This is a genomic window from Achromobacter sp. ACM02, from assembly GCF_014851605.1.
Taxonomy (GTDB): domain Bacteria; phylum Pseudomonadota; class Gammaproteobacteria; order Burkholderiales; family Burkholderiaceae_B; genus Achromobacter; species Achromobacter aegrifaciens.
The window spans coordinates 57,672-100,980 of record NZ_JACUZY010000012.1; the positions used below are offsets into that span (position 1 = coordinate 57,672).

A 43,309-nucleotide genomic window follows, 5' to 3' on the forward strand; every position below is an offset into this window, starting at 1 on the left:
TCATGTAGTCGCGGCCCGCGCCGCCGAAGAACTGGGCGGCGCGCGGCTTGGCCGTGTCATAGCCCTGCATTTCGCTCATCGCCAGGACGAAGTCCTGCAGTGGCGACGGGCGGTCCTCGTACACGCCTTTCAGCGCGCCAGGCACCATCTGTTCGAAGCCCACCGCCAGGGCGCACTCCACCGCCCCGCTTTCCACCGCCTGCCGCGCCAGGAACAGGGCCGACGAACCGCTTGCGCAATTGTTGTTGACGTTGAACACCGGAATACCGCTCAGCCCCACGCCGTAGACCACCGCCTGGCCGGCGGTCGAATCGCCGTAGACATAGCCGGCGTAGGCCTGCTGGACCGCGTCGTATTGCAGCCCCGCGTCCCGCAGGGCCTGGCGCACGGCGCTCGCGCCCATCACGGTATATGCCTCGCTGGCGCCGGGCTTGCTGAAAGGAATCATGCCGACCCCTGCCACCCATACTTTCCGATTCATGTCTGACTCTCCTGATGAGCGGGCGCAGCGACGGCCGCGCGCCTGGATTCATGGTCTTGTCTCAGCACGGACTTCAGCACCTTGCCGGCGGCCGACATGGGCAATTCGCTGAGGAACTCGTAGGTCTTGGGACATTTGTAGGCGGCAAGCTGCAGGCGGCAATGCCTGTCCAGGGCGTCGGCGTCGGCGGCCATGCCTGGATGCGGCACGATTACCGCGTGCACAGCCTCGCCCCAGCGCGCGTGCGCCACGCCGATGACCGCGCAGCGCGCCACCAGCGCGTGGCGGGCCAGCACGCCTTCCACTTCAGCGCCGTAAACGTTTTCGCCGCCACTGACGATCATGTCCTTGAGGCGGTCGACGATGTACAGGTATCCATCCTCGTCCTGGCGGGCTGCGTCGCCCGTCAGCAACCAGTCCCCGTCGAACGCGCGACGCGTTTCTTCAGGCCGGTTCCAGTAACCCTGCATCACCATGGGCCCGCGCACCGACAGCTCGCCAACGGCGCCGGGCGCCGCCTCGCTGCCGTCGGGCGCGAGAATGCGCGTCTCCACGCCTACCGCAGGCCGTCCCGCCGATTCGGTGCGTGCGCCGCCCTGGCGCACGTCTGCATTGATAGCGACGGTGGCGGCGGTTTCGGTCATGCCGTAGGCATGCACGAACTCTGCTTGCGGAAAGGCCGCCAGCGCCCGGTCAAGCAATGCCCGGGAAATCGGCGAGGCGCCCCAGATCACGCGCCGCACGCCGTCCAGCCGGTACTGCGCGAATCCGGGTTCGTCCAGCAGCATCTGGATCATGCTGGGCACCAGCAGCACTTCGGTTACGCCGTCGTCCTGCAGGGCCTGCAACACCGCGCGGGGCTGGAAGCCGCGCTGGACCGCCACCGATGCGCCCGCGACAAACTGTCCGATCAATCGACCCAATCCGGCAACATGGAATAGCGGCGCGACCAGCAGGGTGCGGCTGTCGGGCGGCGTGGGGACCGTAGCCATCCTGGCCACCGCAGCGCTCCAGAGGTTCGCGTGCGTCAGCATGGCGCCCTTGGGCGCGCCGGTCGTGCCGCCGGTAAAGAGGATCGCGGCCAGCGCGTCGCCGCCCGCACGGACATCGTCCAGCGGCGCGGCCGCGGCGGCGTGCGCTTCCAGCACGTCGGCGGACAGCGGCTGCGTGCTGGCAGGAACGTCCACATCGGCCATGCGCGGGGCCATGGTCTCGTCCACCAACAGCAGGCGCGGACTGCAGTCGGCCAGTGCCTGCGCAAGCTCCGGGCAGCTCCAGCGCGTGTTCAAAGGCAGCACGGCCGCCCCCAGCCACCAGCACGCCAGGATCCACGACACATAGTCCGCGCCGTTCGCGCCCCAGAACGCTACGCGATCGCCCGGCAGCACGCCATGGCCGCGCAGCACGGCGGCCTTGCGCGCGGTCCAATCGATCAGCGCCGCGTAGGTCCAGCGCCGTGCGTCTTCGCACAGCGCGATCTTGCCGGGGTGCAGCCGGCCTGCACGATGCAGGCCTTGTGTCAGATACATGGTGCTCGTCTCCTGCGGCGCCGTGCTCCTTGCGCGGAACAGCGTGCGTTCGTCCTCGAGCCCCTAGCTTCCTCCTTGGGGCCGGATCGCGGCAATGGCCGCAGGCGTCAAACCGATAGGCGAAAAGTGTCAGCGGCTTGCCGGCCTTCGGGGCCGCAGACCAGGCGGTTGCGGCGGTATTCTCCCGGCGACACGCCGGTCCATTTCTTGAAGGCGCGGTGGAAGGTGCTGGGTTCGGAAAAGCCCAGACGCTCGGCGATATCCATCAGGGATAGATCGTGGCGGCCCAGGTATTCGACTGCGGCATCGCGCCGCAAGTCATCCTTCAGGGCCTGGAAGCCCTGCCCCTCTTCACGCAAGTGCCGCCGCAGCGTCTGCGGCGTCATCGCCAGTTGCGCGCTGACCTGGATCAGCGACGGCAACTCCCTGGACAGATCGTTGCGCAACAGGCGGCGGATGCGATCGGTCAGGGTGGTGCGGTCCTGGTACTTCACCAACAGGTCGAACGGCGCATTGGCCAGAAACGGCTTGAGCGTCTGTTCGTTCTGCACCACCGGCAAGGCCAGCCAGCGCGACTCCAGCCACAGGCCCGTCACCGGCTGGCCATAGCGCACCGGCGCATAGAACAGCCTGTGCGCATCGGCGCTGCGTGCGCCGCTGCTGTAGTCCACGCCCAGAATGGGAATGCGCCGCGCCGCCAGCCAGTTGGCCACGCCCAGCGTGAAGAATAGAAAGGAGCGTTCGCCATACCAGCGCGCACAGCTGCTGGGCGCGCGCGAGTCGAGCACGATGCGCGCCCGCTCGCCACTCACGCACAAGCGGGCGGTGAAATCCCGCAGCACGCCGTGGTAGTAGCGGAACGCCACGCGCAGCGCCTGCCCCACCGTGTCTTCCCGCAGCGCGAGCCGGCAGGCATGGTCGAACGCCCCCATGGGAACCGGATGCTGGCCCATGCCCAGGAAGTCGTCCCGGGTGGCGCGGCGCAGCGTCCGCATGATCTGTGCGAGCTGCGCCTGCGATACCCGCGCCATCGGCGCCTGCAGCAGGGACGGCGGCACGCCGGCGCGCGTCAGGACCCGGTCCACGTCCACGCCCCGGCTGCGCGCGCCTTGCAGGATCTGGGCGATATGTCCCACGGCGATGGTGTGATGGGTCATGAGGATATCCAGCGGCCGGCGTACGCCGATGGATCGATGGTAGCCAAAGCCTGCGCGCACAGGAATGGCCGGCGTGAGCATTCTCGCCAAGCGCAATCAGCGAATCCGCCATTGGTCAGCCGGAAAGCCGCGCCTAGACTGGCCCGAACCCCGAATGGGCATGCCACTTCGTATTTACGGGAGTCCCTCTTTGGATACACCGAACACCGCCCCGCTCGCGGGCGTCAGGATCCTGGATCTGTCGCGGCTGCTGCCCGGCCCGTTGGGCGCGCAATACCTGGCCGACCTGGGTGCCGACGTCATCAAGATCGAGGATACGCAGGCGGGCGATTATGCGCCGCCGCCCCTGCGCGCCATCTGCAACCGCAACAAGCGCGGGTTGCGGCTGGATCTCAAGCATCCCGAGGGACAGGCGGCGCTGGCCGCGCTGGCGCGCGGCGCGGACGTGGTGATCGAGAGTTTCCGTCCAGGCGTGGCCGCGCGGCTGCAGGCCGACTACGCCACCCTGGCGCGCCACAATCCCCGGCTGGTCTACTGCAGCATCACGGGCTACGGACAGGACGGTCCGCAGCGCGACGCCGCCGGCCACGACCTGAACTATGCGGCCTGCGCCGGGGTCGCCGACCAGATGGGCTGCGGGCCCGATCTGCCGGCGCTGTCGAACCTGCCCGTGGCCGACATACTTGGAGGTTCGCTTACGGCGGTAATGGGCATCCTGGCCGCGCTGTACGACGCCCAGCGCAGCGGGCGCGGACGGTACATCGATATCGCCATTGCCGACGGCCTGCTGGCCGGCGCCGTCGTGCCGCTGGCCACGCTCAATGCCCGCGGCGACACGCGGCCGGCGGGCGCGGATACCCTGTCCGGCGGGCTGGCCTGCTATGGCCAGTACCGCGCTGCGGACGGGCGCTATCTGGCAGTCGCCGCGCTGGAGCTGAAATTCTGGCAAACGCTGTGCCGGCGGCTGGATCGCCCCGATCTGGCGCCGCTGCACCGCGACGGCGACGCGACGCAGCAGGAGCGCGTGCGCCGCGAATTGCAGCAGATCTTCGGATCCCGGCCGCTGGCGCATTGGCTGGAACTGTTTGAAGGCGCCGACTGCTGCGTGTCGCCCGTGCTCAAGCTGGCGGAGGGCCTGACGCATCCGCAGTTCGTCGCCCGCGGCATGCCGCTGCAGACCGAGCATCCGGTCTATGGCCGTAACACCCATGTGGCCAGCCCGGTGAAGATGTCGGGCTTCCAGTTCGCCATACATCGCCAGGCTCCGCTGCCGGGCGAACACACCGATCAGATCCTGCGCGAGGCCGGCTACAGCGAGCCGGACGTCGCCAGCCTGATCGGGCGCGGCATTGCGCTGTAGGCACATACGGCCAGCCCCGCCCGCCACCCAAGCGACCATAACCAGGACGGAGACAATCATGAAAGATCCACATCGCAGCCTTCCCTCGCCCCTGCGCCGCAGCCTGCTCAAGCTGGGTGCGGCCTTGCCCGCCACGCTGGCCTTGCCGCGTCAGGCCAGCGCCTCGGGCTTTCCGGCCCGCCCCGTCACGCTCATCGTGCCGTTTCCGGCGGGCGGCGCGACGGACACCCAGATGCGCGCGCTGGCGATCGCTGCCTCGCGCGAACTGGGCCAGACGGTCGTGATTGCCAACCGGCCGGGCGCAGGCGGCACGCTGGGCCCGGCGGCCATGGCGCAGACCGCCGCACCCGACGGCTATACCGTGTCGGTGGTGGTAGGCACGCTGTTCCGCTACCCCTTTCTGCAGCAGGTCAACTACGACCCGCTCAGGGACTTCACCTACGTCGCCTGCATGACCGCCTACTCGTACGCCATCGTGGTGCGCGAGGACGCGCCCTGGCGCACGCTGGACGAGATGATCGCCGACGCGCGCGCCCATCCCGACAAGATCAGCTACGGCGGCACCGGCACCGGCGGCTCGGGGCGCATCGCGATCGAGCGCCTGTCGCGGCTGACGAACACGCGCTTCAATTTCATCCCCTACAAGGGCGCGGCCGAAGAGACCACCGCGCTGCTGGGCGGCCATATCCAGATGATCTCGGATGCGGGCTGGGGGCCGATGATAGACACCGGCAAGGCGCGCTTGCTCGCGGTGTTGGGTGAAACCCGCGCCAAACGCGTGCCCGACGTGCCCACGCTGACGGAACTGGGCTATCCCATCGTCGCGGCCAATCCAGTCGGCATCGCCGGACCGAAGGGCATGGATCCCGAGGTCACGCGCATTTTGCAGCAGGCATTCCACCGCGCGTCCCGCGATCCGGAATACAACCGCGCGCTGGAAACCGCCGACCAGCCGCACATGCTGATGGACAGCGCCGCCTACACCGACTTCGCGGTCCGGCAGGTCGCGGAAGAAAAGAGATTCGTGGCCGAACTGGGCCTGAAGACGTAGCCGCGACCTCAGTCCGCAGGGTTCAGCATGCAGTCGCGCAGGCGCAGCACCGATGCGCAGGACGTGTCGCGATGTGTCACCAGCGACAGGGACAGCGCATCGTGCGCGTCGGCGTCGTTAAGCGGCACGAAGGCCACGTGCGGGGTGGAATACGCGCGCGTCACGCCCGGCACCAGCGCCAGGCCCATGCCGCTGGCGACCAGACTGATCAGCGTCTGCACCTGTATCGCCTCCTGGCTGATGCGCGGCGAGAATCCCGCCTTCAGGCATAGCGCCTGCGCCACGCCGTGCAAACCCGGCACCTTCAGGGGGGAATACAGCACGAAGTTCTCGGCGCGGGCACGCTCCAGGCTGACCGGCCCGCCCGCGGCCAACGGATGCCCTGCCGGCACGGCCAGGATGAGATCGTCGCGTTCCACCACCCAGGAATCCAGCGCTGCGTCTTCCGCCAGCGGACCGCGCACCAGGCCCGCATCGATATCGTTGGCGCGCAGCATTGCGACCAGGCCGACCGTGCTGTCCTCGCGCAGGTCCAGCTGCACGTCCGGATACTGCGCCCGGAAGGCCGGCAGGCAGCGCGGCAGCAGCATGTAGGTGGCAGAACCCACAAACCCCAGCCGCAGCGTGCCCCACTCGCCCAACGCAACGCGGCGGGCCGCCTGGCGCGCCTGGTCGGCGTGGAACAGCGCACGGCGCGCGTCCGCCATCAATGCCTGTCCCGCCGGCGTCGGCGTCACGCCCTTGGGGCCGCGCACCAGCAGCGGCGCGCCCACCGCGTGTTCCAGTTTCTGGATCGAGACCGACAGCGCCGGTTGCGCAATGTGCAGCGTGTCTGCGGCCCGCCGATAGCTGCCCAACTCCGCGATGGTGACGAACTGCCGGAGCTGCCGCAAATCGATAGCCATAACAAATTCCATATCGCCCAATACCTACGCCATATTAGACGCGTATGCCGACGGCCGATAGGATTTCCGCCATGACAGCCACTCCCCTATCCCAAGCCAGCGCATTGGGCGGCGTGCGCATCCTGGACCTGACGTCCGTGGTGTTCGGCCCCTATGCCTCGCAGATACTCGCCGACTACGGCGCCGACGTGATCAAGGTGGAATCGCCTGCGGGCGATTCGACGCGGCATACCGGCCCCGCCCAGGAACCCGGGCTGGCCGCCATCTTCCTGGGCCTGAACCGTAACAAGCGCAGCATCGTGCTGGACCTGAAGCAGGCCGCGGCGCGCCAGGCGCTGTTGACGATGGCGGACCAGGCCGACGTGCTGATGCACAGCATGCGCCCCGCCAAGATGGCCGCGCTGGGACTGGATCCGGACACGCTATGCGCGCGCAACCCGCGCCTGGTCTACGCCGGCCTGTACGGCTTCGGCGCGGGCGGCGCCTACGACGGCCAGCCCGCCTATGACGACATCATCCAGGGGCTGTCGGGCCTGGCCGACCTGGTGGACCGCCAGACCGGCGCACCGCGCTACCTGCCCACCGTGGCCGCCGACAAGACTTGCGGACTGATCGCGGCGCACGCCATCCTGGCCGCGCTGTTCCAGCGCGAGCGCACCGGCGCGGGCCAGCAGCTGGAAGTGCCCATGTTCGAAAGCATGGCGTCCTACGCGCTGGTCGAGCACTACTACGGCAGGCACCTGGTCGACGAGCCCGGCGAGGCCGGTTATCCGCGCGTGCTCACGCCCTGGCGCAAGCCCTGCAAGACCGCCGACGGCCATGTCTGCCTGATGCCCTACACCGACGCCCATTGGCACGACTTCTTCATCGCCGCGGACCGCCACGATCTGGCGCAGGACGCGCGCTTTACCGACATCGCGTCGCGCACGCGGCACATCGAAACGCTCTACGAACTGCAGGCCGGCATCGTGGCCGGGCGCGATACCGCCTACTGGCTGGCGCTGTGCGCGCGCCAGGAAATCCCCGCCGCGCCCATCAACCGCCTGCAGGACCTGGAGGCCGACCCGCACCTGCAAAGCGTGGACTTCTTCGCGCCGCTCGACAGCGCCTCCGGCAGCCGCTACCGCTTTCCCCGCAACCCGGTGCGTCTGCAGCATTCCCATGTGCCGCCCGCGATGCCGCCGCGCCTGGGCGAACACACGCGGGACGTACTGCGCCAGGCCGGCCTGGACGAAGCCCAGATCGCAGGGCTTCTGGAATCGGGCGCAGCCCGCGACGCGCATCCCTCAACCCCGAACAACCGCAAGGACTCCACATGACCGCAGACCGCGACGCCGCCGACATCAAGCAGCTTGGCCAGGGCTATTACTGGCAGGACCTGGCCGTGGGCCAGCGCTTTCAGACCTTCCGCCGCACGGTGACCGAGACCGACATCGTCAACTTCATCAGCGTGACCGGCATGCTGGAGACGATCTTCATCGACGCCACGTATGCCCACGGCGCGATCCAGGGACGCCCCGCCCCCGGCGGCCTGACCTACGGCCTGATCGAGGGGCTGATCATGCAGGGCATGGTGCAAGGCACCGGGCTGGCGCTATTGGAAGTCCACAAGAAAATGCTGGCGCCCGTGGTCGCGGGCGACACCATCTGGGCGGAGATCGAAGTCACGAGCATACGTCCCACCTCGCAGCACAACCGGGCGGTGGTCGCCTCGGTCATCGAAGTACGCAACCAGCACGGCAAGCCGGTAATGGCTTACACGGCCACGCGCATGCTGGCCGGCAGGCCCTGAACCATCATCAGGCGATCAAGCGCCCCCCGTAGAGGGCGCTGGCGCCGGGACGCGATCCGCGTCACAAGAACAGCACAAGGAGACAAGCAATGAAGAAAGCACTGCTGGCAGGCAGCCTCGCCATTCTCGCGCTGGGCGCCGCCGCCAGCGCCCACGCAGCGTGGCCCGAACGCCCCATCACCATGGTGGTGCCCTTCCCGCCTGGCGGGCCGACCGACCTGGTCGCCCGGGTGCTGGCCAAGCAGCTGACTGACCAGCTGGGCCAGACCGTCGTGGTCGAGAACAAGGGCGGCGCCAACGGCAACATCGGCATGCAGTACGCGGCTGCCGCCAAGCCCGATGGCTACACCGTGCTGTACAACACCTCCTCCATCGCGCTCAGCCCCAATCTGTACCGGTCGCTGGCCTTCGATCCGGTCAAGGACTTCGCGCCGGTGTCGTCCACGGCGGTGATCCCGCTGGTGCTGCTGGTGCATCCGTCCGTGCCGGCGCCGGACACCCGGACCTTCGTGCAGTATGCGCGCGAGCATCCCGGCAAGCTGTCGTATGGGTCGGCCGGCGCCGGCAACGTCACGCACCTGGGCGCCTTGTTGCTGTTGCGCTCGCTCGAAATCGATGCGGTGCACGTCCCCTATCGCGGCAGCGCCCCGGCCATGACGGATCTGGTCGGCGGGCAGGTGCAGCTCATGACCAATACGCTGAACGATTCGCTGGGCTTCATCCGCGAAGGCAAGCTGCGCGCGCTGGCCGTGACCAGCGGCGCGCGCAGCGAGCAATTGCCCGACGTGCCGACGGTGGCGGAAACGGTGGCGCCCGGATTCGAGATGGGCGCCTGGCAAGGCGTGGTGGTGCCGGCGGGCACGCCCGCGCCGGTCATCGACAAGCTGAACGCTGAAATCCGGCGCGCGCTGCAATCGCCTGAAATGACCAGGCAGCTCAAGGCGCAAGGCGCGCAGGCGCTGGGATCCACGCCGCAGGAATATGCCGCCTACATCAAGAGCGAAATCGCGCGGTGGGGAGAGGTGGTGAAGGCCGCCAACGTGAAGCTGGACTGACGGTTGCTGAAGGCAGATGCAAAAACGCCCGCGAATCGCGGGCGCTTCTGTCTGAGCTGCCAGGCGGACGGCAAAGCTCAGCGGCCGTTGGCCTTGGCCGTGATGCCGTTGGCCGCGCCCATGTCGGTATTTGGCACGTCGCGCAGCAGCACGCGCACGTCCTGGCCCGAGATGCCGATGCTGGCGCACACCGCCTGGTTCAGCGCCGCGATCAGCGCGGCCTTCTTGGCTTCGTCGCGGCCGGAGATCAGCGCGACGTCGACGCGCGCCATGGCCTTGCCGATTTCGCCGCCCACGATCACATGCGCCGCCGGCACTTCCTGAAGCACGATGCGCACGCTGGGCAGCGGCGCCGCGATGCTCTCGACAACGGCGTTGGATGCGGCCTGCAGCAACGCGGCCTTCTGGGCGGCCGTGTGGCCTTCCATGATCTGGACATTCAAAATAGGCATGACTGATTCCGATGTTCCGAAAAAGGAGAAACCGGCCCAGGCGGCCGGCAACCCATCATATCCGGATCAGGACCGCGCTGACGGCCGCGCGGCCTCGATCCGGATTAGGGTTTCTCCCTGTCAGGCCGCCTGGTCGCGGCGCTCGGGTTCGGACTGCTCCTGCGCGTCGACGGCAGCGGCGGCTTCCGCCGCAGGCGCGGTTTCGGCCAGGGCCGGCGTCACCAGCTCCACCACCTTCTTGCGCGACAGCATGCCGATGAATTCATCGTCTTCGCCGGTCACCGCGACCGGCTGGTCGCTGTGCACCAGCTGGGCCAGCACCTCGCCCAGGCCAGCGGTGGCGGGCACGGAAGCCAGATCCTCGACGTAGCGGGAAATGTCGCGCGCGCCTTCCTCGATGGCGCGCGTGGCGGCCTCGGCGGTCAGCACGCCGGCCAGCCGCTTGCCGTCCAGCACCGGCGCGTACTCGTAGCTCAGGGCGCGCATGCGGTCCATGGCATGGGCGGGACGCGAACGCATGGTCAGGGTCAGGCGCGCCGGATTCACGGCGTGCGTGGCGTTGAGCACCTTGGTGCGGTTCACGTCCTGCAGGAAGGACTGCACGTAGTCATTGGCCGGATTCAGCAGAATGTCTTCCGGCGTGCCTTCCTGCACCAGTTCGCCGTCCTTGAGGATGGCGATGCGGTTGCCCAGGCGCAGGGCTTCGTCCAGGTCATGGGTGATGAAGACGATGGTCTTGTTCAGCTTGGCCTGCAACTGCAACAACTGGTCCTGCATCTCGCGCCGGATCAGCGGATCCAGCGCCGAGAAGGCTTCGTCCATCAACAGGATTTCGGCGTCGGTGGCCAACGCCCGGGCCAGGCCGACACGCTGCTGCATGCCGCCCGACAATTGGTGCGGGTACTGGTTCTCGAAGCCCGACAGGCCCACCTGGTCCAGCCACTCGCGGGCGCGCTTTTCGCGTTCGGCGCGGCCGACGCCCTGCACGGTCAGGCCGTAGGCGGCGTTGTCCAGCACGGTGCGGTGCGGGAACAGGCCAAAGCGCTGGAACACCATGCTCATCTTCTTTTGACGGAAGACTTCCAGGTCGCGCTTGTTCAGGCTGACCACGTCCACGCCGTCGACCAGGATGTGGCCGGCGCTGGGTTCGATCAGGCGGTTGAAGTGGCGGATCAGCGTGGACTTGCCGGAACCCGACAGGCCCATGATGACGTAGATGCTGCCTTCTTCGATCGACAGGCTGATGTCGCGCAGGCCCAGCGTGTGGCCGCTTTCGGCCAGCAGCTGTTCCTTGCTCATGCCGCCCTGGGCGGCTTCCAGCCATTTCTTCGGGTGCGGCCCGAAGACCTTGTAGATGTTCTTGACCTCGATCTTGCTCATCGCTGGCCTCCCATGCGCATGCGCTGTCCATACGATTGCGTGATCCGGTCGAACAGCACGGCCAGCACCACGATACCCAAGCCCGCCAGCAGGCCGCGGCCCACTTCCAGGCGGTTGATGCCCAGCAGCACTTCATAGCCCAGGCCGCGCGCGCCGATCATCGAGGCGATCACCACCATCGACAGCGCCATCATCGTGGTCTGGTTGATGCCGGCCATGATGTTGGGCAAGGCCAGCGGCAACTGCACGCCGAACAGCTGCTGGCGCGGATTGGCGCCGAAGGCGCGCGAGGCTTCCAGCACTTCGCGATCGACCAGGCGGATGCCCAGGTCGGTCAGGCGGATCAGCGGCGGCACGGCATAGATCACGGTGGCGATGATGGCCGGGATCTTGCCCAGGCCGAACAGCATGACCACGGGAATCAGGTACACGAAGCTGGGCATGGTCTGCATCACGTCCAGCACCGGCAGCATGATGGAGCGCAGCCAGTTGACCCGCGCCATCAGCACGCCCAGCGGGATGCCGATGATCACCGACAGGCCGGCCGCCATGATCATGAGCGCCAGCGTCTGCATGCCGGCGTCCCACAGGCCCAGCACGCCGATCACGCACAGCAGCGCGCCCATCGCCAGGCTCAGGCCGATGCGGCGGCTGACGCCCCAGGCGATCGCGATCGTCACCGCGACCACCGCCCACCAGGGCGAATTGCGCAGCAGCTGCTCCAGCCACACCAGGGCATGCAGCACGGGCTGGGACAGAGTCTCCAGCGTGTCGGCATAGTTGGTGACCAAGTGATCGACAAAGCCGTCGATCGCCCCCCGGACCTGCCGGGCGGGAATAATTTCAGGAAACATTCGTTCTACTCCATTCTGGCGCACTCACCGCCCGGACCGCGACCGCATGCCCAGGAATCGGGCAATGCGGCGCAAGCTTGCGGCTTCCAGCTAGAAAACGGCCGGCCATCCCGGCAGCGCCAGCGCATCTCGGTCCGGGCGCGAGCACCCGGCCGGCGGCCATCCTGGCCAAGAAATCCGGCCCCGTGAAGGGCCGGAGCGCACCGCGACGGCGCGCAGCCAGGAACATGGCGGGTTACAGCGCGCTTTGGACGCGCCCGGCGACGTCGGCGGGGACCCACTTGGTCCAGACGTCGGGTTTGTTCTTCAGGAACCACTTGGCCACGGCGTTGGCTTCGTCGCCGGACTCTTCCATGTGGGCCAGGGTTTCGTTGATCACCGGCAGCGGCACCGAGACCTTGGACAGGAATTCGGTGAGCTTGGGCGCTTCCTCGGAGAACTTGGTGTTCACCGCCGTGAAGACGGGATTGTCGGGATAGGCGCTGGGTTCGGGCTTGGCGCACTTGGGCGACGTCAGGCACTTGTGCTTTTCGGCGTCGTAGGGCGGCATGTCCAGCTTGACCAGGTCCATGGAACCCACCAGCGGCGTGGGCGACCAGTAGTAGAAGACCACGTTCTGCTTGCGCTTGTAGGCCGACATCAGGGCCGCCTTCTGCGCCGCGCCCGTGCCGGGCGAATACAGGGTGTAGCTGTCGTCCAGTTTCAGGGCGTGGAACAGGTTGTTGCTGGTGATCTCGCAGCCCCAACCTGCCGGGCAGCCGTAGAAACGGCCCTTGCCGGGCTCTTCCGGATCCTTGAACTTGTCCTTGAACTTCGGCAGGTCGGCGGCGGACTTCAATTCGGGCAGGCGCTCCGCCGTGTAACGCGGGATGTACCAGCCCTCGGCGCCCATGTAGAGATCGCCGATGCGCTTGACCTTGCCGGTCTTCTCGGCGCGGTCCCAGGGGTCGGCGACGCTGTTCAGCCAGATCTCGGTATTGATATCCAGGTCGCCGCGCTCCAGCGCAGCCAGGGCGGGCAGGGTTTCGGTCGGCAAGGTCTCGGTCTTGCAACCGTAGCCCTTTTCCATGATGAAACGTTCGACGTCGACCAGGACCAGATTCGATTCCCAGTTCATCGCGCCGAAATTGACCGGGCGCTTGATTTCGCACTGGACGGCGTCGGCGGCTTGGGCCGCACCGGCAAAGGCGAAGAACACAGCCGCGGCGGCCAGGGTCTTGACAGGGGTAAAACGCATTGGCTTTTGCCTCCATAGGTTCAGGGACACACGCCAGGCTTGGGCCCGGAGGTGCCATGGAGCTAAGGGGGTTGTGCGGAAGACGGGCAGAACCGCCAATACAAACCGACACTAGCAACAAGACGGTCCGCGAGGGTGCGGCATCTTGCAAGACAGGAGCTTCAAAAACGCAGTTTTTGAAAACCCACAGAAAGTGAACAAACTGAACGAAGAAGCCAGCATCTTAAACGAAATTGATGCTCAGCCCAACCCCACCCTGGAATGAATCAGATACATTTCCGGAAAAAACGGTCCGGGATTACCCGCAATCGCAAGGAGTGAAACAGCAGCTTTCCCTAGGGGATTTTGATTCAGACGCAAAGATACATTCAGTAAATAATAAATTCATATCCATACGCTTTAGCGGTTTCGAATCGGCCGGAAATCGCGGTTCCGGCCAGTGGGCGGACGCGTTTCGGCCCACTTCCCGGTGTCAAACCCATTGAAACCGGCCATCCTGCGGACACCCGCTGACCGCTACTCGTTCTTGGCGTACATGTAGTCCCGGCGCCAGGGGTAGGCGAGGTCCGGCGGATTGTCCAGCTCATCGGCGCGTCCTGTCGCCGGATGCTGGCCCAGGATCTGGTGCAGCGCGATCCAGCCGTGCTCGAACGCCATGGCGCAGCCGGCCAGGTACAGCCGGTAGGCGCGCAGCGAACGCTCGCCCTGCTCGCCGCCCAGGATGCGCGCCGCTTCAGGCAGGCGCGCCTCCAGCGCATCGCTCCAGGCCCACAGGGTGCGCGCGTAATGCGGCCGCAGGTTTTCCACGTCCACCTCTTCCAGCCCGCCGTTGGTCAGGGTTTCCATCACCACGCTGACGTGGGTCAATTCGCCGCCCGGGAAGATGTACTTCTCGATGAATTCGCCCATGCCGTTGCCCAGCTCGGCGTTGTAGACGCCGGCCGCGGTAATGCCATGGTTCATGATCAGTCCGCCCGGCTTGAGCAGGCGGCGCAGCTTGGCGAAGTAGCCCTCGAGCTGGGCGCGGCCCACGTGCTCGAACATGCCGACCGACGCGATCTTGTCGTAGGGCGCGGATTCGTCCAGTTTGCGGTAGTCCAGCAGTTCCATGCGGACCCGGCCTGCGAGCCCCTTCTCCTGGATCAGCTTGCTGACATGGGCATGCTGGTTGCGCGACAGCGTGATGCCGGTGGCGTCCACGCCGTAATTCTCGGCAGCCCACAGCAGCAGGCCGCCCCACCCCGCCCCCACATCCAGGAACCGCTCGCCTGCGCACAGGCGCAGCTTGCGGCAGATGTGGTCCAGCTTGGCCTCCTGGGCCTGGGCCAGCGTCATGCCCGGTTCACGGTAGTAGGCGCAGGAATAGACCCGTCGCGGATCCAGCCAGAGCGCGTAGAAATCATCGGACAGGTCGTAGTGGAATTCGATCTGCTTGGCGTCGCGTTCGACCGAATGGCGCCAGACCGACACCACCTTGCGCACCAGCTCGGTCAGCCAGCCGCCGCGCGCCGCGTCCACCGGCGAGCCCGGCAGCAGCGCCGACGCCGCGGCCATCACATCGCGCATATTGCCTTCGATGTCGATGCGGCCTTCCACGTAATCCTGCCCCAGCACGCCCACTGCGCCTTCGGCCAGGTGCGCCAGCGCAGTCTTGTCGTGCGTGACGAAACGAACGCGGGGTTCGGGCGGCCCCAGCACGGCGCCGTCGGGCAGAACCAGCTGGACCGGGACCGGCAGGGCCTGGAGTTTGCGTTCCACAACAGACAACAAAGGATTCACGACTTCTCCTCTGGAATACGTACGGACCGCAATGACTTTATCGGAAAAAACTTGCAATTTGCTTGTAAGGTTGCCCGTGATACAGTCGTTTACTTGGCCCAAACCGTGCAACAAACCGCATCCGGGCCCTGTCACTGCGCTACCCCGCAATCCACATGCCCCCATCACAGTCTTTTCGCAGCGGCCTGCCTGGCTGGCTGATACTCATGGGCGCGCTGACCGCAATCGGTCCGTTCGCCATCGATATGTACCTGCCCGCGTTCCCCACGATCGCGGCGAACCTGGGCGTGTCGCGCGGCGACGTCGAACGCACTTTGGCCGCCTACCTGATCGGCCTGGCGATGGCGCAGGTGTTCTATGGCCCGATGGCCGACCGCTACGGGCGCAAGCCGCCGCTGCTGGTGGGGCTGACGCTGTTCATGATCGCTTCGCTGGGCTGTGCGCTGTCGGGGTCGGTGGAAGCGCTGACCGGCTGGCGCGTGGTGCAGGCCATGGGCGGGGCCGCCGGCATTGTGATCCCGCGCGCGGTCATCCGCGACCACTACGAAACCCATGAAGCCGCGCGCGCCATGTCGCTGCTGATGCTCATCATGGGCCTGGCCCCCATTCTCGCGCCCCTGGCGGGCGGCCAACTGCTTGCCATCACCTCGTGGCGCAGCCTGTTCTGGGTCATGCTGGCCGGCGGTGCGATGTTGATGGCTGCAGTGATCCTGATCATGAAGGAATCGCTGGCGCCTGAACGCGTGGTGCCCCTGCGCTGGGAAACCATCCTGCGCAACTACCGCGACCTGTTCGCGCATCGCGGCTTCATGGCGCACAGCCTGGCCGGCGGCTTCGGCCAGGCCGGCATGTTCGCCTACATCATCGGCTCGCCGCGCGTCTTCATCGAACTCTACGGCGTGCCGCCCCAGTACTACGGTCTGCTGTTCGGCACCAACGCGCTGTCGCTCATCGTCTGCTCGCAGATCAGCGCGCGCCTGCTGCGCACCTACACGCCGCGCCAGTTGCAGCGCCGCGCCCTGACCTCGCTGGCCTGCGCCAGCCTGGCGGCGGTCGCGCTGACGCTGGGTGGCTGGATGACCCTGCCCCTGCTGATGCTGTGCCTGATCTGCTACATGGGCAGCCAGGGCTTCGTGAATCCCAACTCGGCGGCGCTGGCGCTGGCGGACCAGGGCAAGCGGCTGGGCGCGGCTTCCGCACTGTTGGGGACGCTGCAATTGTCCTGCGGCGCGCTGGCCGGTTTCGCCGTCAGCGCCTGGCAGACCGACAGCGCCCTGCCCCTGACGACCACGCTGGCGGCCTGCGCCTGCCTGTCCTGGATCTCGGGCCGCGTGGCGCAATCGCACACCAAGTAGCCTGGCCGCTTGATTTATTTAGGCTTTTCGTATTAGAATCTAAGTCTTCACATGAAGTTTCCCGTGCCGGACTACTATGCTTTGTAGTTCAGCACTCTGACCCCAACCGCGCAACGTCTGGCGATTTTCTTAGGAAATCCCAGAGATTCTTCCAAGAATTCCGCGGGTGGCAGGCAGCGGGTATAAGCACTGGGGCGGACCAGACGGGCTTTAACAGCCACTCCGATCCCCCCTCATCCACTAAGACTGGGTGGCCGGCAAAGGCAGCGCAAGCGCCTCTACAGCCCGGCGGCTGAAACCCTGTCTACCCCCCCAAGCGATGCGCGACAAAAGAACGACCTAAAGAGGTGCATCCATGGCACGCGTATGCCAAGTGACCGGCAAAGGCCCGATGGTGGGCAACAATGTTTCGCACGCGAACAACAAGACCAAGCGTCGCTTCCTGCCCAACCTGCAATCGCGCCGGTTCTGGGTTGAAAGCGAAAACCGCTGGGTCCGCCTGCGTGTTTCGGCCAAGGCCATCCGCACGATCGACAAGAACGGCATCGACGCCGTGCTGGCCGAAATGCGTGCCCGCGGCGAACTGGCTTAATCAGCCTCCCCGCCAATCTACATACTAGGAGCACGACATGGCCAAAGGTATCCGCGAAAAGATCAAGCTCGAGTCGACTGCCGGCACGGGTCATTTCTACACGACCACCAAGAACAAGCGCAACATGCCCGAGAAGATGCTGATCAAGAAATTTGATCCGGTCGCTCGCAAGCACGTTGACTACAAGGAAACCAAGCTGAAGTAATTCAGCCGGTTTTCCCGCAAGTCGAAAAGGCCCTGCACCGCAGGGCCTTTTTTCATTTCTGGCGAGCGCCGCATGGGGCGCCTTGTCTATTGCCCCGGGGCGAAGGCCCATGTTCCAATTGGGCCGCTGTCATCCGCCGCGCCTGCTGGCGCCAGATTCCCTCTCCACGCGATACCTGACATGTTCCGTCCCTGCCTTACCCTGCTGCGCCGCGCCGTGGCGCCGGCACTCCTGGCCCTGGCGCTGGCTCCCGCCGCCTCGGCCAAGGACAAGGAGCCGCCCATCCGCATCGGCGAGATCAACAGCTACAAGGCGATACCCGCCTTTCTTGGCCCCTATAAAAAGGGCTGGCAGCTGGCGCTGGAAGAGGTCAACGCCGGCGGAGGCGTGCTGGGCAGGAAGCTGGAAGTGATCTCGCGCGACGACAACGGCAACCCCGGCGATTCGGTGCGCGCGGCCCAGGAATTGCTGGCCCGCGAAAAGGTCGAGCTGCTGTTCGGCGGATTCCTTTCCAATACCGGCCTGGCGCTGACGGATTTCGCCAAACAGCAGCAGGTGTTCTTCCTGGCGGCCGAGCCTCTCACCGACAAGATCACCTGGCAGGACGGCAACCGCTACACCTACCGTCTGCGCCCCTCAACCTGGATGCACGTGGCGGCGCTGGCCCCCAAGGCGCTGGCCTTGCGCAAGAAGCGCTGGGCCATCGTCTACCCCAACTACGAGTATGGGCAGTCCGCGGTGGCCACCTTCAAGGCCATGATGACCTCGTTCCAGTCCGACGTGGAGTTCGTCGCCGAGCAGGCCGTGCCGCTGGGCAAGGTCGATGCCGGCGCCGTGGTGCAGGCCCTGGCCGACGCCAAGCCCGACGCGATCTTCAACGTGCTGTTCGCCGCCGACCTGACGCGCTTCGTGCGCGAGGGCAATACCCGCGGCCTGTTCGAGAACCGCGCCGTGGTGTCGGTGCTGTCTGGCGAACCCGAATACCTGGAACCGCTGGGCGCCGACACGCCCACCGGCTGGATCGTCACGGGCTACCCCTGGTACGCCATCGACACCCCGGCCAACACCACGTTCGTCGAAGCCTACAAGAAGCGCTACAACGAAACGCCCAAGGTCGGCTCGGTCGTGGGCTACGCGTCCCTCATGTCCATCGCCCAGGGCCTGAAGGCAGCGGGCGAAGTGGACACCGAAAAACTGGTCGACGCGTTTGCCGGCCTGAAGGTGGACACGCCCTATGGCCCCATCCAATACCGCAAGATCGACCACCAGTCGACCATGGGCGTGTACGTGGGCGTGACCGCGGTGGAAGACGGCAAGGGCATCATGAAGGACTTCGCCTATATCGACGGCGCACGCCTGCAGCCGCCTGACGAGCAAGTGCGCAAGATGCGTCCGGCGCACTGATGAGCCTGTCAGGGCTGCTGCTGCAGCTGCTCAATGGGCTGGCGGACGCCAGCGCGCTGTTCCTGGTCGCCGCCGGCCTGTCGCTGATCTTCGGCGTCACGCGCGTGGTGAACTTCGCCCACGGCTCGTTCTACATGCTGGGCGTCTACCTGGCCTGGACCTTCACCAACTACTTCGGCGACGGCGCCGGCTATTGGGCCGGGCTGCTTCTGGCGGCGCTGGCCACGGGCCTTATCGGCGCGGCCGCCGAATGGCTGGTGCTGCGGCGCCTGTACCAGGCGCCTGAACTGTTCCAGCTGCTGGCGACCTTTGCACTGGTGCTCATCATCGGCGACGCCGCGCTGGCCATCTGGGGCCCCGAAGACCTGTTCGCAGCGCGCGCCCCCGGCCTGTCTGGCGCCGTGCAGATCCTGGGCCGGCGCTATCCCGAATACGACCTGCTGCTGATCGCCGCCGGCCCCGTGGTACTGGGCCTGCTTTGGCTGCTGCTGATGCGTACGCGCTGGGGCCGGCTGCTGCGGGCCGCGGCGGAAAATCGCAAGATGCTGGCCGCGCTGGGCGTGAATCAAGCCTGGCTGTTCACCTCGGCATTCACCCTGGGCGCGTTCCTGGCCGGCCTGGGCGGCGCGCTGGCCGCGCCGCGGGTACCCGCCACCCTGGGCCTGGACCTGGAGATCATCGCCAGCGCGTTCGTGGTGGTGGTTGTGGGCGGCCTGGGTTCGATTCCCGGCGCCTTCCTCGCCGCCTTGTTGATCTGCTCGGTCAAGGCATTGTTCGTGTTCCTGGGACAGGTGCAGATCGGCCCCTGGCTTTTCAATCTGTCCAAGCTCACGCTGCTGGCGGAATTCGCCGTGATGGCCGTGGTGCTGGTCGTGCGGCCCTGGGGTCTGCTGGGCAAACCGCCCGAGCCGGCATCCCACACCGCCGCCCCGGAGCGCCCCATCGCGCCGGCCGGCCGCGGCCTGCGGCTGGCCTATGGCGCGCTGTTGGCGCTCCTGGTACTGGCGCCGGTGGCGGCCGCTCACAGCCCCTATCTGGGCATCCTGCTGACCGAAATCCTGATCGCCGCGCTGTTTGCCGCCAGCCTGCATTTCCTCACCGGGCTGGCCGGCATGACCTCGTTTGGCCATGCCGCCTGGTTCGGCCTGGGCGCCTACGGCGCCGCGCTGCTCCTGAAGCTGGCGGCCGTGCCGATGGAAGCGGCGCTGCTGCTCGGCCCCTTCGCCGCGGCGCTCGGCGCCCTGCTGTTCGGCTGGTTCTGCGTGCGCCTGTCGGGCGTGTACCTGGCGATGCTGACCCTGGCAGTGGCGCAGATCCTCTGGGCGCTGGCCTATCAATGGGATGACGTGACGGGCGGCAGCAACGGCCTGATCGGGCTGTGGCCATCGGCCTGGCTCGCCCAGGGCCCCTGGTTCTATTACCTGACGCTGGCGCTGTGCGTGGCCGGCATCGCCTGGCTGCGCCGCCTGGCGTTCTCGCCGCTGGGCTATGCGCTGCGCGGCGTGCGCGATTCGGCCCTGCGCGCCGAGGCGCTGGGCATGGACACGCGGCGCGTGCAATGGGCGGGCTTCGTGGCCGCGTCTTTCGCCGCCGGCCTGGCAGGCTCGCTCTACGCATTTTCCAAGGGCAGCATCGCGCCCGACACGCTGGCCGTGAGCCGCTCCGTGGACGGACTGGTCATGGTGCTGCTGGGCGGGTTGCAGACGCTGGCCGGCCCGCTCGTTGGCGCTGCGTCCTACACCTGGCTGCAGGATGCCGCCGCGCGCAGCACCGAGTACTGGCACGCGGTGCTGGGGCTGGCCATCCTGGCCCTGGTCATGGCGTTTCCCGAGGGGCTGGCAGGCGCTGCCGCGCGCCTGGCCGCAAGCTGGAACAGGAGGCGCGCATGAACACCGCCCCCCTGCTGCGAGTCCGGGACCTGCGCAAATCATTCGGCGGCATCGACGCGCTGGCCGGCGTGTCCTTCACGCTGGAAGCGGGCCGGATGCTGGCGCTGATCGGCCCCAACGGCGCCGGCAAGTCCACCTGTTTCAACGCGCTGGGTGGCCAGCTGCGGCCCGACTCGGGCTCCGTCCTGCTGGACGGCCGCGAACTGGTGGGCCTGTCGGCAGGCAAGATCTGCCGGTTGGGCGTGGGACGCACCTTCCAGACCGCGGCCACCTTCCGCTCCATGACGGTGCGCGAGAACGTGCAGACTGCGCTGCTGTCGCGCGACCGGCTGCTGCTGAATCCGTGGCGCCGGGCCACCCGGCACGCGGCCGAGGAGGCCATGTCGCTGCTGTCGCAGGTGCAGATGGCGGACAAGGCGCAGGAGCATTGCGGCACGCTGGCCTACGGCGACGTCAAGCGGGTGGAGCTGGCGATGGCGCTGGCGCACCAGCCGCGCCTCTTGCTGATGGACGAACCCACGGCGGGCATGGCCACCAATGAACGCCATGCGCTGATGCGGCTGACGCGCACGCTGGCGGACACCCAGCGCATTGCGGTCCTGTTCACCGAGCACAGCCTGGATGTTGTGTTCAAGCACGCCGATCGCATCGCGGTGCTGGTGCGCGGCAGCCTGCTGGCCGAGGGCGAACCCGCAACGATCGCGGCCGACGAGCGGGTCCGCGCAGCCTATCTGGGCACGGAAGCGCCGCAGCCGGCCTGAGCCGGCCGCGCACGCGGCCTCAGTCGTTCCTCAGCCCGTTGGGCTGGCATTCCCAGAAGATCTTGGCCTGGCATCCCTCGCAAATGCCGCGGTCCAGCTTGGCGTAGATCGTATGCAGCGCGGTCGCCTTGTCGGGAAAGATATGGTCCTCGCCCAGCCGCTGCAGGAAACCCGTGCGACGCCACATGTCCAGCACTTCCGGCCGCGGGCGGTGAAAGTACAGATCGCCGCCCATGGCCCGCCTGGCGGCCAGTTCGTCTTCCCAGACCTGCGCGCCCGCCATGTCGATGAAATTCATGCTCTTGGCCATCACCAGCAGATGGCGCGGCGCGCCGGGCGCCGCGCGCAGCTCATGCAGGCGCTGCGCCACGTGCGTGGCAGCGCCGAAATAGACCGACCCTTCCATGCGCAGCAGCTTCAGTTGCGGGCACTCCGGCAAGGCATCCGGCGCGTGCTCCAACACCACGAAGCGCCGCTCCAAGCCGCGCGAGTCGAAGCCCATGGTGCGCATCGCCGGCCGCGAGGTGCGGTGCAGGTAGACCATCAGCGACAACACCGTGCCCAGCAGGATCGCCACTTCCATGCGTATGGTGATGGTGGCAGCCAGCGTGGCGGCGGCGATGATCGCTTCGCCGCGCTGGGTGCGGATCAGTTGCCGCCAGCGCGGAATGTCGAACAGGGTCCAGGCCACCAGCAGCAGCAGCCCGGAAATCGCCGCGTGCGGAATCATGGCCAAAAGCGGCGCGGACAGGGCCACCAGCGCCACCAGCAGCAAGGCCGAGAACACGGACGCCAGCGGCGTCTTGGCGCCAGCCTCGTAGTTGGGAATGGACCTGTTGAGCGACCCGCAAGACAGGTAACAGGAGAAAAAGCCGCCCACGATATTGGACAGCCCCTGCCCCACGAATTCGCGGTTGGCGTCGATGCGCTGGCCCGAACGCGTGGCCACGGCCTTGGCGATGGAGATGGATTGCGCCAGCGCCACGATGGTCAGCGCGAAGGCCACGCTCAGCAGTTCGGGCAAGGCGCGCCAATCGACGCTGGGAATATGGAAAGGCGGCCAAGGTTGGGCCAGCGCACCCAGCACTGACACCGGCGCGCCTTCGGTCAGCGCGTTGAAGCCCGCGGCTGCCAGCGCGCCCGCCGCCAGGCCCGCCAACATGTAGGGCTTGCGCTTGTCCAGACGCCGCACCAGCAGCGCCACGGCCAGGGTGGTCAGGGTCACCAGCAAGGCGCCCCAGTGCACCTGCGCCAGATTCGCGGCCAGGCTGGCCAGCAAGGCGCCCGCGCCGTGCGCGTCCGGCGACGGCATGCCCAGCGCGTCCTTCAGCGCATGCACGGCGATCAGCAGCGCCGCGCCGCTGGTGAAACCGAACAGCGCCGACGGCGAGATGAAGTGCGCCAGCGAGCCCAGCCTGAGCGTGCCCACCAGCCATTGCATCAGCCCGACCAGCACGGTCACGGCCAGCGCCAGCTGGATGTAGCCCTGGCTGCCGGCCACCGCCAGCGGCGTCAACACCGCATAGAGCGCCAACGAGTTGGCATTGGTCGGGCCCGACATGACATGGCGGCTGGACCCGAAGAGCGCCGCGACGATACAGGGAACGATGGCGGAATACAGGCCGTACTCGGGCGGCAGGCCCGCCAGCATGGCGAACGCCACGCCCTGCGGCAACACCAGCAAGGCGCCCAGCAAGCCCGCCGTCGCATCCGCGCGCAAGGTCCGCGCATTGACCTCGTCCACCCACGAGCCGAACAACCGGCGCGCGACGCTCATCCCCCCCTGCATCATTCTTTCTTGTCCCTCGGCATCTGCTTTCTGATTGGTTCCGCCTGCGGCGCACAGGGCGGGCGGCGGGTCGTCTAGCGTAATCGCTAGCGCCCCTCGCGCGCAACGCGTCCCGCTTACTTGAGGTAACGGCGCTCCAGCTCCCGCATATGGGCATCGCCCTGCAGCGCGATGATTTCCTTGACCGCCGGCAGCGCCGCATCCACCTGATGGATGCCGCCATCGCTGCGGATGCGGGCGAACACGTCCCGCATCGCCCCCACCGCGGCGCGGATGGCGTGATTGCCATAGATGACCAGGCCGACCTTGCCCAGCGCCTGGATATCGGCTTCGCACAGTTGCGGATAGGCGGTGGGCACCAGCACCAGCGGCGCGCGGCCTTGCCATGCCGCGATGAACGACAGGATCTCGTCGGGCGTGTTCTGCTTGGAATGGATCAGGATGGCGTCCGCGCCCGCAGCTTCATACGCGCGCGCACGGGCCAAGGCCTCCTGCTCGCCGGCGCCCGCGATCAGCGCCTCGGTCCGGGCGATCACGCAGAAATCCGCATCGCGGCGGGCGCTGCAGGCGGCTTCGATCTTGCCCTGGAACTCCTCGATCCGCACCAGCTCCTGCCTGCCGGACGCGCGCAGACTCGTGTCCTTGGGAAAGGTCTTGTCTTCCATCACCACCGCCGACACGCCCGCGGCTTCGTACTGCGGCACCATGTAGGAGACATTGATGGCATTGCCGAATCCGGTGTCGATGTCGGCAATCACGGGCACGTCCACCGCGGCGGCGATCGCCCGCATCATGTCCAGGTGCTGCGAGGGCGAGAGTATGTTGGCATCGGGCACGGCGTAGCTGGCCGACAGCTCGAAGCCGCTGCCCCAGATGGCGTCGAACCCGGCATCGGCCGCCAGCCTGGCGGACAGCGGGTTGTGCGCCGACATGGCGTGCATCAAGACGGGATCCTGCAATTTCTGGCGGAAACGGGCGTTTCTGGTCATGGCGGACACGTAGGCAAAAACCCGGCGCGCCGCGCGCCGGCTGCGGCCATCGTAGCGCCAATCCCCGCCTTGCCCGAAACGTCAGCCGGCCTCGCCGCCGCGTCGCGCCTTCATGGCCTGCCCGATCCCGGCCAGCGTATCGTCCGGGATCAGCCGCGCCGCCATCGGCAGCAGTTCGCTTTCCTCACGCTGGATATGCGCGGCGTAGGCATCGGAGAAATCCTGCACCTGGCTGGCGGGCAGCTCGGCCTGGCGGCCCGCCGCGATCTCGGCGAGCGCCTGGCGCAAGGGCTCCCAGCGCCGCGCCAACTGCCGGTGCTCGGCCATCAGGCCGTCCACCAGCGCATGCAGACAGACGGCGTCAGAGCCGGCCATGGATTCGATCAAGGCCGGAAACAGGTCCTCTTCCTCGTCCTCGTGATGGTGTGCGGCCGCGGTATCGAAGTAGCGCATGACGCTGGCCGCCGCGGTTTGAGCCGCGGCGTCGCTGCCATGCACCGGCAGGTGCGCGGCAAGACGCCCCAAGGTCGCGCACTGGCGGGAAATGCGGCCATGGCAGGCCGACAGCAAAGCCAAGGGATCATCCGCGCCCGGCGCCGGGGCCGGGCCTCCAGGAAAGCTCACCGCCATCGCACACCTCCGTTATCCGGCGTGGCCACGCCACCACAAGCGGATGGAATCCCACGCGCGTCCCGCGAATCCGGCCTCGGCCACCGGTTCCAGTGCCACCACCGGAAACTGCATGGCGGGCTTGCCGTCCACCAGCACACGCACCTCGCCCACTGCGGACTGGGCCGCGATCGGCGCAATCAGCGGATCCTGCGGTGTCCAGACCGGTTCGACCTTGGCGCCCGCAGGCACCGTCACGTAGGCATCGCGCGCGAATCCGGCCTTCAGGCTGTCCTGCTCGCCCTTCCATACCTCGGGCGTGGCGACTGCCTGGCCGCGCGCGTACAGCTTGATGGTATTGAACCCCTGAAAGCCCCACTCCAGCAACTCGCGGCTTTCCTGCGTGCGCAGCTTGTCCGACGCCGTGCCCACCACCACCGTGATCAGGCGGCGCTGGTCAGCGCCATTAGGACGCTGCGCGGTGGCGACGATGCAATAGCCGGCCGATTCGGTATGCCCGGTCTTCAGCCCGTCCACGCTGGGATCCAGCCACAGCAGGCGGTTGCGGTTCGGCTGCGTGATCTTGTTGTAGGTGAACTGCTTGGCCGAATCGTAGGTCCTGTAGAGCTGCGGATAATCGCGAATGAAACGCGTGGCCAGCATGGACAGGTCGCTGGCGGTGGAGTAGGTCCCCGGATCGGGCAAGCCGTGCGGGCTGGCGAAATGCGTGGCGTGCAGGCCGAGCCTGGCGGCGGTGTCGTTCATCCGCGCCACGAAGGCCTCGACGCTGCCCGACACGGCTTCGGCCAGCGCGATGGCCGCGTCGTTGCCCGACTGGATCATCAGGCCGCGCAGCAGATCGTCCACCGACACCTTCGAGCCCGGCTCCAGGAACATCTTCGAGCTGCCCGCCGGCACCTTCCAGGCGCGGGTCGACACCGTGACCATTTGCGCCGCGGACAGCTCTTTCTTGCTGAGCGCCTCGAACACGACGTAGGCCGTCATGATCTTGGTCAGGGATGCGGGCTCGATCCGGGTCGTCGCCGCATGCGACGCGATCACCTGTCCGCTGGTCTCGTCCAGCAAGAGCCAGGCCTTGGCCGACAGGGCCGGCGCGGGCACCGTCTGCGCCACGGCGCCCGACATGCACGCGGCCGCGACGATCAGGCTCGCCGCCAACTTCTTCATCAACATATGACTGCTTCGCTTCCATGCTTGGTTTTTCCCGCGCGGGTCTCGCGCAGGGCACGCAATTGGAACACGCCCGGCGCAGTTGGTTCAGTGCCGCAGGTATCTGAAAAGATGCGCGATGAATGTCACGACATCTTGCTGGAGCCCTTCTACAAAGCACTTTCTGTGTCGAAAACAACAAACAAGGGCCAAAAACCCGCTAGAAAACCGCATTAATCGCCACTCTTCCGCTATCATCGGCCGCGTAGCGTCAAACGCCGATACCCGGCGCGCGCTGCTCCATGACCCCAACATACGGATTTTGACCATGGCCACGAAAGCAAAAGCTCCTGCCAAGAAAGTCACCAAGCCCGCCGCCAAGGCGCCCGCAAAGAAGGCAACTGCTGCCAAACCCGCTGTGAAGCCCGCTGCAAAGCCGGCCGTCAAGAAGGTCGTCGCCGCCAAGAAGGTCGCTGCTGCCCCCAAGGCCATCAAGGCGGCCCTGAACAAGACCCAGCTGATCGCCTACATCGTTGAGCAATCGGGCGTTGAAGCCAAGTCGGTCAAGGCCGTCCTGGCCAGCCTGGAAACCTCGGTGCTGGGCTCCGTGGACAAGAAGGGCGCTGGCGAATTCACGCTGCCCGGCCTGTTCAAGGTTGCCGTGCAGAAGGTTCCGGCCAAGGCCAAGCGCTTCGGCAAGGATCCGTTCACCGGTGAAGAGCGCTGGTTCCCCGCCAAGCCGGCTTCGGTCAAGGTGAAGGTTCGCCCGCTCAAGAAGCTGAAGGACGCCGCGCAGTAATTCGCGCGTAGTTCCGGTCAAGCCGGAAGGGCCCGCCTCGCAAGAGGCGGGCCCTTCTTTTTTGCCGCGGCCGGCCTGCACGACGCATAGGTCGGCTTTTTCCAATTTATCTTCATGTTAAGATACTTCACGTAAAAATAAACCCCATGCGCCCATGAATGACCTCGTCGATCTGGTGATCTCCCAATGGACCGCCGAATGTCCCGCCCAGGACTTCGCCGCCATGTCCGTCGTCACCCGTGTGTTCCGTCTGAACGCGCTGGCCGCGCGCAACGTGAACCGCAGCTTCCGCAACTACGACCTGCACCAGGGCGAATTCGACGTGCTGGCCACGCTGTACCGCAGCGGCTCGCCCTACGCGCTGAATCCGCAGAAGCTGGTGGAGGCCCTGCTGTTGACCTCCGGCGCCATGACCAACCGGCTCGACCGCCTGGAGCAGGCCGGCCTGCTCACGCGCAGCCCCAATCCGGAAGACCGGCGCGGCGTCATCGTGTCGCTCACGGCCGAAGGCTTGCGCACCATCAAGCTGGTGCTGAAGGACTACCTGAAGGACCTCAATGAACTGCTTGAACCGCTGTCCGCAGCCGAGCGCAAGCAACTGGCCGGCCTCCTCAGGAAGCTGCTGATCAAGCAGGACCAGGAAACGCCTGGCGGCATCGGCGCCTGAGCCGAGCCTTCTTCCGCAGCCATCATCCCCGATCCCGATCCATGACTTCCGCTACCCAGTCCTCCCAGACGCCGGTCCTGACCGCACCCATCCTCCTGCTGATGTCGGTCGCGACCGGCCTCGCCGTCGCCAGCAACTATTACGCGCAGCCGCTGTTGCATACGATCAGCGAGCAATTCTCGCTGTCCAGCGCCACGGCGGGCAGCATCGTCACCACCGCGCAGCTGAGCTATGCGGTGGGCCTGATGCTGCTCGTGCCCCTGGGCGACATGTTCGAGCGCCGCAGCCTGATCGTGCTGATGAACCTGCTGTCCTCGGGCGGTCTGCTGATTTCCGCCTTCGCCCCCAATATCGGCGTGCTGATCCTGGGCACGGCGCTGACGGGCATGCTGTCCGTGGTGGCCCAGATCCTGGTGCCTTTCGCCGCGACGCTGGCCGCGCCGCATGAGCGGGGCAAGGCCGTGGGCACCGTCATGAGCGGACTGCTGCTGGGCATCCTGCTGGCCCGCACCGTCGCCGGCGCGCTCGCCGACGTGGGCAGTTGGCGCACCGTGTACTGGGTGGCGGCCATCCTGATGCTGATCATGTCCGCGGCCCTGTGGCGCCTGCTGCCGCGCCACCAGAGTCCGGCCGGGCTGAGCTACCCGCGCCTGCTGGGCTCCATCCTACGCATGTTCGTCGAGGAACCGCTGTTCCGCGCCCGCTCGCTGCTGGGCGGCCTGCTGTTCGCGGCCTTCAGCATGCTGTGGACGCCGCTGACCTTCCTGCTGGCCAGCCCGCCCTATCAATACAGCAACACCACCATCGGCCTGTTCGGCCTGGCGGGCGCCGCAGGGGCCTACGCCGCCAACCGCTTCGGCCGCCTTGCCGATCGCGGCCTGGGCAACCTCGCCACCCGCGTCGGACTGCTGTTGCTGCTGGGCTCCTGGGGACTGATCGCCTTCGGCCAGGTGTCGGTGCTGGCCCTGCTGGTGGGCATCCTGGCGCAGGATCTCGCGATCCAGGGCGTGCACGTCACCAACAGCAGCGCCCTCTACCGCCTGCGCCCCGAAGCGCGCAGCCGGCTGACGGCCGGCTACATGACCAGCTACTTCATCGGCGGCGCATCCGGTTCGCTGGTATCGTCCTGGCTGTACGCCCATTTTGGCTGGCCCGGCGTGGTCACGGCGGGCGCCGTCCTCGGGGTGATTACGCTGGCTTATGGCGCCCTGGCGCCCAGCGCGCGCATCCCCGAAACGGCTCCGTCCCCTGCCCGCGCCTAGCACCTCCTATAATCAGGGGTTTTGGCCGCCTCCGCGCCCGCGCGGCGAGGCGGCTCACCCTTTTTTTGCCATCGTGCACGAGCCCATGCAGGAACGTTACCTCCCCAATACCGTCGAAGCAGCCGCCCACCAAGACTGGCAGGCGCGCGACGTCTACCTGGTCCACGAACACGCCAAGAACGCCGACGGCTCCGAAAAGCCGAAGTTCTACGCCTGCTCCATGCTGCCCTACCCCAGCGGCAAGCTGCACATGGGCCACGTGCGCAACTACACCATCAACGACATGATGGCCCGTCAGTTGCGCATGCGCGGCTACAACGTTCTGATGCCCATGGGCTGGGACGCCTTCGGCATGCCGGCGGAAAACGCCGCCATCAAGTCCAAGGTGCCGCCGGCGAAGTGGACGTACGACAACATCGCCTACATGAAGAAGCAGATGAAGGCGATGGGCCTGGCGATCGACTGGTCGCGCGAAATGTGCGCCTGCGATCCCCAGTACTACAAGTGGAACCAGTGGCTGTTCCTCAAGATGCTGGAAAAGGGCGTCGCCTACCGCAAGACCCAGGTCGTCAACTGGGACCCGGTGGACCAGACCGTGCTGGCCAATGAACAGGTCATCGACGGCCGCGGCTGGCGCTCGGGCGCGCTGGTCGAAAAGCGCGAGATCCCCGGCTACTACCTGCGCATCACCGATTACGCCGACGAACTGCTGGGCGCCGTCCAGAACGACCTGCCCGGCTGGCCCGAGCGCGTACGCCTGATGCAGGAAAACTGGATCGGCAAGTCCGAGGGCCTGCGCTTCGCTTTCCCGCACAAGATTGCGGGCCAGGACGGCCAGCTGATCCAGGACGGCAAGCTGTACGTCTTCACCACCCGCGCCGACACCATCATGGGCGTGACCTTCTGCGCCGTGGCGCCGGAACACCCCCTGGCCACGCAGGCCGCGCTCTCCAATCCGCAACTGGCCGCCTTCATCGAACAATGCAAGCTGGGCGGCACGACCGAGGCCGAAATGGCCACGCGCGAAAAGGAAGGCATGCCCACGGGCCTGTACGTCACGCACCCGGTCACGGGCGCCGAAGTTCAGGTCTGGGTCGGCAACTACGTGCTCATGACCTACGGCGATGGCGCCGTGATGGGCGTGCCGGCGCATGACGAGCGTGATTTCGCCTTCGCCAAGAAATATGACCTGCCCATCGTGCAGGTCGTGGACGTGGCCGGCAAGGAATACTCCACCAATGCCTGGCAGGAGTGGTACGGCGACAAGCAAGCCGGACGCACCATCAATTCGGGCAAGTACGACGGCCTCTCCCACAAGGAAGCGGTCGACGCCATCGCCGTCGACCTGGGCGCGCAAGGCCTGGGCGAAAAGCAGACCACCTGGCGCCTGCGCGACTGGGGCATCTCGCGCCAGCGCTATTGGGGCACCCCTATCCCCATCATCCACTGCGCGGATTGCGGCCCGGTCCCGGTTCCGGAAAAAGACCTGCCGGTGGTCCTGCCCGACGACCTCATCCCGGACGGCAGCGGCAATCCGCTGGCCAAGAACGAGGCGTTCCTGTCCTGCTCCTGCCCCAAGTGCGGCAAGCCGGCGCGCCGTGAAACGGACACGATGGACACCTTCGTGGACTCGTCCTGGTATTTCATGCGCTACACCTCGCCGGGCAACGATAACGCCATGGTCGACGCGCGCAACGACTACTGGATGCCGATGGACCAGTACATCGGCGGCATCGAACACGCGGTGCTCCACCTGCTGTACGCCCGCTTCTGGACCAAGGTCATGCGCGACATGGGCTTGCTCAACTTCGACGAGCCCTTCACCAAGCTGCTGTGCCAGGGCATGGTGCTGAACCATATCTACTCGCGCAAGACGCCGCAGGGCGGCATCGAATACTTCTGGCCAGAAGACGTCGAAAACGTCTACGACGACCGCGGCGCCATCGTCGGCGCCAAGCTGAAGTCGGACGGCTCCGCCATCACCTACGGCGGCGTGGGCACGATGTCCAAGTCCAAGAACAACGGCGTCGACCCGCAATCGCTGATCGACACGCTGGGCGCGGACACGGCCCGCCTGTTCGTCATGTTCGCCAGCCCGCCGGAACAGACCCTCGAATGGTCGGACTCTGGCGTCGAAGGCTCCAACCGCTTCCTGCGCCGCCTCTGGTCCATCAGCTACGGCCAGCGCGAGGCCATCGCGCGCGGCCTGGCCCATGGCGCCGACTGGGCGCAGGCGCCGGCCCCGGTCAAGGATCTGCGCCGCGAGGTCTACGGCCTGCTCAAGCAAGCCGACTACGACTACCAGCGCATCCAGTACAACACCGTCGTGTCGGCATGCATGAAGATGCTCAACGCCATCGACGACGCCAAGCTGCCCGAAGGCGCAGCCGCGGACGCCGCCTACGCCGAAACGCTGGGCGTGCTGCTGCGCGTGCTGTATCCCGTGGTGCCGCACATCACCTGGCACCTGTGGCGCGACCTGGGCTACGCCCACGAGCTGGGCGACCTGCTCGACGCGCCTTGGCCGCACGTGGACGAGGCGGCGCTGGTCGCCGACGAGATCGAGCTGATGCTCCAGGTCAACGGCAAGCTGCGCGGCTCCATCCGCGTGGCCGCCAAGGCCGCCAAGGAAGACATCGAAAAGCTCGCGGCATCCCAGGAAGAGGTCGCCCGCTTCCTGGAAGGCCGTCCGCCCAAGCGCGTCATCGTGGTTCCGGGCAAACTGGTCAACGTCGTAGGCTGATGAGGTCAAGCATGCACTTCGCCGGGCAACAAACGCACTCCCCCCGCCAGTCCTGGCTGCTGCGCGGCGCCTGCCTGGCGCTGTTCATGCTGCTCTCCGCTTGCGGCTTCGCCTTGCGTGGCGTCACGCCGATGCCGTTCGATACGCTGTATGTCGGCATTTCCGACACCACGCAGTTCGGCGCCGACGTGCGCCGCGCGCTGCGCGCGGCCTCGCCGAACACCAAGCTCGTGTCGACCCCCAAGGAGGCGCAAGCCATCCTGCAGCAGGTCGCCGACACTCGCACCCTGCGAGAGGTGTCGCTGAACGCCCAGGGCCGTGTCGAGGAATACGAACTCGGCATCAACTACACGTTCCGCCTCATCGATGCCAAGGGCCGCGCCCTGATCCCGGACACCACGCTGTCGATCTACCGCGAAATGCCCTATGACGACCAGGTGGTGCAAGCCAAGCAAGGCCAGATCGAAACGTTGTACCGGGCCATGCAGCGCGACCTGGTGTCCCGCCTGCTGCGCCGCATGACCGCGCCGGAAGTGCGCCATGCATTCGAGAATGCCGAAGAGCGCGCGGAAGACGGCGAGACCCCGCTGTACGACCCGACCACGCCGGAACAAAAGCGCACGCCCGCGCCGTGGCAGACGCCGTCCACCACCGATCCGGCCATCCTGCGTTAAATGGCACAGCCCCTGGACGCGGATCGCCTGGCCGAGCACCTGCAGCGGCCAGGCAACCGCCTGGCGCCGCTCTACACGGTGTCCGGCGACGAACCCCTGCTCGTGACCGAGGCCGTGGACGCGCTGCGCGCCGCGGCCCGTAACGCGGGCTACACCGACCGCCTGTCCATGGTCATGGACGCGCGCAGCGACTGGAGCTCGGTCACCGCCGCCACGCAAAGCGTGTCGCTGTTCGGCGACCGCCGCATCCTCGAAATCAAGATCCCGACGGGCAAGCCTGGCAAGTCCGGCGCCGACACCCTGGCCAAGCTGGCCGAACAGGCCGAGAAGCAGGCGGATCCGGACACGCTCGTGCTGATCGCCCTGCCGCGCCTGGACAAGGCCACCCGCGAAAGCCGCTGGGTGCAGGCCTTGAGCCGCGGCGGCATGATGGTCGACATCGCCAACATCGAACGGGGCCGCCTGCCCGCCTGGGTCGGCATGCGGCTGGCGCGCCAGAACCAGCGCGCCGACGGCGCCACCCTGCAATGGATGGCCGACAAGGTGGAAGGCAATCTGCTGGCCGCCCACCAGGAAATCCAGAAGCTGGGCCTGCTCTACCCCGAAGGCCAGCTGGCCGCGGAGGACGTGGAGCGCGCGGTGCTGAACGTGGCGCGCTATGACGTCTTCGGCCTGCGCGACGCCATGCTCGCCGGCGACACCGGCCGCACCATCCGCATGATCGACGGCCTGCGCGCCGAAGGCGAAGCGCTGCCGCTGGTGCTATGGGCGGTCGGCGAGGAAATCCGCCTGCTGGCCCGCATCGCCGAAGCGCGCGCCCTGGGCCAGGACATCAACGGCCTGATGCGCCGCCTGCGCATTTTCGGCGCGCACGAGCGGCTGGCGTTGCAGGCGCTGAACCGGGTGCAGCCGAACGTGTGGCCGGCCGCCGTGCAGCATGCCCATGAGGTCGATCGCCTGATCAAGGGCCTGTCGGTGCCAGGACGCCTGTCCGATCCCTGGGAAGAAATGACGCGGCTCGCGCTGCGTGTCGCCGCCGCTGGCGGACGACCGTGAAGGCGGCATAGCCGCCGCCTTCGCCTCCCGCGCCAGCCCATGCGCTGGCATTCGCCCGGCCTCGCGGCCGGATATACACTGAATCTCCAGGTGGCGTCCGCGCCGCCCCATCCTCATGATCGACGCTGCCATGTCCACGTCCTCCATCGAACAAGCCATGCTCACCCTGGGCGAAAACGCCCGCCGCGCCTCGCGCGCCATGATGCGCGCCACCGGCGCCGCCAAGAACCAGGCGCTGCTCGCCATGGCCGACGCCCTGGCCGCCAGCCACGACGAACTCAAGGCCGCCAATGAAAAAGACCTGGCCGCAGCGCGCAGCAACGGCCTGGAGCCGGCGCTGCTGGACCGCCTGACCCTGTCGGACAAGACACTGGCGCACATGGCCGAGGGCCTGCGCCAGATCGCCGCCCTGCCTGATCCCATCGGCAGCATCACCGCCACCAGCGTACGCCCCAACGGCATGCGCGTGGCGCAGATGCGCGTGCCGCTGGGCGTGATCGGCATCATCTACGAATCCCGCCCCAACGTGACCATCGACGCGGCCGCGCTGTGCCTGAAGTCCGGCAACGCCGCCATCCTGCGCGGCGGTAGCGAAGCCCTGCATTCCAACATCGCGCTGGGCCGCATCGTGCAGACCGGCCTGGCCGCCGCAGGGCTGCCGCAGGACGCGGTGCAGGTCGTCGCCACGGCCGACCGCGCCGCCGTCGGCAAGCTCATCACCATGACCGAGCACATCGACGTCATCGTGCCGCGCGGCGGCAAGGGGCTGATCGCCCGCCTGTCGCAAGAGGCGCGCGTGCCGCTCATCAAGCACCTGGACGGCAACTGCCACGTCTATATCGACGCGGCGGCCGATCCGGACAAGGCGCACGCCATCGCCTTCAATGCCAAGACCTACCGCTACGGCATCTGCGGCGCCATGGAAACGCTGCTGGTCGACGCGGTCGCCGCCGTTTCCATCCTGCCCAGCCTGGCCGCGGCCCTCACCGAGCACGGCGTCGAATTGCGCGGCTGCCCCCGCACGCTGGCCTTGCTGCCCCACGCCAAACCGGCCACGGAAGAAGACTGGGCCACGGAGTACCTGGGTCCCATCCTGGCGGTGCGCATCGTCGACACGCTGGACGACGCCATCGAGCACATCGCGCGCTGGGGCTCGGGCCATACCGACGCCATCGTCACCGAGGACCTGTCCGCCGCACAGCGCTTCCAGCGCGAGGTCGACTCCAGCTCGGTGTACGTCAACCTGCCGACCTGCTTTGCGGACGGTTTCGAATACGGCCTGGGCGCCGAGATCGGCATCTCGACGAACCGCCTGCACGCGCGCGGCCCGGTCGGCCTGGAAGGCCTGACCACGCTGAAGTGGGTGCTCAGCGGCGAAGGCCAGGTGCGCGGCTGATCCCGAGCCTCCGACTGCACGCAGACTGACGCGGCCCTGAACACGGGGCCGCGGCAAGCCTTCTACAATACGGCCAGCAGTTTTCCGCAGGCATTCTTTTCATCCGAACGCGGCGCGCCGCGTCTTCCTGAGATCCCCATGTACTCACCCGCGATGGCCATGGCCTTCAGCCTCTTCCTGCTGTGCTTCATCACATGCACGCTCAGCGGTGTCGTGCTCTTCTTCAAGAGCAAGCAGATCAACGCCAAATTGAAGCACCCGTACCTGCAGCACCGTCAATTCAATCAGTATCCGCTTGCGATCCAGGCATCCATCATGCTGGATTACTTTTTCCGCCTGATGTTTCCCGGCACGCGCTTCTGGCTGATCGGCAACGCCAACGACCTGCTCTCCCACGTCGATCCGAAGAAGACGCCGCTATCGCTGAAATGGCCGATCGTCGGCTTCTGGGGTTCGTGCTGGCTCGGCCTGATCGCCATGATCGTGCTCTGGATCATGCTGTTCCTGGGAGCTTGAACCCATGCAGATCAGAATCGAAGACTATCCCGGCAGCCTCGAAGCGGCCCGCTATCTGGTCGCCGCGCGCGAGTCCGGCATCGCCGGCCCGCGCCTGCCCGCCGACTGCCGTCCCCAATCGCTGAACCAGGCCTTCGCCGTGCAGCAACGCACCGCGCAGCTGCTGCTCGAGAAGCATCAGGACGACATCGGCGCCTGGAAGAGCGCCTTGCCCACGCCCGAGAAAAGCGTGGTCGCGCCGATCTATGCCTCGACCATCGCGTACACCGAAGCCGGCCCTGTTGCGGCCCGGACCCAGACCGTGCGCATCGAACCCGAGATCGCGTTCGAAATTGCCCGGGATCTGCCCGCGCGCCCCGAGCCCTACACCGAGTCCGAAGTGGACGCGGCCATCGGCGGCGCGCGCCTGGCCTTGGAAGTACTGGGCTGCCGTTATGCGGCTCCGGAACATGCCAGCCTGCCGGAACTCCTGGCCGACCATATGTTCAACCAGGGGCTGGTACTGGGTCCGCGCATCGCATCCCCGCACGATGCCCCCGGCGCCTTGAGCATCACGCTGTCCGTGGACGGGGTTGAAACCGAGCAGCACGCGGGCATCCACCCGAACGATCGTCCCAAGGCCGGGCTCTACTGGCTGGCCAATTTCCTGCGCGAACAAGGTCTGGGACTACGCGCCGGCCAGCACGTCATCACCGGCTCCTATGCCGGCTTCCTGGACGTGCCCGCCAACCGCGATCTCGAACTCGCCTACGGCGACCTCGGCATCCTGCGCCTGCACTTCAGCAAGCCCTAGCCCGGCCGCACACCGAACTTCCGTCCCCTGCCCGCCTGGTCCGCTCTTGCGGACTAGCGGGCCGCGGGCTGCGCGATCTCGATGGGCGCTGCGCCCGCCTCGATGATTTCCCCCACATCCAGACACAGGTCCTCGCGGTAGCGTCCCGCCAGCACCTGCACGCCCACCGGGCTCGCGCCTGCCTCGCTCATCGCGCTGCCCATCGCCACCGACAGGCCTGGCAAACCCATGAACGGCACGCCGATCTGCGTCATCTGCGCGCGCCAGATGCGCGCGTAGGCCGCATCGCCTTGCAGATCGAGCTTGTCAGGGAACGGCAGCTCGGCCGACACGGGCAGCAACAGCACGGGATACTCGGCGAAGAACAACTCCCACAGGCGCGTCAGCGTAGCCCGCCGCGTCAGCGTGGCGGAAAAACTCGCAAGGTCGGCCCCCGCCGCCTTGTCGCGCTGGCCAGCCAGCGCTACCAGAGCTCCGCGATCGCCTTCTTTTTCCGCGGCTGCCACCATGGCGTCGTAGCCATCGGCCAGCCACATGCGGATCTGCAGGTCCGCCGCCTCCTGCATCGGCGGCACGGCATCCAGCGTATCCACCGTCCAGCCTGCCTCGCTGAGCCGGCGGGCGGCTTCCTGCAAGGCCTTGACCACGGCGGGCTGGGTGTCCATGCCGTCGGGATTCAGGCACAGCGCGGCCCGGCGCGGCGTCTCGGCCCCGACCAGGGGAGCGGGCACCCACCAAGGATCGCGCACATCCCGCGCCGCCAGCGCGGCCAGGCCCAGTCTTAGATCTGCGATGCTGCGCCCCAGCGGGCCGGACACCGCGGTCAACTGTCCCCCGATCGAGCGTTCCGGCAGCGCCGCGTTGTACGCCGCCACGCGCCCCAGCGACGGCCGCAGGCCATGCACGCCGCAGGCATAGGCTGGATAGCGGATGGAGCCGGCGATATCCGTGCCATGCGCCAGATGGCCGATGCCAGCCGCCACCGCGGCAGCCGCGCCGCCCGACGAGCCGCCGGGCGTCAGCGCCGGATTGCGCGGGTTCAAGGTATCGCCATGCAGCGCATTGCCGGTGAACCAGCGCAAGGAAAACGCGGGCGTGTTGGTGCGGCCCAGGATCACGGCGCCCGCGCGCAACAGATTGTCCACGACCGGGCTGTTCTCCGCCGCGATCACATCCTTCTGCAGGTTCACGCCATTGGTCGTGGCGTAACCCGCCTGGTCCACGTTGATTTTCACGGTAACGGGCACGCCGGCCAAGGGCCCCGGGTCTTCGCCGCGCGCAAGCATCGCATCCACTTGCGCCGCTTGGGCCAGCACATCGTCCGGGCGGTGGTCCACCACGGCATTGATCGCGGGATTGACGGCATCCAGCCGGTCCAGCGCGCTTTGCGCGGCCTCGCGGGCGGACACCTCGCGCTTGCGGATGCGGGCGGCAAGCTCAACTGCGGACAAACGCCAAAGATCGGACACGCGCGACTCCTGAATCATGGTTGCATGGAAGATCAGGCAAACCTTAGCGCCTGCCGCGCCTGCCCACAAGCCGCCGCCGGCCCGGAACGCTACTCGTCCTCCTCGAAGACCTCGACTATCGCGTCGGCCACGGCGCGCACGCGCGCCGTGCGGTTCAGGTCGCCGTGCATCACCAACCACAAATCGTAGGGTTCGCTGCGCGTCGGCCAGATACGTACCAGCTCGGGATACCCCGGCGCCATGTGCGTGGGCACCTCGCCGATGCCCAGCCCGGCCGCGACCGCCTCGAGGATCATCAGGCCGGAGTTCAGCTCCACGCCGATGCGGCCGTTGCCCGTGGGCTCGCCGCAAAACGTGTCGGACCAGCCCGGCAGCACCGCTTGCTGGTACGTCACCAGCGTGTGCCCCGCGAACGCAGTGCCCGGCCGCGGCTCGCCATGCGCAGCCAGGTAGGCGCGCGAAGCGTACAGCCCGACCTCCTTGCGCGTCAGGTGCCGGTGTATCAAATCGGGGTTGTCCGGCTTGATGTTCCGTATCGCCAGGTCAGCCTCGCGGCGCGTCAGGTTGCTGATCTGGATGGCCGTGGACAGCACCACGCGGATGTCGGGGTGCTGGGCATGCACGCGCCGCACCGCTTCCATGATGTAGTAGCTGGCCACGGTTTCCGAGGTCGCCACGCGCACCACGCCGGACAGGCGATGATCCAGCCCCTGCATCTGGCGCTGCAATTGGTCCGCCGCCTGCTCCATGCGCTCCGCGGCCGCGAACGCCAGTTCGCCGGCCGCCGTGGGCACGTATCCACCCGGCGTGCGCAGGAACAGCCGCGCGTCCAGCGAGGACTCCAGCGCCGCCAGCCTGCGCCCGGCGGTTGCCTGGTCGATCTGCAGCAGCGCGGCGGCGCCCCGCAGGGTTCCCACCCGGTAGATGGCCAGGAAGATCCTGGCGTTGTCCCAGTCCATCGCGTTCGCCCTAAGGATGCATTTTTGCATCACTATAAAGCAATTATTCGGCTTTTTTGCATCAAAGCAGAGGTCTAAGCTTCAGTCCTCGACAGCCTCGCCACACCATCAGCCATGAGTTCCGCCTGCCCCAACCTCACCGCGCCCTCGCTGGCCGCCAAACCCGCCGCGGCCGGCCTGCTGCCGCTAGTCACGCTGGCCATCGGCTTCGTCATGGCGATGCTGGACGTCACCGTCGTCAACGTCGCCCTGCCCAGCATCGCAGTGCAGTTCACCGTTCCCCTGACGGATCTGGTCTGGATCGTGGACGGCTACACCCTCACTTTCGCGGCGCTGCTGTTGGTGGCAGGAGCGCTGGCCGACCGGTATGGCGCCAAGACGATCTACCTGGCCGGTTTGGGCGTCTTTACCCTGGCGTCCCTGCTCTGCGGCCTGGCGCCCAACGCGGACATGCTGATCCTGGCCCGCATGCTGCAGGGGCTGGGCGCGGCCCTGTTCATGCCGAGTTCCCTCAGCCTGCTGACCCATGCCTACGACGACGATCAGGTGCGCAACCGCATGCTGGCCGCCTGGTCCGCGATCGTGGCGGTGGCAGGCGCTGCCGGCCCGCTCCTGGGCGGCGTGCTGATCCACCAATTTGGCTGGCGCGGGATCTTCCTCATCAATATCCCGCTGGGATTGGCCGGATTGTGGCTGGCGCGACGCCGCATCCAGGCGGTTGCGCGCCGCCCGCGCGCCCTCAATCCGCTGAGCCACCTGCTGGGCGTGATCGCCTTGTCCTCGCTGTGCTTCGTGCTGATCCAGGGCAACGCCTACGGCTGGTCCTCCAACCTCATACTGGGCACGGTGGTCCTCTGCGCGGCCGCCGCCCTGCTGCTGGTGCGGCGCGAGCGCCGCCATGCCGACCCCATCATCCCGCGCGCCCTGTTCGCCACCGCGCAATTCGCGGCAGCCAACGGCGTCGGCTTTCTGATCAATCTGGCAGCCTACGGCCAGCTATTCCTGCTCAGCCTGTTCCTGCAGCATGCACGCGGCGCGGACGCATTGGAGACCGGCCTGCAGCTGGTGCCCATGCTGGCCGTGTTCTCCTTGGGCAATCTGTTGTCCAGCCGGGTATCGGCGCGCTGGAACGTGCCAGCGGCGCTGCTGGGCGGGGTATCGTTGGCCGCTGCCATGAGCGCCGCGGGAATCGTCATGTTCTCGCCGGACATGGCCTACTGGCCGTTCGCCGTCATCGTCGCAGTGGCCAATCTGGGCGTGGGCGTCGCCGTTCCCGCCATGACCAGCGTGGTCATGCAGGTCTCGGGCAAGAGCCACGCCAACAGCGCCGCCGCCGCCCTGAATGCCAACCGCCAATCCGGCGCGCTGGTAGGCGTCGCGCTGATGGGCACCATCCTGCATTTGCTGCCGCAATGGAGCGCCAGCCTGCCCGCGGCCTACATCGTCATCACCTCAGGCTATCTGCTCGCTGCCGTGCTTGCATGGCGCTACCTGCAACGCGCGCGCAATGCCTGAACGCGGGCAAGGCTGCGGCCTTCACAGGCCATGAAGGCCGCAGCGCTCAAACGTTCGCGGCGGGGAGTATCGCCACGCCACGCCCCGCGAAAAATTCGTCGAAGACGGCCAGCGGCAATTCGACATCGGCCTGCGTGCCGGGCTCCCCCGAAGGATTGTGGAAGGTCACCGAGTCCGGCGTTGCGCGAGTCACCAGCACCAGGTGCCCGCCCTTCCTGGGCGGTTGCCGCTCGGGCCAGCGTATCCAGGGATGCACCGACGCCATGAAATAGGCGGCTTGGGACATCAATCCAGGCAGTTCGTCCGCGCGCAGATCGACATGCACGCGCGCCGCCAGGCCGAATGCCTCGTCCACGTAGCGCACGAACGGCGCGTAGATCATGCCCTTGATCTGTTCGCCTTCCACCGTATAGGCGCCGTAAGCCAAGCTGCCCCGCGCCACCTCCAACGTCGGATACTGGCGCCCGTCGCGGGCCGCCAGCACCATCTTCAGGCAGGCCATGCCGCAGACGTGGCTGGCCCAGCGCGCGTACTCATCCACGTCGCGCGCGCCCGAGCCGCGCCAGGCCGGGTCATCGGCCAGGGCCAGCGTGCCCTGGATGATTTCGCTGGCCCGATGCGCCGACTCCCACTGGCAAAAATACGGCACGGCGGATCGGGAGGCTGGCGTCGCGTTCATGCAGGACTCCTGGATTCTGGAGGTCAAAGGGAGCCGCTATCTTGCCCGCGCGGCATGCGCGTGGCAACGGGCCGGCGTTTGCTTCACAATGCTCCTATCCGTGCTCACAGGAGACCCGCATGTCCAGCCCTGCCACGTCCAACCCGCCCGCCATCCGCCGCGTCGCCATCGTCGGCGCCGGCACCATAGGCGCCAGTTGGGCTGCGTTGTTCCTCGCCCGCGGCCTTGAGGTCGTCGTCAGCGATCCCGCCGCCGACGCCGAAACGCTGACGCGCGCCCGCGTACAGGCAGCATGGCCCGTGCTGGCGGAACTTGGACACGTGCTGCCCGGCGCCTCCGCTGATGCGCTGCGCTTCGAGCCTGACCTGGAGGCCGCGCTGGCCGGCGCGGACTTCGTGCAGGAAAACGCGCCCGAGCGCGAAGACTTCAAGACTGCCCTCTTTGCGCGCATGGACGCCGTGCTGCCGCCGCAGGTCATCGTCGCGTCCAGCTCCTCCGGCCTCATCATGAGCCGCCTGCAATCGCAGTGCCGCCATGCCTCGCGCTTTGTCATCGGACATCCGTTCAATCCGCCGCACCTGATTCCGCTGGTCGAAGTGGTCGGCGGCGAACAAACCTCGGCCGACACCATCGATCGTTGCATCGCCTTCTACCGCAGCCTGGGCAAGTACCCCATCCGCTTGAACAAGGAAGTCCCCGGCCACATCGCCAACCGGCTGCAGGCTGCGCTATGGCGCGAAGCCATACACCTGGCGGCCGAAAACGTCGCCAGCGTGGCCGACATCGACGCCGCCGTGTCGCAAGGCCCGGGCCTGCGCTGGGCGCTGTTCGGCCCGCACATGACCTTCAACCTGGGCGGCGGCGCGGGCGGGCTGGCCAATTTCATGGACCACTTGCTGGGCCCGGTCCAGACCTGGTGGGACGATCTCGGCGCGCCGGAAGTCACCCCCGAACTGCAACAGCGCCTCATCGCGGGCGTCAACGCCGAAGCAGGCGAGCGCAGCATCGCCGACCTGGTCCAGGAGCGCGATGCGCAACTCACCGCACTGCTGAAAGCACTGCAGCGCTGAAACGGCGGCGGCCCGCAGCGGGCCGGAATGCGCCATATCCCTCACAATACCGGCAGGCCACTGCGCCTGCCCTCTGCCATAGCAGGATTGCTCCATATGATTTCCGTAACACATGACAGCGCCCTTTCCCGCTACACCGCCACCGTCGATGGCGTCCTGTGCGTGCTCGACTACCAGTTGCAAGGCACCACCATGGCAATCACGCACACCGGCGTGCCCAGCCAGGTGGGCGGACGCGGCATCGCCGCTGCGCTGACCAAATATGCGCTGGACGACGCCCGCGCCCGGGATTGGAAAGTGCGGCCCTTGTGCTCCTACGCCGACGCCTACATTCGCCGCCACCCTGAGTACAGCGATCTGCTGGCCTGAACCCTGTCGGCATTTCGCACCGTGACCAAGCAATCCAAGCTCCCTTCCACGGCCTGTCCCTGCGGCGGTCCCAAGCCCTATTCCGAATGCTGCGGGCGCTGGCACGAAGGCCCGCAAGCCATGCAAGCGCCCACCGCCGAGGCGCTGATGCGCTCGCGCTACAGCGCCTTCGTGCTGGACAAGCTGCCCTATCTGTTGGCGACCTGGCACCCCAGCACCCGTCCCAGCGCGCTCGAGCCCAATCCGCCCGACCTGAAATGGCTGGGTCTGGCGATCAAGCAGACACGCAGCCAAGACCCCGAGCACGCCACGGTGGAATTCGTCGCCCGCAGCCGCCAGGCCGGCCGCGCCCACCGCCTGCACGAACTCAGCCGCTTCGTGCGCGAAGACGGCCAGTGGTTCTATGTGGATGGCGACCTGTACTGATCCTGGTCCGGCAGTTCCGCACCAGGCCTAACAAACCCAGACATCAGAAAAGGCAGACATGAACCAGGATCCTCGCCACGCCGAAGCGCTATTTCACGCAGAACCTGTCGCGGCACTGCGCGCCGACCTTGCGCTCGCATTACGGGCCGCGGCCGCGCATGGTCTGGGCGAAGGCGTCTGCAATCACTTCAGCGTGGCCCTGCCCGGCGACTCGGAGCATTTCCTCCTCAATCCCCGCGGATTGATGTGGCATGAGGTGCAAGCGGACGACATCGTGCTGATCGATGCCCAAGGCAACAAGCTCGCCGGCCGGCATGCAGTCGAGCCCACGGCCATGTTCATCCATGCCGCCATCCACCGCATCGCCGGCAAGGCCTGTGTGCTGCACACGCACATGCCCTACGCCACGGCCTTGACCCTTACCTCGGATCGCGCGCTCGACACCACGCTGTCCCAGAATGCCATGCGCTTTCACGGCCGCCTGGCAATCGACCAACACTACAACGGCCTGGCGCTGGACGTCAGCGAAGGCGAACGCATCGCCCATGCGATGCAGGGCGCAGACGTGGTCTTCCTCGGCAACCATGGCGTCGTAGTCTGCGGGGAAAGACTGGACTATGCCTATGACGATCTGTTCTTCCTGGAGCGCGCCTGTACCGCCCAGGTGCTTGCGCAATCAACGGGACGCCCGCTGCTGCCGGTCAACCCTGACCTGGCGGCCAAGGTGGCCGCACAGGTCCAAGGCGAACGCCTGCAATCCGAACTGTTCTTCGCCGCTTTGCGGCGCCAATTGCCTTAGCCGCTCTTGAGCGGCTTTACCGCTTTGGCTCAAAAGCTTTTACCTGAGCGCCGCAAAAACAAAACCCCTCGCAGGATATTCCTGCGAGGGGTTTTTCATTGGGACTGCGGCTGGTGGTATCGCGCGAGAGATCCCGAGCGCAATACATTCGGTCGCCACAAAGACAAAACCCCACAGGGGTTACCTGTGGGGTTCTGCGGAATAAAAGCTTGACGATGACCTACTTTCACAGACGTCCGTCCACTATCATCGGCGCAAAGTCGTTTCACTGTCCTGTTCGGGATGGGAAGGAGTGGGACCAACTCGCTATGGTCGTCAAGCG

At 66.9% G+C, this 43,309-nt stretch carries 41 protein-coding genes and 1 rRNA gene (1 of these 42 running past the window's edge); 25 read left to right on the forward strand and 17 right to left on the reverse strand.

From position 1 onward, the window contains the following. The 3 genes from IB258_RS28410 to IB258_RS28420 all read right to left on the reverse strand — a co-directional run. Positions 1 to 481 carry the 5' end (the start) of a lipid-transfer protein gene (locus IB258_RS28410; protein ID WP_054451223.1) on the reverse strand. Its footprint begins 704 nt before the window's first position, so only the first 481 of its 1,185 coding nucleotides appear in the window; the start codon lies at positions 479 to 481; its stop codon lies beyond the left edge, outside the window. Further along, a complete protein-coding gene (locus IB258_RS28415; RefSeq protein WP_192353513.1) occupies positions 478 to 2,010 on the reverse strand; it encodes a class I adenylate-forming enzyme family protein in 1,533 nt (510 codons plus the stop codon). The genes IB258_RS28410 and IB258_RS28415 overlap by 4 nt, the downstream gene beginning before the upstream one ends. 107 nt (positions 2,011 to 2,117) lie before the next feature. Then, positions 2,118 to 3,167 carry an AraC family transcriptional regulator gene (locus tag IB258_RS28420; RefSeq protein ID WP_119451015.1) on the reverse strand — a complete coding sequence of 350 codons (1,050 nt, stop codon included), beginning with the start codon at positions 3,165 to 3,167 and terminating at the stop codon, positions 2,118 to 2,120. 160 nt (positions 3,168 to 3,327) lie between these two features. On the opposite strand from IB258_RS28420, the gene IB258_RS28425 reads away from it, so the two are divergent. Continuing rightward, complete coding sequence (locus tag IB258_RS28425) at positions 3,328 to 4,527, forward strand: CaiB/BaiF CoA-transferase family protein (protein WP_192353514.1); 1,200 nt, start codon at positions 3,328 to 3,330, stop codon at positions 4,525 to 4,527. A 58-nt stretch (positions 4,528 to 4,585) separates the two neighbouring features. Beyond that, positions 4,586 to 5,578 (forward strand): tripartite tricarboxylate transporter substrate binding protein, encoded by a 993-nt coding sequence (locus tag IB258_RS28430; protein WP_192353515.1) that lies wholly within the window; start codon positions 4,586 to 4,588, stop codon positions 5,576 to 5,578. A gap of 8 nt (positions 5,579 to 5,586) precedes the next feature. On the opposite strand, the gene IB258_RS28435 is transcribed toward IB258_RS28430, so the two are convergent. Then, a complete protein-coding gene (locus tag IB258_RS28435; protein WP_225590543.1) occupies positions 5,587 to 6,483 on the reverse strand; it encodes a LysR family transcriptional regulator in 897 nt (298 codons plus the stop codon). A 71-nt stretch (positions 6,484 to 6,554) separates the two neighbouring features. Here IB258_RS28435 and IB258_RS28440 point away from each other — a divergent pair, with 71 nt between their 5' ends. The 3 genes from IB258_RS28440 (at position 6,555) to IB258_RS28450 (ending at position 9,330) form a co-directional block, all read left to right on the forward strand. After that, a complete protein-coding gene (locus IB258_RS28440) occupies positions 6,555 to 7,802 on the forward strand; it encodes a CaiB/BaiF CoA-transferase family protein (protein ID WP_192353517.1) in 1,248 nt (415 codons plus the stop codon). After that, a complete protein-coding gene (locus IB258_RS28445; RefSeq protein WP_192353518.1) occupies positions 7,799 to 8,275 on the forward strand; it encodes a MaoC family dehydratase in 477 nt (158 codons plus the stop codon). Before IB258_RS28440 ends, IB258_RS28445 begins: the two co-directional genes overlap by 4 nt. Positions 8,276 to 8,364: 89 nt before the next feature. Beyond that, complete coding sequence (locus tag IB258_RS28450; RefSeq protein WP_125471078.1) at positions 8,365 to 9,330, forward strand: tripartite tricarboxylate transporter substrate binding protein; 966 nt, start codon at positions 8,365 to 8,367, stop codon at positions 9,328 to 9,330. Between the two features lie 77 nt (positions 9,331 to 9,407). Here IB258_RS28450 and IB258_RS28455 read toward each other — a convergent pair whose 3' ends face one another. The 5 genes from IB258_RS28455 to IB258_RS28475 form a co-directional block, all read right to left on the reverse strand. Beyond that, positions 9,408 to 9,782: a tautomerase family protein gene (locus IB258_RS28455; RefSeq protein ID WP_054451217.1), complete on the reverse strand. Its 375-nt coding sequence runs from the start codon at positions 9,780 to 9,782 to the stop codon at positions 9,408 to 9,410. Between the two features lie 120 nt (positions 9,783 to 9,902). Then, a complete protein-coding gene (locus IB258_RS28460; RefSeq protein ID WP_054451216.1) occupies positions 9,903 to 11,162 on the reverse strand; it encodes a glycine betaine/L-proline ABC transporter ATP-binding protein in 1,260 nt (419 codons plus the stop codon). Beyond that, positions 11,159 to 12,016, reverse strand: a complete 858-nt coding sequence (locus IB258_RS28465; protein WP_054451215.1) for a proline/glycine betaine ABC transporter permease — start codon at positions 12,014 to 12,016, stop codon at positions 11,159 to 11,161. The genes IB258_RS28460 and IB258_RS28465 overlap by 4 nt, the downstream gene beginning before the upstream one ends. A gap of 235 nt (positions 12,017 to 12,251) precedes the next feature. Continuing rightward, complete coding sequence (locus tag IB258_RS28470; RefSeq protein ID WP_054451214.1) at positions 12,252 to 13,253, reverse strand: ABC transporter substrate-binding protein; 1,002 nt, start codon at positions 13,251 to 13,253, stop codon at positions 12,252 to 12,254. Between the two features lie 516 nt (positions 13,254 to 13,769). Next, positions 13,770 to 15,032, reverse strand: coding sequence for a class I SAM-dependent methyltransferase (locus tag IB258_RS28475; protein ID WP_175182080.1), 1,263 nt, complete (start codon positions 15,030 to 15,032; stop codon positions 13,770 to 13,772). A 206-nt stretch (positions 15,033 to 15,238) separates the two neighbouring features. Here IB258_RS28475 and IB258_RS28480 point away from each other — a divergent pair, with 206 nt between their 5' ends. The 6 genes from IB258_RS28480 to IB258_RS28505 all read left to right on the forward strand — a co-directional run bounded on the left by IB258_RS28480 (position 15,239) and on the right by IB258_RS28505 (position 21,238). Further along, complete coding sequence (locus IB258_RS28480; RefSeq protein ID WP_054451213.1) at positions 15,239 to 16,387, forward strand: Bcr/CflA family multidrug efflux MFS transporter; 1,149 nt, start codon at positions 15,239 to 15,241, stop codon at positions 16,385 to 16,387. Between the two features lie 355 nt (positions 16,388 to 16,742). Then, positions 16,743 to 16,979, forward strand: a complete 237-nt coding sequence (gene rpmB, locus IB258_RS28485; RefSeq protein WP_006385639.1) for a 50S ribosomal protein L28 — start codon at positions 16,743 to 16,745, stop codon at positions 16,977 to 16,979. A 37-nt stretch (positions 16,980 to 17,016) separates the two neighbouring features. Beyond that, positions 17,017 to 17,184, forward strand: coding sequence for a 50S ribosomal protein L33 (rpmG, locus tag IB258_RS28490; protein ID WP_003810296.1), 168 nt, complete (start codon positions 17,017 to 17,019; stop codon positions 17,182 to 17,184). A gap of 180 nt (positions 17,185 to 17,364) precedes the next feature. Continuing rightward, positions 17,365 to 18,588 (forward strand): ABC transporter substrate-binding protein, encoded by a 1,224-nt coding sequence (locus tag IB258_RS28495; protein WP_054451212.1) that lies wholly within the window; start codon positions 17,365 to 17,367, stop codon positions 18,586 to 18,588. After that, positions 18,588 to 20,477 (forward strand): ABC transporter permease, encoded by a 1,890-nt coding sequence (locus tag IB258_RS28500; protein ID WP_175214252.1) that lies wholly within the window; start codon positions 18,588 to 18,590, stop codon positions 20,475 to 20,477. The genes IB258_RS28495 and IB258_RS28500 overlap by 1 nt, the downstream gene beginning before the upstream one ends. Beyond that, a complete protein-coding gene (locus IB258_RS28505; RefSeq protein WP_054451210.1) occupies positions 20,474 to 21,238 on the forward strand; it encodes an ABC transporter ATP-binding protein in 765 nt (254 codons plus the stop codon). Before IB258_RS28500 ends, IB258_RS28505 begins: the two co-directional genes overlap by 4 nt. A gap of 19 nt (positions 21,239 to 21,257) precedes the next feature. On the opposite strand, the gene IB258_RS28510 is transcribed toward IB258_RS28505, so the two are convergent. The 4 genes from IB258_RS28510 to IB258_RS28525 all read right to left on the reverse strand — a co-directional run bounded on the left by IB258_RS28510 (position 21,258) and on the right by IB258_RS28525 (position 25,819). Further along, positions 21,258 to 23,015, reverse strand: coding sequence for a SulP family inorganic anion transporter (locus IB258_RS28510; RefSeq protein WP_054451209.1), 1,758 nt, complete (start codon positions 23,013 to 23,015; stop codon positions 21,258 to 21,260). Positions 23,016 to 23,143: 128 nt separating this feature from the next. Beyond that, positions 23,144 to 24,016: a phosphonopyruvate hydrolase gene (locus tag IB258_RS28515; RefSeq protein ID WP_192353519.1), complete on the reverse strand. Its 873-nt coding sequence runs from the start codon at positions 24,014 to 24,016 to the stop codon at positions 23,144 to 23,146. Positions 24,017 to 24,097: 81 nt separating this feature from the next. After that, on the reverse strand, positions 24,098 to 24,646 hold the full coding sequence (locus IB258_RS28520; RefSeq protein WP_119451009.1) for a hemerythrin domain-containing protein: 549 nt from the start codon (positions 24,644 to 24,646) through the stop codon (positions 24,098 to 24,100). A 12-nt stretch (positions 24,647 to 24,658) separates the two neighbouring features. Then, complete coding sequence (locus IB258_RS28525; protein ID WP_082400716.1) at positions 24,659 to 25,819, reverse strand: D-alanyl-D-alanine carboxypeptidase family protein; 1,161 nt, start codon at positions 25,817 to 25,819, stop codon at positions 24,659 to 24,661. Positions 25,820 to 26,123: 304 nt separating this feature from the next. Here IB258_RS28525 and IB258_RS28530 point away from each other — a divergent pair, with 304 nt between their 5' ends. From IB258_RS28530 to IB258_RS28570, 9 genes are all read left to right on the forward strand, one after another. After that, positions 26,124 to 26,594: an HU family DNA-binding protein gene (locus IB258_RS28530; RefSeq protein WP_054451206.1), complete on the forward strand. Its 471-nt coding sequence runs from the start codon at positions 26,124 to 26,126 to the stop codon at positions 26,592 to 26,594. A 154-nt stretch (positions 26,595 to 26,748) separates the two neighbouring features. Beyond that, positions 26,749 to 27,261 carry a MarR family winged helix-turn-helix transcriptional regulator gene (locus tag IB258_RS28535; RefSeq protein ID WP_054451205.1) on the forward strand — a complete coding sequence of 171 codons (513 nt, stop codon included), beginning with the start codon at positions 26,749 to 26,751 and terminating at the stop codon, positions 27,259 to 27,261. Positions 27,262 to 27,302: 41 nt separating this feature from the next. Beyond that, positions 27,303 to 28,523: an MFS transporter gene (locus tag IB258_RS28540; RefSeq protein WP_192353520.1), complete on the forward strand. Its 1,221-nt coding sequence runs from the start codon at positions 27,303 to 27,305 to the stop codon at positions 28,521 to 28,523. A gap of 85 nt (positions 28,524 to 28,608) precedes the next feature. Continuing rightward, positions 28,609 to 31,266 (forward strand): leucine--tRNA ligase, encoded by a 2,658-nt coding sequence (gene leuS / locus IB258_RS28545; RefSeq protein WP_054451203.1) that lies wholly within the window; start codon positions 28,609 to 28,611, stop codon positions 31,264 to 31,266. Positions 31,267 to 31,277: 11 nt separating this feature from the next. Beyond that, positions 31,278 to 31,940: an LPS assembly lipoprotein LptE gene (gene lptE, locus IB258_RS28550; protein ID WP_054451202.1), complete on the forward strand. Its 663-nt coding sequence runs from the start codon at positions 31,278 to 31,280 to the stop codon at positions 31,938 to 31,940. Continuing rightward, on the forward strand, positions 31,941 to 32,996 hold the full coding sequence (gene holA, locus IB258_RS28555) for a DNA polymerase III subunit delta (protein ID WP_192353521.1): 1,056 nt from the start codon (positions 31,941 to 31,943) through the stop codon (positions 32,994 to 32,996). Positions 32,997 to 33,111: 115 nt separating this feature from the next. Continuing rightward, complete coding sequence (locus IB258_RS28560; protein ID WP_059371744.1) at positions 33,112 to 34,392, forward strand: glutamate-5-semialdehyde dehydrogenase; 1,281 nt, start codon at positions 33,112 to 33,114, stop codon at positions 34,390 to 34,392. Between the two features lie 138 nt (positions 34,393 to 34,530). Continuing rightward, positions 34,531 to 34,908, forward strand: coding sequence for a hypothetical protein (locus tag IB258_RS28565; RefSeq protein WP_175161796.1), 378 nt, complete (start codon positions 34,531 to 34,533; stop codon positions 34,906 to 34,908). Between the two features lie 4 nt (positions 34,909 to 34,912). Further along, entirely contained in the window at positions 34,913 to 35,701 is a 789-nt protein-coding gene (locus tag IB258_RS28570; protein ID WP_192353522.1) for a 2-keto-4-pentenoate hydratase, read from the forward strand. Between the two features lie 53 nt (positions 35,702 to 35,754). Here the strand turns inward: IB258_RS28570 and IB258_RS28575 are convergent, their stop codons facing one another. Beyond that, complete coding sequence (locus IB258_RS28575) at positions 35,755 to 37,170, reverse strand: amidase family protein (protein ID WP_175182087.1); 1,416 nt, start codon at positions 37,168 to 37,170, stop codon at positions 35,755 to 35,757. A gap of 89 nt (positions 37,171 to 37,259) precedes the next feature. Next, the gene (locus IB258_RS28580; RefSeq protein ID WP_175161783.1) at positions 37,260 to 38,129 is read right to left on the reverse strand and encodes a LysR family transcriptional regulator; all 870 of its coding nucleotides are present in this window, start codon (positions 38,127 to 38,129) and stop codon (positions 37,260 to 37,262) included. A gap of 114 nt (positions 38,130 to 38,243) precedes the next feature. On the opposite strand from IB258_RS28580, the gene IB258_RS28585 reads away from it, so the two are divergent. Continuing rightward, complete coding sequence (locus tag IB258_RS28585) at positions 38,244 to 39,644, forward strand: MFS transporter (protein ID WP_119451013.1); 1,401 nt, start codon at positions 38,244 to 38,246, stop codon at positions 39,642 to 39,644. A 46-nt stretch (positions 39,645 to 39,690) separates the two neighbouring features. Here IB258_RS28585 and IB258_RS28590 read toward each other — a convergent pair whose 3' ends face one another. Next, on the reverse strand, positions 39,691 to 40,323 hold the full coding sequence (locus IB258_RS28590; RefSeq protein WP_192353523.1) for a hypothetical protein: 633 nt from the start codon (positions 40,321 to 40,323) through the stop codon (positions 39,691 to 39,693). Positions 40,324 to 40,442: 119 nt separating this feature from the next. Between IB258_RS28590 and IB258_RS28595 the strand changes: the two genes are divergently transcribed. The 4 genes from IB258_RS28595 (at position 40,443) to IB258_RS28610 (ending at position 42,987) form a co-directional block, all read left to right on the forward strand. Beyond that, a complete protein-coding gene (locus IB258_RS28595) occupies positions 40,443 to 41,393 on the forward strand; it encodes a 3-hydroxyacyl-CoA dehydrogenase NAD-binding domain-containing protein (RefSeq protein WP_054451194.1) in 951 nt (316 codons plus the stop codon). Between the two features lie 96 nt (positions 41,394 to 41,489). Next, entirely contained in the window at positions 41,490 to 41,762 is a 273-nt protein-coding gene (locus IB258_RS28600; protein WP_192353524.1) for a GNAT family N-acetyltransferase, read from the forward strand. 21 nt (positions 41,763 to 41,783) lie between these two features. Further along, a complete protein-coding gene (locus IB258_RS28605) occupies positions 41,784 to 42,188 on the forward strand; it encodes a YchJ family protein (protein WP_054451192.1) in 405 nt (134 codons plus the stop codon). Positions 42,189 to 42,246: 58 nt separating this feature from the next. Then, the gene (locus tag IB258_RS28610) at positions 42,247 to 42,987 is read left to right on the forward strand and encodes an aldolase (protein WP_054451191.1); all 741 of its coding nucleotides are present in this window, start codon (positions 42,247 to 42,249) and stop codon (positions 42,985 to 42,987) included. A 207-nt stretch (positions 42,988 to 43,194) separates the two neighbouring features. Here IB258_RS28610 and rrf read toward each other — a convergent pair. Beyond that, positions 43,195 to 43,307 (reverse strand): 5S ribosomal RNA (gene rrf / locus IB258_RS28615). Positions 43,308 to 43,309: the final 2 nt, after the last annotated feature.

Coding starts and splice junctions, on each gene's coding strand:
- IB258_RS28415 (WP_192353513.1), bottom strand. CDS start 2,010: ATGTATCTGACACAAGGCCTGCATCGTGCAGGCCGGCTGCACCCCGGC.
- IB258_RS28420 (WP_119451015.1), bottom strand. CDS start 3,167: ATGACCCATCACACCATCGCCGTGGGACATATCGCCCAGATCCTGCAA.
- IB258_RS28425 (WP_192353514.1), top strand. CDS start 3,328: ATGCCACTTCGTATTTACGGGAGTCCCTCTTTGGATACACCGAACACC.
- IB258_RS28430 (WP_192353515.1), top strand. CDS start 4,586: ATGAAAGATCCACATCGCAGCCTTCCCTCGCCCCTGCGCCGCAGCCTG.
- IB258_RS28435 (WP_225590543.1), bottom strand. CDS start 6,483: ATGGCTATCGATTTGCGGCAGCTCCGGCAGTTCGTCACCATCGCGGAG.
- IB258_RS28440 (WP_192353517.1), top strand. CDS start 6,555: ATGACAGCCACTCCCCTATCCCAAGCCAGCGCATTGGGCGGCGTGCGC.
- IB258_RS28445 (WP_192353518.1), top strand. CDS start 7,799: ATGACCGCAGACCGCGACGCCGCCGACATCAAGCAGCTTGGCCAGGGC.
- IB258_RS28450 (WP_125471078.1), top strand. CDS start 8,365: ATGAAGAAAGCACTGCTGGCAGGCAGCCTCGCCATTCTCGCGCTGGGC.
- IB258_RS28455 (WP_054451217.1), bottom strand. CDS start 9,782: ATGCCTATTTTGAATGTCCAGATCATGGAAGGCCACACGGCCGCCCAG.
- IB258_RS28460 (WP_054451216.1), bottom strand. CDS start 11,162: ATGAGCAAGATCGAGGTCAAGAACATCTACAAGGTCTTCGGGCCGCAC.
- IB258_RS28465 (WP_054451215.1), bottom strand. CDS start 12,016: ATGTTTCCTGAAATTATTCCCGCCCGGCAGGTCCGGGGGGCGATCGAC.
- IB258_RS28470 (WP_054451214.1), bottom strand. CDS start 13,253: ATGCGTTTTACCCCTGTCAAGACCCTGGCCGCCGCGGCTGTGTTCTTC.
- IB258_RS28480 (WP_054451213.1), top strand. CDS start 15,239: ATGGGCGCGCTGACCGCAATCGGTCCGTTCGCCATCGATATGTACCTG.
- rpmB (WP_006385639.1), top strand. CDS start 16,743: ATGGCACGCGTATGCCAAGTGACCGGCAAAGGCCCGATGGTGGGCAAC.
- rpmG (WP_003810296.1), top strand. CDS start 17,017: ATGGCCAAAGGTATCCGCGAAAAGATCAAGCTCGAGTCGACTGCCGGC.
- IB258_RS28495 (WP_054451212.1), top strand. CDS start 17,365: ATGTTCCGTCCCTGCCTTACCCTGCTGCGCCGCGCCGTGGCGCCGGCA.
- IB258_RS28500 (WP_175214252.1), top strand. CDS start 18,588: ATGAGCCTGTCAGGGCTGCTGCTGCAGCTGCTCAATGGGCTGGCGGAC.
- IB258_RS28505 (WP_054451210.1), top strand. CDS start 20,474: ATGAACACCGCCCCCCTGCTGCGAGTCCGGGACCTGCGCAAATCATTC.
- IB258_RS28510 (WP_054451209.1), bottom strand. CDS start 23,015: ATGAGCGTCGCGCGCCGGTTGTTCGGCTCGTGGGTGGACGAGGTCAAT.
- IB258_RS28515 (WP_192353519.1), bottom strand. CDS start 24,016: ATGACCAGAAACGCCCGTTTCCGCCAGAAATTGCAGGATCCCGTCTTG.
- IB258_RS28520 (WP_119451009.1), bottom strand. CDS start 24,646: ATGGCGGTGAGCTTTCCTGGAGGCCCGGCCCCGGCGCCGGGCGCGGAT.
- IB258_RS28525 (WP_082400716.1), bottom strand. CDS start 25,819: ATGTTGATGAAGAAGTTGGCGGCGAGCCTGATCGTCGCGGCCGCGTGC.
- IB258_RS28530 (WP_054451206.1), top strand. CDS start 26,124: ATGGCCACGAAAGCAAAAGCTCCTGCCAAGAAAGTCACCAAGCCCGCC.
- IB258_RS28535 (WP_054451205.1), top strand. CDS start 26,749: ATGAATGACCTCGTCGATCTGGTGATCTCCCAATGGACCGCCGAATGT.
- IB258_RS28540 (WP_192353520.1), top strand. CDS start 27,303: ATGACTTCCGCTACCCAGTCCTCCCAGACGCCGGTCCTGACCGCACCC.
- leuS (WP_054451203.1), top strand. CDS start 28,609: ATGCAGGAACGTTACCTCCCCAATACCGTCGAAGCAGCCGCCCACCAA.
- lptE (WP_054451202.1), top strand. CDS start 31,278: ATGCACTTCGCCGGGCAACAAACGCACTCCCCCCGCCAGTCCTGGCTG.
- holA (WP_192353521.1), top strand. CDS start 31,941: ATGGCACAGCCCCTGGACGCGGATCGCCTGGCCGAGCACCTGCAGCGG.
- IB258_RS28560 (WP_059371744.1), top strand. CDS start 33,112: ATGATCGACGCTGCCATGTCCACGTCCTCCATCGAACAAGCCATGCTC.
- IB258_RS28565 (WP_175161796.1), top strand. CDS start 34,531: ATGTACTCACCCGCGATGGCCATGGCCTTCAGCCTCTTCCTGCTGTGC.
- IB258_RS28570 (WP_192353522.1), top strand. CDS start 34,913: ATGCAGATCAGAATCGAAGACTATCCCGGCAGCCTCGAAGCGGCCCGC.
- IB258_RS28580 (WP_175161783.1), bottom strand. CDS start 38,129: ATGGACTGGGACAACGCCAGGATCTTCCTGGCCATCTACCGGGTGGGA.
- IB258_RS28585 (WP_119451013.1), top strand. CDS start 38,244: ATGAGTTCCGCCTGCCCCAACCTCACCGCGCCCTCGCTGGCCGCCAAA.
- IB258_RS28590 (WP_192353523.1), bottom strand. CDS start 40,323: ATGAACGCGACGCCAGCCTCCCGATCCGCCGTGCCGTATTTTTGCCAG.
- IB258_RS28595 (WP_054451194.1), top strand. CDS start 40,443: ATGTCCAGCCCTGCCACGTCCAACCCGCCCGCCATCCGCCGCGTCGCC.
- IB258_RS28600 (WP_192353524.1), top strand. CDS start 41,490: ATGATTTCCGTAACACATGACAGCGCCCTTTCCCGCTACACCGCCACC.
- IB258_RS28610 (WP_054451191.1), top strand. CDS start 42,247: ATGAACCAGGATCCTCGCCACGCCGAAGCGCTATTTCACGCAGAACCT.